The 57,185-nt window shown below is 70.7% G+C and carries 47 protein-coding genes, 1 tRNA gene and 2 pseudogenes (1 of these 50 running past the window's edge); 29 read left to right on the top strand and 21 right to left on the bottom strand.

The annotated features are described in order from the left end of the window. From ACPT94_RS15775 to araD, 6 genes are all read left to right on the top strand, one after another. Positions 1-600, top strand: partial view of a carbohydrate ABC transporter permease gene (locus ACPT94_RS15775; RefSeq protein ID WP_360346005.1) — the 3' portion only. 306 nt of this gene lie to the left of the window's left edge; only the last 600 of its 906 coding nucleotides appear in the window; its start codon lies off the left edge, out of view; its stop codon occupies positions 598-600. 45 nt (positions 601-645) lie between these two features. Then, positions 646-2,166 (top strand): arabinosylfuranosidase ArfA, encoded by a 1,521-nt coding sequence (arfA, locus tag ACPT94_RS15770; RefSeq protein WP_360346007.1) that lies wholly within the window; start codon positions 646-648, stop codon positions 2,164-2,166. A gap of 108 nt (positions 2,167-2,274) precedes the next feature. Next, a complete protein-coding gene (locus ACPT94_RS15765; protein ID WP_425246085.1) occupies positions 2,275-4,320 on the top strand; it encodes an RICIN domain-containing protein in 2,046 nt (681 codons plus the stop codon). 163 nt (positions 4,321-4,483) lie between these two features. Further along, positions 4,484-6,139, top strand: a complete 1,656-nt coding sequence (araB, locus tag ACPT94_RS15760; protein WP_360346011.1) for a ribulokinase — start codon at positions 4,484-4,486, stop codon at positions 6,137-6,139. A gap of 28 nt (positions 6,140-6,167) precedes the next feature. Then, positions 6,168-7,685, top strand: a complete 1,518-nt coding sequence (gene araA, locus ACPT94_RS15755; protein ID WP_425246084.1) for an L-arabinose isomerase — start codon at positions 6,168-6,170, stop codon at positions 7,683-7,685. A gap of 23 nt (positions 7,686-7,708) precedes the next feature. After that, positions 7,709-8,431 carry an L-ribulose-5-phosphate 4-epimerase AraD gene (gene araD, locus ACPT94_RS15750; RefSeq protein ID WP_425246083.1) on the top strand — a complete coding sequence of 241 codons (723 nt, stop codon included), beginning with the start codon at positions 7,709-7,711 and terminating at the stop codon, positions 8,429-8,431. A 172-nt stretch (positions 8,432-8,603) separates the two neighbouring features. On the opposite strand, the gene ACPT94_RS15745 is transcribed toward araD, so the two are convergent. Next, positions 8,604-10,313, bottom strand: coding sequence for an acyltransferase (locus tag ACPT94_RS15745; RefSeq protein ID WP_425246082.1), 1,710 nt, complete (start codon positions 10,311-10,313; stop codon positions 8,604-8,606). 484 nt (positions 10,314-10,797) lie between these two features. On the opposite strand from ACPT94_RS15745, the gene ACPT94_RS15740 reads away from it, so the two are divergent. After that, positions 10,798-11,466, top strand: a complete 669-nt coding sequence (locus tag ACPT94_RS15740) for a DUF4097 family beta strand repeat-containing protein (RefSeq protein WP_425246081.1) — start codon at positions 10,798-10,800, stop codon at positions 11,464-11,466. A gap of 12 nt (positions 11,467-11,478) precedes the next feature. Continuing rightward, positions 11,479-11,982 carry a GtrA family protein gene (locus tag ACPT94_RS15735; protein WP_360346021.1) on the top strand — a complete coding sequence of 168 codons (504 nt, stop codon included), beginning with the start codon at positions 11,479-11,481 and terminating at the stop codon, positions 11,980-11,982. Between the two features lie 178 nt (positions 11,983-12,160). Here the strand turns inward: ACPT94_RS15735 and ACPT94_RS15730 are convergent, their stop codons facing one another. The 3 genes and pseudogenes from ACPT94_RS15730 to ACPT94_RS15720 form a co-directional block, all read right to left on the bottom strand. After that, the gene (locus tag ACPT94_RS15730; RefSeq protein ID WP_360346023.1) at positions 12,161-12,448 is read right to left on the bottom strand and encodes a DUF4190 domain-containing protein; all 288 of its coding nucleotides are present in this window, start codon (positions 12,446-12,448) and stop codon (positions 12,161-12,163) included. Between the two features lie 214 nt (positions 12,449-12,662). Continuing rightward, a pseudogene (locus tag ACPT94_RS15725) lies at positions 12,663-12,935 on the bottom strand (response regulator transcription factor); the annotation flags it as partial. 209 nt (positions 12,936-13,144) lie between these two features. After that, positions 13,145-13,918 carry a polysaccharide deacetylase family protein gene (locus ACPT94_RS15720; RefSeq protein ID WP_425246080.1) on the bottom strand — a complete coding sequence of 258 codons (774 nt, stop codon included), beginning with the start codon at positions 13,916-13,918 and terminating at the stop codon, positions 13,145-13,147. A gap of 351 nt (positions 13,919-14,269) precedes the next feature. Between ACPT94_RS15720 and ACPT94_RS15715 the strand changes: the two genes are divergently transcribed. The 5 genes from ACPT94_RS15715 (at position 14,270) to ACPT94_RS15695 (ending at position 17,897) form a co-directional block, all read left to right on the top strand. After that, positions 14,270-15,136, top strand: coding sequence for an AraC family transcriptional regulator (locus ACPT94_RS15715; protein WP_425246079.1), 867 nt, complete (start codon positions 14,270-14,272; stop codon positions 15,134-15,136). A 577-nt stretch (positions 15,137-15,713) separates the two neighbouring features. Beyond that, complete coding sequence (locus ACPT94_RS15710; RefSeq protein ID WP_360346029.1) at positions 15,714-15,995, top strand: hypothetical protein; 282 nt, start codon at positions 15,714-15,716, stop codon at positions 15,993-15,995. Beyond that, positions 15,992-16,390: a PIN domain-containing protein gene (locus ACPT94_RS15705; RefSeq protein WP_360346031.1), complete on the top strand. Its 399-nt coding sequence runs from the start codon at positions 15,992-15,994 to the stop codon at positions 16,388-16,390. The genes ACPT94_RS15710 and ACPT94_RS15705 overlap by 4 nt, the downstream gene beginning before the upstream one ends. Before the next feature lie 881 nt (positions 16,391-17,271). After that, the gene (locus ACPT94_RS15700) at positions 17,272-17,493 is read left to right on the top strand and encodes a type II toxin-antitoxin system VapB family antitoxin (protein WP_360346033.1); all 222 of its coding nucleotides are present in this window, start codon (positions 17,272-17,274) and stop codon (positions 17,491-17,493) included. Then, positions 17,490-17,897 (top strand): PIN domain-containing protein, encoded by a 408-nt coding sequence (locus ACPT94_RS15695; protein WP_360346035.1) that lies wholly within the window; start codon positions 17,490-17,492, stop codon positions 17,895-17,897. Before ACPT94_RS15700 ends, ACPT94_RS15695 begins: the two co-directional genes overlap by 4 nt. Before the next feature lie 198 nt (positions 17,898-18,095). Here ACPT94_RS15695 and ACPT94_RS15690 read toward each other — a convergent pair whose 3' ends face one another. Continuing rightward, entirely contained in the window at positions 18,096-20,558 is a 2,463-nt protein-coding gene (locus ACPT94_RS15690) for an HD domain-containing protein (RefSeq protein WP_425246078.1), read from the bottom strand. A 263-nt stretch (positions 20,559-20,821) separates the two neighbouring features. Here ACPT94_RS15690 and ACPT94_RS15685 point away from each other — a divergent pair, with 263 nt between their 5' ends. The 4 genes from ACPT94_RS15685 (at position 20,822) to ACPT94_RS15670 (ending at position 25,641) form a co-directional block, all read left to right on the top strand. Next, a complete protein-coding gene (locus tag ACPT94_RS15685) occupies positions 20,822-21,082 on the top strand; it encodes a hypothetical protein (protein WP_425246077.1) in 261 nt (86 codons plus the stop codon). A gap of 96 nt (positions 21,083-21,178) precedes the next feature. After that, positions 21,179-21,835, top strand: a complete 657-nt coding sequence (locus ACPT94_RS15680) for a PadR family transcriptional regulator (protein ID WP_425246076.1) — start codon at positions 21,179-21,181, stop codon at positions 21,833-21,835. A 204-nt stretch (positions 21,836-22,039) separates the two neighbouring features. Then, entirely contained in the window at positions 22,040-22,777 is a 738-nt protein-coding gene (locus tag ACPT94_RS15675) for an ABC transporter ATP-binding protein (RefSeq protein ID WP_360346043.1), read from the top strand. Further along, entirely contained in the window at positions 22,774-25,641 is a 2,868-nt protein-coding gene (locus tag ACPT94_RS15670; protein WP_360346045.1) for an FtsX-like permease family protein, read from the top strand. Before ACPT94_RS15675 ends, ACPT94_RS15670 begins: the two co-directional genes overlap by 4 nt. An 813-nt stretch (positions 25,642-26,454) precedes the next feature. On the opposite strand, the pseudogene ACPT94_RS15665 reads toward ACPT94_RS15670, so the two are convergent. The 6 genes and pseudogenes from ACPT94_RS15665 to ACPT94_RS15640 all read right to left on the bottom strand — a co-directional run bounded on the left by ACPT94_RS15665 (position 26,455) and on the right by ACPT94_RS15640 (position 30,227). Further along, a pseudogene (locus tag ACPT94_RS15665) lies at positions 26,455-26,971 on the bottom strand (DUF5994 family protein). Positions 26,972-27,025: 54 nt separating this feature from the next. Next, positions 27,026-27,424, bottom strand: coding sequence for a DUF5994 family protein (locus tag ACPT94_RS15660; protein ID WP_425246075.1), 399 nt, complete (start codon positions 27,422-27,424; stop codon positions 27,026-27,028). Between the two features lie 38 nt (positions 27,425-27,462). Continuing rightward, a complete protein-coding gene (locus tag ACPT94_RS15655; RefSeq protein WP_425246074.1) occupies positions 27,463-28,509 on the bottom strand; it encodes an acyl-CoA desaturase in 1,047 nt (348 codons plus the stop codon). Positions 28,510-28,839: 330 nt separating this feature from the next. Then, positions 28,840-29,469: a DUF5994 family protein gene (locus tag ACPT94_RS15650; RefSeq protein WP_425246073.1), complete on the bottom strand. Its 630-nt coding sequence runs from the start codon at positions 29,467-29,469 to the stop codon at positions 28,840-28,842. Between the two features lie 61 nt (positions 29,470-29,530). Then, positions 29,531-29,782, bottom strand: a complete 252-nt coding sequence (locus tag ACPT94_RS15645) for a hypothetical protein (protein ID WP_425246072.1) — start codon at positions 29,780-29,782, stop codon at positions 29,531-29,533. 142 nt (positions 29,783-29,924) lie between these two features. Next, positions 29,925-30,227, bottom strand: coding sequence for a hypothetical protein (locus tag ACPT94_RS15640; RefSeq protein ID WP_425246117.1), 303 nt, complete (start codon positions 30,225-30,227; stop codon positions 29,925-29,927). Between the two features lie 690 nt (positions 30,228-30,917). Here ACPT94_RS15640 and ACPT94_RS15635 point away from each other — a divergent pair. Beyond that, positions 30,918-31,412 carry a hypothetical protein gene (locus ACPT94_RS15635; RefSeq protein ID WP_425246071.1) on the top strand — a complete coding sequence of 165 codons (495 nt, stop codon included), beginning with the start codon at positions 30,918-30,920 and terminating at the stop codon, positions 31,410-31,412. A 46-nt stretch (positions 31,413-31,458) separates the two neighbouring features. On the opposite strand, the gene ACPT94_RS15630 is transcribed toward ACPT94_RS15635, so the two are convergent. Continuing rightward, a complete protein-coding gene (locus ACPT94_RS15630) occupies positions 31,459-33,165 on the bottom strand; it encodes a SpoIIE family protein phosphatase (RefSeq protein ID WP_425246070.1) in 1,707 nt (568 codons plus the stop codon). Positions 33,166-34,253: 1,088 nt separating this feature from the next. Further along, positions 34,254-34,324, bottom strand: a tRNA-Gly gene (locus ACPT94_RS15625). A 525-nt stretch (positions 34,325-34,849) separates the two neighbouring features. On the opposite strand from ACPT94_RS15625, the gene dcd reads away from it, so the two are divergent. Both dcd and ACPT94_RS15615 read left to right on the top strand, forming a co-directional pair. Continuing rightward, positions 34,850-35,425 (top strand): dCTP deaminase, encoded by a 576-nt coding sequence (gene dcd, locus ACPT94_RS15620; RefSeq protein WP_360346047.1) that lies wholly within the window; start codon positions 34,850-34,852, stop codon positions 35,423-35,425. A 23-nt stretch (positions 35,426-35,448) separates the two neighbouring features. Then, positions 35,449-35,958: a phosphoribosyltransferase gene (locus tag ACPT94_RS15615; RefSeq protein ID WP_360346049.1), complete on the top strand. Its 510-nt coding sequence runs from the start codon at positions 35,449-35,451 to the stop codon at positions 35,956-35,958. Between the two features lie 137 nt (positions 35,959-36,095). Here the strand turns inward: ACPT94_RS15615 and ACPT94_RS15610 are convergent, their stop codons facing one another. Together ACPT94_RS15610 and ACPT94_RS15605 are read right to left on the bottom strand one after the other, a co-directional pair. Continuing rightward, positions 36,096-37,139 (bottom strand): Yip1 family protein, encoded by a 1,044-nt coding sequence (locus ACPT94_RS15610; protein WP_360346051.1) that lies wholly within the window; start codon positions 37,137-37,139, stop codon positions 36,096-36,098. A gap of 136 nt (positions 37,140-37,275) precedes the next feature. Beyond that, positions 37,276-39,567 carry a (Fe-S)-binding protein gene (locus ACPT94_RS15605; RefSeq protein ID WP_425246069.1) on the bottom strand — a complete coding sequence of 764 codons (2,292 nt, stop codon included), beginning with the start codon at positions 39,565-39,567 and terminating at the stop codon, positions 37,276-37,278. Between the two features lie 247 nt (positions 39,568-39,814). Between ACPT94_RS15605 and ACPT94_RS15600 the strand changes: the two genes are divergently transcribed. The 5 genes from ACPT94_RS15600 (at position 39,815) to ACPT94_RS15580 (ending at position 45,207) form a co-directional block, all read left to right on the top strand. Then, positions 39,815-40,939: an MraY family glycosyltransferase gene (locus ACPT94_RS15600; protein ID WP_425246068.1), complete on the top strand. Its 1,125-nt coding sequence runs from the start codon at positions 39,815-39,817 to the stop codon at positions 40,937-40,939. 95 nt (positions 40,940-41,034) lie between these two features. Continuing rightward, complete coding sequence (gene dnaK / locus ACPT94_RS15595; protein ID WP_360346057.1) at positions 41,035-42,882, top strand: molecular chaperone DnaK; 1,848 nt, start codon at positions 41,035-41,037, stop codon at positions 42,880-42,882. Next, entirely contained in the window at positions 42,879-43,541 is a 663-nt protein-coding gene (gene grpE / locus ACPT94_RS15590; protein ID WP_360346059.1) for a nucleotide exchange factor GrpE, read from the top strand. The genes dnaK and grpE overlap by 4 nt, the downstream gene beginning before the upstream one ends. A gap of 33 nt (positions 43,542-43,574) precedes the next feature. After that, the gene (dnaJ, locus tag ACPT94_RS15585) at positions 43,575-44,753 is read left to right on the top strand and encodes a molecular chaperone DnaJ (protein WP_425246067.1); all 1,179 of its coding nucleotides are present in this window, start codon (positions 43,575-43,577) and stop codon (positions 44,751-44,753) included. 4 nt (positions 44,754-44,757) lie between these two features. Next, a complete protein-coding gene (locus tag ACPT94_RS15580; RefSeq protein WP_360346063.1) occupies positions 44,758-45,207 on the top strand; it encodes a heat shock protein transcriptional repressor HspR in 450 nt (149 codons plus the stop codon). Positions 45,208-45,452: 245 nt separating this feature from the next. On the opposite strand, the gene ACPT94_RS15575 is transcribed toward ACPT94_RS15580, so the two are convergent. The 3 genes from ACPT94_RS15575 to ACPT94_RS15565 all read right to left on the bottom strand — a co-directional run bounded on the left by ACPT94_RS15575 (position 45,453) and on the right by ACPT94_RS15565 (position 51,203). Continuing rightward, positions 45,453-47,504, bottom strand: a complete 2,052-nt coding sequence (locus ACPT94_RS15575) for a PA14 domain-containing protein (RefSeq protein ID WP_360351928.1) — start codon at positions 47,502-47,504, stop codon at positions 45,453-45,455. A gap of 150 nt (positions 47,505-47,654) precedes the next feature. Then, positions 47,655-48,971 carry a hypothetical protein gene (locus ACPT94_RS15570; RefSeq protein WP_360351925.1) on the bottom strand — a complete coding sequence of 439 codons (1,317 nt, stop codon included), beginning with the start codon at positions 48,969-48,971 and terminating at the stop codon, positions 47,655-47,657. Between the two features lie 279 nt (positions 48,972-49,250). Next, a complete protein-coding gene (locus ACPT94_RS15565; protein WP_425246066.1) occupies positions 49,251-51,203 on the bottom strand; it encodes a PA14 domain-containing protein in 1,953 nt (650 codons plus the stop codon). Between the two features lie 346 nt (positions 51,204-51,549). Here ACPT94_RS15565 and ACPT94_RS15560 point away from each other — a divergent pair, with 346 nt between their 5' ends. Then, on the top strand, positions 51,550-52,665 hold the full coding sequence (locus ACPT94_RS15560) for a sugar ABC transporter substrate-binding protein (protein WP_360351920.1): 1,116 nt from the start codon (positions 51,550-51,552) through the stop codon (positions 52,663-52,665). Between the two features lie 76 nt (positions 52,666-52,741). Here ACPT94_RS15560 and ACPT94_RS15555 read toward each other — a convergent pair whose 3' ends face one another. Then, entirely contained in the window at positions 52,742-53,122 is a 381-nt protein-coding gene (locus tag ACPT94_RS15555; protein ID WP_360351918.1) for a winged helix-turn-helix transcriptional regulator, read from the bottom strand. 367 nt (positions 53,123-53,489) lie between these two features. Between ACPT94_RS15555 and ACPT94_RS15550 the strand changes: the two genes are divergently transcribed. Then, positions 53,490-54,524 carry a helix-turn-helix transcriptional regulator gene (locus ACPT94_RS15550; RefSeq protein ID WP_360351915.1) on the top strand — a complete coding sequence of 345 codons (1,035 nt, stop codon included), beginning with the start codon at positions 53,490-53,492 and terminating at the stop codon, positions 54,522-54,524. On the opposite strand, the gene ACPT94_RS15545 is transcribed toward ACPT94_RS15550, so the two are convergent. Together ACPT94_RS15545 and ACPT94_RS15540 are read right to left on the bottom strand one after the other, a co-directional pair. Continuing rightward, the gene (locus ACPT94_RS15545; protein WP_360351912.1) at positions 54,487-55,470 is read right to left on the bottom strand and encodes a helix-turn-helix transcriptional regulator; all 984 of its coding nucleotides are present in this window, start codon (positions 55,468-55,470) and stop codon (positions 54,487-54,489) included. The two genes, ACPT94_RS15550 and ACPT94_RS15545, sit on opposite strands and share 38 nt — an antisense overlap. Positions 55,471-55,487: 17 nt before the next feature. Next, complete coding sequence (locus ACPT94_RS15540) at positions 55,488-56,501, bottom strand: helix-turn-helix transcriptional regulator (protein ID WP_360351909.1); 1,014 nt, start codon at positions 56,499-56,501, stop codon at positions 55,488-55,490. 86 nt (positions 56,502-56,587) lie between these two features. Here ACPT94_RS15540 and ACPT94_RS15535 point away from each other — a divergent pair, with 86 nt between their 5' ends. Further along, positions 56,588-56,791, top strand: a complete 204-nt coding sequence (locus ACPT94_RS15535; RefSeq protein ID WP_425246065.1) for a hypothetical protein — start codon at positions 56,588-56,590, stop codon at positions 56,789-56,791. A gap of 5 nt (positions 56,792-56,796) precedes the next feature. Beyond that, positions 56,797-57,135, top strand: coding sequence for a hypothetical protein (locus ACPT94_RS15530; RefSeq protein ID WP_360351906.1), 339 nt, complete (start codon positions 56,797-56,799; stop codon positions 57,133-57,135). Positions 57,136-57,185 lie beyond the last annotated feature (50 nt).

Genomic DNA, 57,185 nt, shown 5'->3' with positions numbered 1-57,185 from the left:
GTCGGCGCCACCGCCGTGGCGACCTTCGCCGGGTACGCCTTCGCCAAGTACCGCTTCCCGGGCCGGAACCTGCTGTTCTCCAGCCTGCTCGGCGCCATCATGGTCCCGGCGACCGCGCTGGCCATCCCCACCTACCTGCTGCTGAGCAAGGTGGCGCTGACCAACACCATGTGGGCGGTCATCCTGCCCTCGCTGCTCAACCCGTTCGGCGTCTACCTGGTGCGGGTGTACGTGCAGGAGTCCCTGCCGGACGAGCTGCTGGAGGCGGCCCGCGTCGACGGCGCCGGCGAGCTGCGCGTGCTGTGGTCCGTCGCGCTGCCGACGCTGAAGCCCGCGCTCGTCACCGTGCTGCTGTTCTCCATGGTCGGCACCTGGAACAACTTCTTCCTGCCGCTGGTGATGCTGAACAACGACAAGCTGTTCCCGCTCACCGTCGGCCTGCAGTCCTGGTACCAAGGAGCGCTGATCCAGTCCGGCGCCAACGCGCTGTTCACCCTCGTCATCGCGGGTTCTCTCGTGGCGATCCTCCCGCTGGTCGTCGCCTTCCTCCTCCTGCAGCGGTACTGGCGCGGCGGTCTGACCGTCGGAAGCCTCAAGTAGCCGCTGTCCTCCCCCTCTTCTCGCGCACCTCTCGGAGCGACCTTCATGCTGCACGCCTCCCTGACCGTCGACCCCGCCTTCCGCGTCGCCGACGTGAATCCCCGTACCTTCGGCTCGTTCGTCGAGCACATGGGCCGCTGCGTCTACACCGGCATCTACGAGCCCGGCCACCGGCATGCCGACGAGGACGGTCTGCGCCGTGACGTCCTGGACCTGGTGCGCGAGCTGGGCGTGACCTCCGTGCGCTACCCCGGCGGCAACTTCGTCTCCGGCTTCCGCTGGGAGGACAGCGTCGGCCCGGTCGCCGACCGCCCCACCCGCCTCGACCTCGCCTGGCACAGCACCGAGACCAACGCCTTCGGCCTGCACGAGTTCCACCGCTGGGCCGAGAAGGCCGGCGTCGAGCCGATGATGGCCGTCAACCTCGGTACCCGGGGCGTCGCCGAGGCCCTGGACCTGCTGGAGTACTGCAACCACCCGGGCGGCACCGCCTGGTCCGACCAGCGGATCAAGAACGGCGCGCCCGACCCCTTCGGCATCCGCATGTGGTGCCTGGGCAACGAGATGGACGGCCCCTGGCAGACCGGCCACAAGACCGCCGCCGAGTACGGCCGGATCGCCGCCGAGACCGCCCGGGCCATGCGCATGATCGACCCCACGCTGGAACTGGTCGCCTGCGGCAGCTCCAGCTCCTCGATGCCGACCTTCGGCTCCTGGGAGGCCACCGTCCTGGAGGAGGCGTACGACCAGGTCGACTACATCTCCTGCCACGCCTACTACGAGGAGCTCGACGGCGACCTCGGCAGCTTCCTGGCCTCCGGCGTCGACATGGACCACTTCGTGGAGTCGGTGGTCGCCACCGCCGACCACATCCGGGCCAAGCTGCGCCGGAAGAAGCGGATCAACCTCTCCTTCGACGAGTGGAACGTCTGGTACAACACCCGCTTCGAAGCCCAGGGCAAGCCCACCGAGTGGGCCGTCGCCCCGCGCGTGATCGAGGACGAGTACAACGTCGCCGACGCGGTGGTGGTCGGCGGGCTGCTGATCAGCCTGCTGCGCCACAGCGACCGCGTCACCGCCGCCTGCCTCGCCCAGCTCGTCAACGTCATCGCGCCCATCCGCAGCGAGCCCGGCGGCCCGAGCTGGCGGCAGACCACCTTCCACCCCTTCGCCCAGGCCGCCCGCCACGCACGCGGCACGGTCCTGCGGGTGGAGCCGGCCGCGCCGGTGTACGAGACGAAGCGGTTCGGCGAGGTCTGTGTCGTCGACGCCGTCGCCACGCACCTCGCCGGCGCGGACGGGGCCGACGAGCTCACCGTCTTCGCCGTCAACCGGCACCAGAGCGAGGACGTCGAACTCGCCCTCGACCTGCGGGCGTTCCCCGGTTACACGCCGGTGGAGCACTCGGTGCTGAGCGACCCCGACCTGCGCGCCACCAACACCCGGAACGACCCCGACCGCGTGCGCCCGCGCGAGGCCGGCACCGGTTCGGTCACCGACGGACGGCTCACCGCGAGCCTGCCGCCCGTCTCCTGGAACGTCATCCGGCTGCGCCGCGCCGGCTGACACACCCCCTCGGACACCCGCCGCTCCCAGCCCCCTTTTTCTCTCCCCCCGGGAGCGGCGGGCCCCAGCACCACCCTCCCCTTCCTGGACATCCCTTGGGAGCCGCCCATGTCCACCATCAGGGAAGGCGCCGCACATCGCGCCGTACCCCGACCCCAGGCGATCACCCTGCTGCTGGCCCTGCTCGCAGCCGCCGTCGCCCTCGTCCTCCCCGCCTCCGGCCAGGCGCACGCGATCTCGCGCGCCTCCCAGACGATGTACACCCCGCCGTCCGGCGCCCCGTCCCCGGGCTCGCTCTACCCCCGGGCCGTGCGTCTGCAGTACAGCGGATCGTCCAACGGCACCCTGCTGGCCACGTTCGAGCAGTACAGCTCGGGCACCCCCGTCTTCCCGATCTACCGCAGCACCGACAACGGCAACAGCTGGACGCAGATCTCCAGCATCAGCGACACCCACAACGGCTTCGGCAACCGCTACCAGCCGTTCCTGTACGAACTGCCCACCCAGATCGGCAACTTCCCGGCCGGCACGATCCTCGCCGCCGGCAACTCCATCCCGAACGACCTGTCCTCGACCGAGCTGGACCTGTACGCCAGCACCGACCACGGCGCCAGCTGGTCCTACGTCAGCACCATCGCGCAGGGCGGCGAGGCCGACCCCACCAACGGCAAGACCCCGGTGTGGGAGCCGTTCCTGATGGTGTCCGGCTCCAAGCTCATCGTGTACTACTCCGACCAGCGCGACCCCAACAACGGCCAGAAGATCGTGCACCAGGTCAGCACGGACGGCGTGAACTGGGGCTCCGTGGTGAACGACGTCGCCACGTCGACGTACGGCGACCGCCCGGGCATGCCCGTGATCGCCAAGCTGCCCAACGGCAACTACGTGATGACGTACGAGTTCTGGGGCGCCCCCGAGGGCGGCTTCGCCGTCTACTACAAGATCTCCTCCGACCCGGAGGCCTTCGGCTCCGCCACCGGCATCGCCCTCAAGGCGACCGACGGCACCCAGCCCAAGAGCTCCCCGTACATCACCTGGCTGCCCACCGGTGGCGCCAACGGCACCCTGGTGGTGAGCGCCAACAGCAGCGACGACCTGTTCCTCAACACGCAGAACGGCGCCGCGAACACCTGGACGCGCATCGCCTCCACCGTGCCCGGCGGCTACAGCCGCGGCCTGCTCCCGCTGGCCGACGGCCACAGCCTGCTGGTCCTCAGCGGCGGCCACCTGACCAGCACGGGCCTCAACCCGGTCACCTACGGCACGATCGACCTGGGCGGCGGCATCTCCGACGGCGCCACCTACACCGTGGCCAACGTCAACAGCAACCTGATGCTGACCATCGCGGGCGGTTCGACCACCAACGGCGTCAACGCCACCCAGCAGAACGTCGACAACGCCAGTGACCAGAAGTGGAAGTTCGTCCAGCAGACGTCCGGCTACTTCAAGATCTTCAACGTGGCGAGCGGCAAGGTGATGGGCGTGGAGAACCAGTCCACGGCCAACGGCGCCAAGGTCCTGCAGTGGGACGACAACGGCACCCTCGACCACGAGTGGGCCGTGGCGCCCGACCCGGCGGGCGGCTTCACCGCCACCAACCGGATCAGCGGCAAGCTCCTGGAGATCCCGAGCGCCTCCAAGACGGTCGGCACGATCGCCGGGCAGTGGGGCCCCACGGGCTGCGCCTGCCAGCGCTGGAACCTCACCCAGACCGCCCTGCCGAACCTGGCCACCGGCCAGTACCGCCTGATCAACAAGAACAGCGGCAAGTTCCTGGAGATCCCCGGCGCCTCCACCACGGTGGGCAAGCAGGCCGGCCAGTGGGTGAACACCGCCAACAACTGCCAGCTGTGGACGTTCCAGTCCGTCAGCGGCGGGGCGTGGACCGTGAAGAACGTCAACAGCGGTCTGTTCCTCGACACCAACGGCTCGACCTCGGCCGGCGCGGCCGTCGTCCAGAACTCGTCGTCCACCGCGAGCTCCCAGAAGTGGACGCTCACGGACGCGGGCAACGGCTACTTCAAGCTCGTCAACGCCGGCAGCGGCCTGGTGGCGGACGTCGCCTCGGCCTCCACCGCCAACGGCGCGCTGATCGTCCAGTCGGCGGACAACGGCGCCGCCGACGAACTCTGGCAGATCGTGCGGGTCAACTGACCCGCTCTCCCGGACGCCGGGGCCCGGATGTCGGCCGGGCCCCGGCCCTTGCCAAGCCGTACGTACCCAGAACCCAAGCCGTACCCAAAACCCTTTGCCGTCCGTTGACTCGAACGTCGACCGATATATCGAACCAATCGTCGTGAAAGAAGGAGGGGCCGCCGTGACGGAAGAACCCTGTGTCGTGGGTGTCGACTTCGGAACCCTGTCCGGCCGTGCCGTCGTCGTCCGCGTCCGGGACGGCGCGGAGCTGGGATCGGCGGAGCACCCGTACGCCCACGCCGTCCTCGACCGGACCCTGCCCGACGGCACCCGGCTGCCCCCCGACTGGGCCCTCCAGGTCCCCTCGGACTACATCGACGTCCTGCGCATCGCCGTACCCGAAGCCCTCACCCGCGCCGGTGTCCGGGCCGAACAGGTCATCGGCGTCGGCACCGACTTCACCGCCTGCACGGTCCTGCCGGTCCTCGCCGACGGCACGCCCCTGTGCGAGCTGCCCGAGTACACCTCCCGCCCGCACGCCTACGTCAAGCTGTGGCGCCACCACGCCGCCCAGGGCCAGGCCGACCGGATCAACGCGCTGGCCGCCGAGACGAAGGAGCCCTGGCTGCAGCGGTACGGCGGGAAGATCTCCTCCGAGTGGGAGTTCGCCAAGGCGCTCCAGGTCCTGGAGGAGGACCCGGAGGTCTACCACCGCACCGAGCGGTGGCTGGAGGCGGCCGACTGGATCGTGTGGCGGCTGTGCGGGACGTACGTCCGCAACGCCTGCACCGCCGGCTACAAGGGCCAGTACCAGGACGGGGTCTACCCGTCGCCCGACTATCTGGGGGCTCTGCACCCGGACTTCGCCGGCTTCGTCACCGACAAGCTGGACCAGCCGATCGGACAACTCGGTGACGTGGCAGGGCGGTTGACCGCCGAGGCAGCCGCCTGGACGGGACTGCCGGAAGGCATCGCGGTCTGCGTCGGCAACGTCGACGCCCATGTGACCGCCCCGGCGGCCATGGCGGTGGAACCCGGCCAGATGGTCGCCATCATGGGCACCTCCACCTGCCACGTCATGAGCTCCGACCAGCACGCCTCCGTGCCGGGCATGTGCGGCGTCGTCGACGGCGGCATCCTGCCCGGGCTGTGGGGCTACGAGGCCGGACAGAGCGGCGTCGGCGACATCTTCGCCTGGAGCGTACGCACCGGCTTCCCCGCGTCGTACGCCGAACAGGCCGCCGCCAACGGTCAGACCCCGCACGAGTACCTGACCGCCCTCGCCGCCGAACAGAAGGTCGGAGAGCACGGACTCCTGGCCCTGGACTGGCACAGCGGCAACCGCTCGGTGCTGGTCGACCACGACCTCAGCGGCCTGCTCGTCGGCCAGACCCTGTCCACCCGGCCCGAGGACGTCTACCGCGCCCTGCTGGAGGCCACCGCCTTCGGCACCCGCACCATCATCGACGCCTTCGAGGCCGCCGCCGTCCCCGTGAAGGAACTGATCATCGCGGGCGGCCTGACGAAGAACGCCCTGCTCATGCAGATCTACGCCGATGTCACCCGCCGCCCGCTCGGCATCATCGGCTCCACCCAGGGCCCGGCCCTCGGCGCCGCCCTGCACGCCGCCGTCGCCGCCGGGGCGTACCCCGACATCCGCGCCGCCGCCCACGCCATGGGCAAGGTCCGGCGCGGCGTCTACCTGCCCGACCCCGAGCGCGCGGCGGCCTACGAGCGCCTCTACGCCGAATACCGCGTGCTGCACGACTACTTCGGCCGCGGCACCAACGACGTCATGCACCGCCTGCGCCGCCTGCGCGCCGAGGCGACCGCCTGACACCGGACCCGATGTGAAAGGAACCGCCATGACGACACCAGCGCAGCCGTACGACAGCCACGAGGTCTGGTTCCTCACCGGCAGCCAGCACCTGTACGGCGAGGAGACCCTGGCCCAGGTCGCCCACCAGTCCCGGCAGATCGCCGAACGCCTCGACGCGGCGAGCGAGATCCCCCTGCGGATCGTGTGGAAGCCGGTCCTCACCGACGCGGAGTCGATCCGCCGGCTCTGCCTGGAGGCCACCGCCTCCGACACCTGCGTCGGCGTGATCGTGTGGATGCACACCTTCTCCCCGGCGAAGATGTGGATCGCCGGACTGAGCGCCCTCGACCGGCCCGTGCTGCACCTGCACACGCAGTACAACCTGTCGCTGCCCTGGTCGAGCATCGACATGAACTTCATGAACCTCAACCAGGCCGCTCACGGCGACCGCGAGTTCGCCCACATCGAGGCCCGTGTCGGCGTCAACCGGAAGATCGTCGCCGGTCACGCCACGGACCCCCGGGTCGTGGGGCGCGTCGCCGCCTGGACGCGGGCCGCCGCCGGCCGCCATGCCGCCCGCACCCTGCGCCTGGCCCGCTTCGGCGACAACATGCGCGAGGTCGCGGTCACCGAGGGCGACAAGGTCGAGGCACAACTGCGGTTCGGTTTCTCCGTGAACACCTACGGCGTCAACGACCTCGTCGCCGTCGTCGACGCGGTGGAGGACAAGGAGGCGGCCGAACTCGCCGCCGAGTACGTGGAGTCGTACCACGTGGTCCCGTCCCTGCGCCCGGACGGCATACGCCACGACTCCCTCCTCTACGCCGCCCGCCTGGAACTCGGCCTGCGCACCTTCCTCACCGAGGGCGGCTTCACCGCCTTCACCACCAACTTCGAGGACCTGGGCGGACTGCGCCAGCTCCCGGGCCTCGCCGTCCAGCGGCTGATGGCCGACGGCTACGGCTTCGGCGGCGAGGGCGACTGGAAGACCTCCGCGCTGCTGCGCACGATGAAGGTCATGGGCGCCGGACGCCCCGGCGGCACCACCTTCATGGAGGACTACACCTACCACCTCGGCCCGGGCGCCCCGCGCATCCTCGGCGCCCACATGCTGGAGGTCTGCCCCTCCGTCGCGGCCGACCGCCCCAGCTGCGAGATCCACAGCCTGTCCATCGGCAACCGCGAGGCCCCGGTCCGCCTGGTCTTCGACGCCGCCCCCGGCCCCGCCCTGGTCGTCGGCCTGTCCGACCTCGGCGACCGCTTCCGCCTCACGGCGAACGCCGTGGACGTGGTCGCCCCCAGTCAGCCGCTGCCCCACCTGCCGGTGGCCAGGGCCGTGTGGAAGCCGCGCCCCTCACTCGCCGAGTCGGCCGAGAGCTGGCTGCTCGCCGGCGCCCCGCACCACACCGTGCTCAGCTCGGCCGTGGACCACGAGACGCTGAGCGACTTCGCCGGCATGACAGGCGTGGAACTGCTGACGATCGACGAGAACACGACCCCCGAGCAGCTCGCCAAGGAGATCCGCTGGAACGCCGCCTACCACCGTCTCGCCCAGGCGCTGTGAGACCGGTGAGCGAGGAGACAACCATGACCACGGCCATCCGGGCGGGCCTGCGGCAAGAGGTGCTGGAGGCCAACCTCGCCATCCCCCAGGTCGGCCTCGCGACCCTGACCTGGGGCAACGTCAGCGGGATCGACCGTGAGGCGGGGGTGTTCGTCATCAAGCCCTCGGGAGTGCCGTACGAGAGCCTCACGGCCGACGACCTGGTGACGGTCCGCCTGTCCGACGGCGCGGTGGTGGAAGGCGACCTGCGCCCCTCCACCGACACCGAGACCCACCGCTGCCTGTACCTGGCGTTCCCCTCCATCGGCGGCGTGACCCACACCCACTCCACCCACGCCGTGGCCTTCGCCCAGGCCCGCCGCGACATCCCCGTCCTCGGCACCACCCACGCCGACACCTTCAACGGCCCCCTCCCCGTCACCCGCGACCTCACCGAGGAGGAGTGCGCGAAGGACTACGAGTACAACACCGGCCAGGTCATCGTGGACCTGCTCGCCGGCGACGACCGGCGTGCCGTCGAGGTCGCCGCCGCCCTCGTCGCCGGCCACGGCCCCTTCACCTGGGGCGCCACCGCCCGCAAGTCCCTGGAACACGCGATCATCTGCGAGGCCGTCGCCGACATCGCCCTGCACACCCTGTCCCTGTCCCCGGCGGCCCCACCGCCCCGCCATCTCCTGGAGCGCCACTACACCCGCAAACACGGCCCCGACGCCTACTACGGCAACCCGGAGCCGGCCGTGCCATGAGTCCCCACCCGGCCGGACACGCGCCGGCCGGCCCGCACGTCACCGTCGCCCGGTACGCCGCTGCCGAACCTCGGGCGCGGCTTCCAGGGGGCCGCTGGTGCACGGCCCCCTCGTGCGCGCTTCCCCGGGCGGGTCCGGCATCCGCACCCGAACGCGCTCGTCGTACGCGGCGTCAGCGACTTCCCCCCAGCCGGAGAGGCTCCCCGTCGTGACCGGTCGGGGCGGGTTCGGGCCGGTGGATTCCCCGTGGGCGGTAGCCCAGGAGGTCGGCGAGGCCGAGCAGGTCGGCGAGCAGCCAGATGATGGCGAGCCACATCTCGGTCCCCTGGAGCCCGGGGGCGCGGCCGGGGCCCGTGCCGTCGGGTGCGGGGCCGAAGCCGAAGCCCTGCCCGGGTTGCCAGCGGGTGAGCGCGGCGGTGAGCTGTGCCGCCGCCCAGGCGCGTGCCTCCTCGGCGCGGTGACCGGTCTGCCGGGCGCAGAGCCACAGCGGGTGGGCGACGTCCAGGACGTTGCAGGCGTTCTCCCGGCCGGGAGCGAAGAAGCGCTGGTCGCGCGCGTGGTCGAGGACGGTGTCGATGACGCGTTCGGCATACGGCACCGGCAGGGCGAACTGGGCGAAGGAGCCGCGGGTGAGCCGGTAGTAGCCGTTGACCATCTCCAGGCGCCCGCTGTCCGCGGTGGGCGAGCCCCACATGCCGGTCCACGGGTCGGCATGGGTGTGCAGCCAGCCGAAGAGCGCCTCCACCGCCCCGGGCGCGGCCGGCTCCGCGCCCAGCCGCAGGTTCCAGTGCGCGGCGGTGGCCCAGGCGTCCACCCAGGCTCCCGCGCTCCAGGCGTGGTCGCGCCAGGGCAGGGCCGCCAGGCGCCGGACGAGGCGGTCCGCGGTGGCGGACCGCACGGTGTGCACCGGGTGGGCGAGGGAACCGCCGAGCAGGTCCAGCGCGTAGCCGACGCACAGCACGTGATAGACGGCGGCCCCGTCGTCCGGCAGCCCGGCCGCTCCGGCGACCGGTGGCGCCTCCCCGTACTCGGGCACCAGGCCCGTGGCGGGGTCCTGCAGGGCCCGCAGCCGCGCCACGTGCTCGGCGGCGGGCAGCTGCGGGGGAACATCGCCGAGCAGGAGGTCGGCGATCTCCACCGCGTCGCAGTGCGCGCGTACCGTGGGCGCGGCGCCGGGCCGGTCCACGTACCGGCCGGCCTCCGGCAGCCAGCAACGGTCCAGCAGGTCGGCTGCCTGCGCGCGGGCGGTCCCGGCGAACTCCGACAGCCGCTCGGCGAGGGGCGCGCCCGGGCGCGGTGCGGCGCCGCGCGCGTCACGGCGGTCACGGATGCGGCGCGCCGGGTTGCCGGCGGCCACCGTCCACGCGGGCAGGTCCTTGGTGACCACCGCGCCCGCGCCGATGACGCAGTGATCCCCGATGCTGACGCCGTCCACGACGACGACGTGCGAACCGATCCACACATCGTCGCCCACCGTGATCCCGCGGCTGGTCACCGGCTGCTGATGCACCGGCAGGTCGGGCTCCGCCCCGTGGTTGAAACCGAGCAGCGAGCTGTGCGCCCCGATGCGCACCCCGCTGCCGAGCGTGACCGTGCCCCGCACCACGGCGAAGGGATTCACCGAACAGTCGGCCCCCGTCCGCACCTCCCCGGTGACGTACGCGTGGGCGGCGATGTACGAACGGTCGCCCAGCCGCAGACGGTCCGGGTACACCGCCGCGCTGTCGGCCACGAAGCAGTCCTCGCCGAACTCCACTTCCCCCGCCTCCAGCAGCCGCTGCTGGAGCTGCTGCTGCTCGGCGCGCTGCCGGGGCGACGCCTGCGTGCCGAAGAGCCAGGGACAGTGGTCGAAGAGACCGTGGTCGTGCTCGGACTCCGTCATGGGATCCTCTCCAGGGGCGTGGCGCCGAGTGGTGAGCCGCTGTCTTCCGGCACCGCACCTGGCAGTCCACCGCTTGTCGATCCAGCGCTCGTCGATCTGCCGCAGGAGCATAGGGCAGCGGCCGTCCGACCGATCCGGTGCCCTCCGGGATCGGCCAAGGCTCTGATCCGCCCCGGAGCGGAAGGCCGCGGGCCGGGCCGAGGGCCGCCCGAACCCATGGCCGGACACGGAGGGCCGCACCCACCCGGGTGCGGCCCTCCGCGCGTTGCCGGGTGCGGCCCTCCGCGCGTTGCCGGACACCGTTCACTCCCAACTCATTGCAATGAGTCGAGTCGCCGCTGTTGCATTATCCTCCAGCTCGTTGCAACAATTTCATGCCGTTCATCTGCGTCGATGGCAATCACGTGCAACAAGCTTGTTGTCTGATCCATAAATGCAACGTAGCGTTTCCGTCATCAGAAACAACGGAACGAAGGAGCGCACGATGCAGATGTTCGACACCCCCGCCCCGATCTCCGCCGTCCTCGACATCCCCGCCGCCCGCATCCGGCTCATCGCCGCCGACCGGGCCGACACCACGGTCGAGATCCTGCCCGCGGACGCCTCCAGGAGTCGCGACGTGAAGGCGGCGCAGCAGACGGAGGTCGCCTACGCCGACGGCGTCCTGCGGATCAAGGCCCCGGCGAAGAACCAGTACTTCGGCCCCTCCGGATCCATCGAGGTCACCGTCCGACTGCCCGCCGGCTCCCGCATCGAGGGCAAGGCGGCCGGCGGGGAACTCCGCGGCGTCGGACGGCTCGGCGACGTCACCTTCGAAGCCGCCCAGGGCCCGGTCGAGCTCGACGAGTCCGCAGACACCCGCATCAGCGTCCTCGACGGCGACATCGCGGTCGGCCGCCTGAGCGGCCCCGCGGAGATCAGCACCCAGAGGGGCGACATCCGGATCACCGAGGCCGTGCGCGGCACGGTCGCACTGCGCACCCAGCAGGGCGAGATCTTCGTCGGCGCCGCCCGCGGAGTCTCCGCCTCCCTGGACGCCGGCACCACCTACGGCCGGATCCGCAACGCCCTCCAGAACACCGACGGCGCCACCGCCGGCCTCGACATCCGAGCGACCACCGCCCACGGCGACATCACCGCCCGCAGCCTGTAAAGGAGAACCCTCATGACGTCGCCGCTCGCACAGAAGCCCGAGATGGCGACTCCGGCCGGCCCTGGCCCCGTCGCCTCCTTCATACGGTTCGTGATCTTCGGGGGCGGCGTCGGAGTCCTCTCCAGCTTCGCGGTACCGCTGCTGGTCGTGATCATGCCCTGGGCGGTCTCGAACGCGGTCGTCACCGTCGCGTCCACCCTGCTGTGCACCGAACTCCACGCCCGCTACACGTTCGGCAAGGGACGCGGCGCCGGCTGGCGAGAGCACTGGCAGTCGGCAGGCTCGGCCACTGCCGCCTATCTGGTGACCAGCGTCGCCGTGTTCGTCCTGCACCTGGCGCAGTCGTCCCCCGGCATGCTGACCGAGCAGATCGTCTACCTCGGGGCCTCCGGCCTCGCCGGCCTGGGCCGCTTCGCCCTCCTGCGCCTCTACGTCTTCGCCACCCGTCGCGCCGAGAGCGCACGTCCCCCGAAGCGGCAGGGGACGACGGCCGCGCCCGTCCTGGTGGCGGCATAGGGCACGAGCCCGTCCCGCGCCGCGGCGACCGGTGGACGGAGAGCGGGCGCGAACAGGGACTGTGGCCGACTGGGCCGGGCCGGGCCGGACCTCGTGATGGCCCGGCTGGTGACGCGGGCGGGCATCCGGCCCTCGGCCGGCGCCCACCCGCATGCCGCTGCGTCTGTCCGGGTGGCTGCTAGCCGCCCACGTACCAGCTGAATCCGCCGTTGCTGGCGGCGACGGCCAGCAGCACGAGCCACAGGACCACGTCGACGACGCCGAGGATGATGCCGGCCTTCGCCATTCCGGCACCGTTCCTGACCGCCGTCTGGCGGCGGGCGACGGCACCGAAGATGATGGCTAAGGGACCCAGCACGATGTTCAGGATGAACAATCCGACGATGCCGCAGCAAAGGCTCGCGATCGCCAGGCCGTTGGTGCGCGATCCGGAGGACGCGGCAGGGGTGCTGCCGTAACTCGTCATTGGATACTCCCAGTTGTCGGTTGCACGGACCGAACGGGCCGCACGCTCCTTACTTTCGACTCGCTTGTTCGAATGCCCCCTCGATGCGCTCCCATGTCGACGGAACCTCCGGCCGTCTCGGTCGGCCCACGCCGCCGAGGTTGCGGTGCCGCACCTCCGGGTGCGGAGTGTCGCCGACACGTCGGCTTGCGGATGCACACTCCTGGGCGTTGAGTCATGAGTCTTCGCTGCCGCCGGCCGTCCAGTCGTCTGCGCCGAGGGGCGCGACCCGGCGCGCTGTGGGGCTGACCAGTCCGGTCTCGTAGGCGAGGACGACGGCCTGGACCCGGTCGCGGAGCCGGAGTTTGGCGAGGACACGGCCGACATGCGTCTTGACGGTGGTCTCGGCCAAGTGGAGGTGGTCGGCGAGTTCGGCGTTGCTCAGGCCCTGGGCGAGCAGACGCAGCACCTCGAGTTCGCGTCGGGTCAGCGTGGCAAGGGCTCGGTGGCCTGGTCATCGCGGTCCTGGGCGCGTTGCTGCCGGCCGGCTGGGCCGCTCGGACCCGCACTGCGACTGCCCTGCGCACCGAATAGAGCGAATCCGAAACAGAGGCCGTGCTCCTGCGTGGGGCATCCAACACCTCGTACCGAAGCCCGGTTGGCATCCCGGTGCGCCGGGCCCGGACCTCGGACCCCGGGACCGACCGGGTCCGGGACTCAGCGCACCGGGAAGCCGAAGGAGTAGCCCTGCTCCTTGAGCCGGGGGAGGAGCCGGCGCAGGGCCTCGACGGTCTGGGAACGGTCGCCTCCCGCGTCGTGGAAGAGGAGCGTCGGCCCGCCCGGCAGCTCCCGCTCGACGGTGGCGACGATGGCGTCCGTGCCCGGCCGCTCGAAGTCCTTGGAGTCCACGTTCCAGCCCAGCGGGCGCATGCCGCGGGAGGCGGCGAGCGTGCGGCTGTAGGGGGTGAAGGCCCCGCCGGGCGCCCGGTAGTACATCGGCCGTACGCCCCCGGACGCCTCGGTGATCATGCGTTCGGCGTCGAGTATCTGCTGCGACTGGTAGGCCTGGGACTTCTTGTCCATGGTGGTGTCGTGCGACACCGAGTGGTCGCACAGCCGGTGCCCGGCCGCGACGACCTTCCTCACGAGGTCCGGGTGGGCCTGCGCCTGCGTCCCCACCATGCAGAACGTGGCCTTCACCCCGTACTCCCGCAGCACGTCGAGCATGTGAGGGGTCCACACGGGGTCGGGGCCGTCGTCGATGGTGATGTTGACGCCGCGGGGCCCCTTGTCCGAGGCGTGCGCGATGGTCACCGCGACCGGCTTGACGGCACCGCCCGGCGTGGCCGACGCGGCAGCCTTCGGCGACGAGCCACCCACGGCGCCGGCCTGCGCGGCCCACACCGAGGCACCGGCGGCGAGCACCGTCACCCCGAGCGCCGCCCCGACGACCTTGCCGTACCAGCCCCGTCCGCCGCCGTGCCGTGCCATGTCCGCCCCGCTTTCGCCCAGTTGCTCGCCCGATCCTCGGTCACCTTGCGACCACCTGGCAGGACGAGGGGCGGCGGCCCCGGGATCCGCCCGTTACCGATCGCGGACAATCCCGGGGGAGTTCACGGACAACTCGACGAGCAGCGGCCGAAACCGGGCGGCTCGGCCGAGGACGATGCCGCTCCTGATCACGTCCATCCCGGTGTCGGCCGAGCCCCGGCCGGAGGCAGCGCTCTGCCGCTCGCCCTTCCGGGCTCCCTCGTGCACCCGACCTGATCGGGCACAGGATGTCGGGTCCGGCATGGCAGGCGCTGCCTAGCGTGGTGGTCGTCAAGAGGAAGGAGACCGGGGGTGCTGGAGCGGCTGAACCAGGCCATGGAGCACATCGAGCGCCATCTCGACCAGGACATCGACGTGCGGGAGCTGGCACGCGTCGCGGCCACCTCGGAGTACCACCTGCGCCGGATGTTCTCCGCGCTCGCGGGCATGCCGCTGTCGGAGTACATCCGGCGCCGTCGGCTCACCCTCGCGGGCGCCGACGTACTCGCGGGGCGTGAGACGCTGCTGGAGATCGCGGTGCGCCATGGCTACGGCTCCGGCGAGGCGTTCGCGCGGGCGTTCCGTGCCATGCACGGCATCGGACCGGGCGAGGCCCGGCGTACCGGCGCCGCGCTCAGCTCCCAGTCCCGGATGGCCTTCCGCCTCACCGTCGAAGGGAGCAGCAGTATGCGATACCGCGTTGTGGACAAGGCGGAGTTCGCCGTCGTCGGGCTCAAGGCCCGGGTACCGCTGGTGCATGCGGGGCCGAACCAGGCGATCATGGACTTCGTCCGCGGGATCGACCCGCGGACCCTGGAGCGCCTGGAGAAGCTGTCGGACCAGCAGCCGCACGGCATCGTCGCGGTCTGCGACGACCTGGACCCCAGCCGCGCCGAGGGCACCGAACTCGACTACTACCACGGCGTGATCACCTCCGAGGCCGCTCCCGAGGGCACGACCACGTTGGCCGTCCCGGCCGGCACCTGGGCGGTCTTCACCACCTCCGGGCCGGCGCCACAGGCCATCCAGGAGCTGTGGCGGGACGTCTTCACCGAGTGGTTCCCTTCGAACCCGTACCGCACCCGCACCGGCCCTGAGATCCTGCGCACCCGCCTGTCGCCGGAGAAGACCGAGGCCGACGCCGAACTGTGGCTCCCGGTCGAACCCGAGCGCGGCTGAACAAAGCGGTAAGCCGCCCGGAGCCAGGGCCTCCGGGAACCCAGCGAGGCCCTGGTTCGTCGCCTGACCCTGACTCCGTGCTGCGGCAAGAAGCGAGTGCGCACCACACCGACGACTCCTCGGCGGGCTGATGGTGTGCTCGCGGTGCGGCACCCGCCCACTGGTCCAGACAGCAAACAACCCCCGGGTCAATGACCTGGGGGTTTCACATGGAGCGGGTGACGAGAATCGAACTCGCGCTCTCAGCTTGGGAAGCGACGGCGCTTGCGCGGGCTCCATGGCTCTGACCAGCGCAGATAGCTGTACCTTGGGGTGGTCGCGTGGGCCGGTTTACACCGCTGTTGACCGTGGTTTTCCGCCCTTACGGGCACGCGGAGGGCACGGAATCTCAGATGGGGGAGGTCGGCGCCAGCGGGGGACAACTCCGCACGGGCAGCCCCGTGCGGAGACCAGCTGCCTGAAGCGGCGTTGCGGCTGCACAGCACCCGTCAGCCTCCGGCGCCGGCTTTCTCCGCCATCCGGTTGGAATCCCGCGCGCCGCCACCCGCTATGCCATATTCAATGGCATACTCGAAGCGTGACTGATGACGACGTGGACTTCCTGCCCGGCGACGGCCCCACCAGCGGTATCTCCGTCACTCTGACTGCCGGAACTTTGCAGGCGATCCGTGAGCGGGTCGGCAAGCGGGGCGTCTCGGCCTACCTGGAGAAGGCGGCCCAGCGGCAGATCGAGCGGGACAACCTCGACGAGCTGATCGCGGACTTCGACAAGGTGCACGGCCCGGCCGACCCCGAGGCCGTGGCGGCCAAGCGTGCCCGGCTGACCGGCGGCGCTTCACATGCAGGGGCGGCCGCGTGAGCGGTGCCCTGGTCCTGGACAGCGAGGGCCTGGCGAAGGCCGTACAGCGTGATCGGGAAATCCACGAGTGGCTGACGGCGGCTCGCGACGCGGACCTGCCCGTGGTCACCTCAGCCGCCGTACTGGTCGAAGTGATCCACCCGAAGATCAACCACGCCGCGCTGAAGTGGACCCTGTCCCGCCTGAGTGTCGAGCCGGTGACCCAGTCCGTCGCGCAATCCGCTGCCGCTTTGCTGCGCGCAGCGGGGCTGCACGGCCACAAGTACGCCATCGACGCCATGCTGTGCGCGACCGCCCTGCAGCATCCCGGCCGGGTGACGATCCTGACTTCCGATGTAGAAGACATCGGGCTGCTCGCTGCCGAGCATGCACGTGTGAGCACGGAGAAGGTCTGAGGCATCAGGCCGCCCTGGACGCGACGCGCGCCTTGGCTGCGGCGCCGGCACCATTCGGCGCGAGCGTCGCGGAGAGCGCCGAGGGTCCAGGCCGTGCGGATCACGCGCCGAACCGCGTGGCCTCGGCATCCAGGACGTCCGCGTGCGTTACGACGACATCGAAGAGGGGGCATGGCTCGCCCCGCGGCGAGAGCGACGGTTAGGGGCAGTCGACGACCTCCCGCTCTGACGCCAGGACCCTCGGCGGTCAAGTGCCCACTCCCACACAAGGGGCTTGTGCACCGCCCACACGACGAAGCACGAATAGGACGGGGTGTCCACCATCGCCCAGGAACAGCGGGCTGAGGGCTCGCCCCCAGCTCATCTACGCGAAAGTGCAGGTCAGCGCCACACTGCGACGCGATGAGGGCACCCTCTCAAGGCGCGCGTGCCCTCTGCGTGCCCAATCTCGGGGGCAGAGGCACTCATAAACGCCGCAACGGCTCCCCGGTAAAGCAAGCCCCAGGTCGCTGACCTGAGGCTTCGCGAAGAGCGGGTGACGAGAGTCGAACTCGCGCTCTCAGCTTGGGAAGCGAAGGCGCTTACGCGGCTGGATGGCTGCTGACCTGCGCAGATTCATCGCGCCATCACCGTTGCGCGGCCCCGATCTCACCGTTGTTGGCCGTGGTTGTCCGCTCTTACGGGCACGTTATGGGCACGAGTACCACCAGCGATCGAGTCATATGTGCGCGCGGCGCTTCGTCATCGGCGGGTCGGCATCGTCTGCCGGGCTGGCCTGAGTGTCCGTTGCGACTGTAGATCCGACTCTGAAGACGTGGCCGCGACGATGTTGGTGAAGTATTCTTCGATGTACATCACCAACATCGTCCGGGAGGTGCCGCATGTCTGTGACCCAGATTGACATCGATGACGACGCCCTGGAGCGCGCCATGACTCTGGCCAGGGTCAGGACCAAGAAGGAGGCGGTCAATCTCGCTCTGCACTTCTACGCCGAGCAGCAGGAGCGTGCGGCGCGCATCAGCCGTCATTTCGAGCGCGCGCGTGAGTGGGGCGCCGTCGAGGACGCCGAGCGCCTGCACCGTGCGGAGAAGCACAGCCGGTGATCTACTTGCTCGACACGTCCGGCCTGGTCCGGCTGCTCCGTGATTCAAAACTGCAATCGGCCTGGTACGACGCGATCGACGCCGGGGCCATCGCATCCTGCTATGTGCAACGCACCGAGTTTCTTCACAGCGCCCGGACCGGACGCGAGTACGACGAGATCGTGGAGATGTTCACCGATCTCTACCCCGACGTGTCGGTGCCGAAGAACGCGGGGCGCTGGATCGGCGGTGTGCAACACCGTATGGCCCAGGCCGGGGAGCATCGCAGTGCCTCGGCGGTGGACCTCGTGATCGCTGCCACCGCGGCCCACCACGGCTTGGCCGTCCTCCACGACGACGCCGACTACCGTGCCATCGCTCGGGCGTCCGACCTCACCGAGCACAACATCCACGACGTCTCCTGAGGCGCTTTGTGGCCGGCCCCGCCGCAAGCCAGGCAGACCTGGGCAGCGGCAACGCCGAGCCCGGCTTCGTCCGCAGCGTCGACGACGCCGTACACCGGTTCTACGCCGCAGTGGTGGCTCACCTGGAGGAGTCCTCCTCCCAACGGTACGGCCCTACCGGATGACGTATTGACGCACGCCGCGACTCCAAGCACTGGGCTACGGCGCTCCGTCGCACGTCCTGCCAGGTTTTACGCTCACCACGGCCGTCCATGGCAACGAGACTTTGCCGTCCGTATCGGAGCTGATCTCCACGTGATGCTGGTCGGCGACGATCAGCCCGCCGCACAGTACATCGGTGTTCGTCCGTACGACGACTGGTTGCATGCCGGAATCACTTGTCGTCACCCATGCGACGACGAGAGCCCCCACCACCAGGATTACTCCGAGGACGCAGCACAGGTAGGCCCAGGCCAGTGCCCGTGTCGCCCGGGCCACCTCCCGCCGGGCGATGCCGGAGAGGTCCCCGGGCGGGTGCCGGTAGTAAATCTCATTGGCGGCCCGTCGCTTGGGTGGCTGGGGGCGCCCCCAGCCGGTCATGGCGAGGCCGTCCAGCGGATCGGGCTTGCTGCCCAGGAGCCCCTTCATGACGTACCAGTCGGTGAATTCCGGTTTCCAGTCCAGGTCGCCGTGACCGACAACGGCCGGTCCCGCCAGCTGCGGATGGGCGATACGCAGGCTTCGCGTCGCGCGGAGCACCTCCGCCACGCTCGTGTCCTGTTCGTGGGCCACCAGAACCGCTGTACGCCAGTCGCCTTCGACCTTCGCCGCGATGTCAGACCAGCCTGGCTGCGGAACGGGGTGACCGGAGAGTGACAGCGGAACCGCCTCGTGCCGAGTGTGGTACTCGGGGCCGAGGACGGCCAGCCGCCAGGGCCGGACCACCTCGGAGACCTCCTCCCCGTGCCTCCTGTTGCGTCGATCGTCCAGCGAGGAGTCCAGCCTGAACCAGCCGACCTCGTCGAGGTTCACCTGCCGGCCGAGGGGGTCCGACGCGAGCACCCCTTGATCCCGCAGGGCCTGCCAGAGGATGCGAGCGACCGAGGGCTCACGGGACTCCATGCTCCACAGCCACTGAAGTTCCAACCCCACGGCGTCGGACAGTACTTGGGCGCCTCGCCGGAACTGCTCCCGTGCCCACAGGGTGTCGTATCTCTCCAACTTCTTGCGGTTGACGCTGAGCTCGCCCGCATACGCGCCCGACAGATTGAGTACGTACCCGAAGGTCCGCTTGTCCGCGGCGATCCCGTCGCACACGATCGCCCCGTCGCCCGAGACCCACCACAACGTGCCCGGCACCGCCTCGAAGGCGAAGCGAGTCGAGAACGAACCCGGACTCTCTCCGGACTTGAGACATCCGGGCAGCCAGGTCTCCTCGGCGCCGTCCTGGTCGCACACTTCCAGCCGGAACTCGCTGATCAGGATGAGAGAGCGCAGCACGGACACAGCGGAGCCCCCGGGCAGGGCCCCCGCACGGCGCAGGTGCAGCCGGACGCGCGTGCCGCCCTCGGGCAACGCCGCGCCGCCCTCCTCGTCCTCCTCCCGTACGCGGAAGAGACTGCCGCTGACCGGGATCTCGACACGCAGTGCCTTCTTGGCCGGGCCACCGTCCGGACCGACCGGGCGGGTCACGATCGTCATCTCGTCGGCGAGCATGAAGTAGCTGAAGACACCAATACCGAAACGACTGTTGGGATACAGCCGCAGCGAACTGTCGTGGCGAAGCCATGCTGCCTGTTCCCGACGGAAGGAATGGGACTGGTCGAAGCGGCGGCCGGCCCGGGTGAAGGTGTTCTTCAGCTGGTCGAGCGTCATGCCTACGCCGTTGTCCACACACTCGACGTAACGACCGCGGCTGTCCTCGCCCACCTCGATGCGGATCCGGCCCGCCCATTGCGCCGGTTCCCGGCCGAGATCTCGCAGATACCGGCCGCGCATCTCCCGGTAGCGGCAGGCGTCCATGGCGTTCTGATAGAGCTTCCGCAGCGCGAGTTCGGGCTCTCCGTCGTACAGCTTCTCGCCCATCAGCAAACGGCGGATCTCCGTCTGCGCCAGCGAGAACCGGGCGAGCCGAACGTCGTACGAGTCCATGCCGTGCTCGCGGTCAGGTCGCAGCCCGTGGTCGGACAGCCGTGCGGGGAGTCCTCGCAGCAGCGCGGCCTCGTCCTGCGGGAGGCGGCGAGCCGACTCCCGCAGCAGGTGACCGAGATCGTCGGCGTCCTCGACGACCGAGGCGAGTGCCGCGTGGATCGCCGGATGAGGGCAGACCGCGTCCAGATGCAGATACGAGGGGGTGCTCCCGTCCTGGTCGAGGTACCAGTAGGCGTCCCGGAGCACGGTGACAACCTCGCTGGGCACCACCGGATCGGAGACGGCGAGATGCTCGGCGAGGATCTCAGGCAGACACCGAGTGTCGAAGGCGAGCATCCCAGCGAGCCGCAGCAGCGCCGCGAGGGGGCGCACGCGCAGGCGCCACGATGTTCCGCGGACGACGTGACGGTCCGGCGGCAGCCGCTCGTCGTCCGGCGGAGCGCCGACGGCGAGGCGGGCCGCCCACCATCCCGTCCGTCCCGCGCCCGCCGGCCCCCTCGCGCCCGGCCACGGCGACGGTCTCCCCCGCACCGCCCGCTCACGCCCTCGCTCCGAACGGTTCCGCGGCCACGACCGCCGCACCCACCCCGCCCGATCGCCCGTCCGCCCCGTCGGCGTCGCCTTCCTCCGGACCCGCCGGACCCGCCCGTCCGGCGGCCCCCGAGCCGTCGGGGCCGCCCGACGCGCCCGCGCCCAACGACTCCGCCTCCCTCGCGGGGCGGTCGGCGGGGGAGGGCCGGGAGCGGCCCGGCCGACCGGCCGACCCCTCCGGCTCGCCGTCCTCCACGAGCCCGGTGAAGCCCCCTCGTACCAAAACGGCAACAGAGGAGGAGCCCGCCGAGGAGTCGGACGAGGGGGTCGAGGCGGTACCCGAGACGGACGCCCCGGCCGCCGAGAGCTCGCCCGCGGAGCTGCCGGCGGCCGCTCACCGGACCGGCACCGAGGCCCCCCTCGACCTCTCCGACCGGCGGATTCCCGTGCTCACACTGGGCATGGGGCTGGCTCTGGTGGGCCTCGGCATCGGCTTTCTCGCGGTGCGGCTGCGCCGCCGCTGAGCGGCTCGCGACGGCCCGGGTCCCCCTTGAGTCGGACCTCCGGCGTCCGCCTCAGGACGGTTGTCCACGCGGACTTACTCGGTATACATACTCGGTATGTCCATCCGCCACGGGCTTCTCGCCCTCCTCGAACGCGGCCCGCGCTACGGCTCACAGCTCCGTACGGAGTTCGAGTCCCGCACCGGCTCCACCTGGCCGCTCAACGTGGGTCAGGTCTACACGACGCTCAGCCGGCTCGAACGCGACGGCATGGTCGTGCAGGACGGCGAGGACGAGGCCGGCCACCCGCTCTACGCGATCACCGACAGCGGTAGCGCCGAACTTCGCAGCTGGTTCGAGAACCCCGTCGACCGCACCAGCCCGGCCCGTGACGAGCTGGCCATCAAGCTGGCCATGGCCGTCGGGGCGCCCGGGGTCGACATCCGTGACGTCATCCAGTCCCAGCGCCGGCACACCGTGAAGGCCATGCAGGACTACACCCGGCTGAAGGCGCAGGCCCTCACCGCCGTGGAGAAGAACGGGGCCCGGGAGCGGGACGACATCGCCTGGCTCCTCGTCCTGGAGCAGCTGATCTTCCAGACCGAGGCCGAGGCGCGCTGGCTCGACCACTGCGAGTCCCGGCTGATCCGTCTCTCGTCGACCGCCCCGGCGGCGGGGCCGGAGCCGGCCTCGCCGGGGGCGGCAGCGGGAGCGGCGGAGATGGGGGCGCGGGCGGGGGCCGGGGCAGAGGGGGCCGCACGCCACCGCCCGTGATGTCCGCCCTTCACGACCGGCCCTGAGCACCCGAACGACCGGATCCACAGGGCCGACCGAGTCCACCGGCTCCACCCGACCCACCCGTACCACCTGAAGACTCCGAACCACCCGACCAGACCCATACCGTACGCACGGCGCCACCAACGACCGTCCGTCGCACCGACGTCCGGCCGTTCGCCGGCGTACGCCCGAGGGGGAACCATGTCCACACAGCAGCAGCCCGTGCTGCGTCTGCAGAACCTGACCCGCGTCCACGGCTCCGGCGCCACCGAGGTGCACGCCCTGCGCGGCATCGACCTCGACGTCCACCCCGGTGAACTCGTCGCCGTCATGGGCCCGTCGGGCTCCGGCAAGTCCACCCTGCTCACCATTGCCGGCGGCCTCGACACCCCCACCTCCGGGCAGGTCTTCGTCGAGGGCACCGACGTCACCGCCCTCGGCATCAAGGGGCTCGCCGCCCTGCGCCGCCGCAGCATCGGCTACGTCTTCCAGGACTACAACCTCATCCCGGCCCTCACCGCCGCCGAGAACGTGGCCCTGCCCCGCGAACTGGACGGCATATCGGCCCGCAAGGCCCGCACCGAGGCCCTCGCCGCCCTCGCCGAGATGGACCTCGGCCATCTCGCCGACCGGTTCCCCGACGAGATGTCCGGCGGCCAGCAGCAGCGCGTGGCCATCGCCCGCGCCCTCGTCGGCGACCGCCGGCTCGTCCTCGCCGACGAGCCCACCGGCGCCCTCGACTCCGAGACCGGCGAGTCCGTGCTGGCCCTGCTGCGCTCCCGCTGCGACGCCGGAGCCGCCGGCATCATGGTCACCCACGAGCCGCGGTTCGCCGCCTGGGCCGACCGGGTCGTCTTCCTGCGGGACGGCGCCGTCGTCGATCAGACCCTACGCAGCGATGCCGAGTCGCTCCTGACCGGCCGGGCGGCCCAGCGGTGACGACCTGGTTCCACTCCTGGCGGGCCGCGGTCCGCATCGCCCGCCGTGACGCCTGGCGCTCCAAGGGCCGCAGCTTCCTCGTCCTCGCCATGATCGCGCTGCCGATCCTGGGCGTGAGCGCCCTGGACCTGACCGTGCGCAGCGCCGAACTCACCCCCGCGCAGCGGATGGAGCGCACCCTGGGTGCCGCCGACGCCCGCTTCTCCGACGCCCGGACGGCCGGCGTGGCCATCCTGCAGGACCCCAGCGGCGAGCAGCACACCCCGGCCGGGGACTACGACTCGCCGGGCAAGTCCTGGCCCGACGGCCCGACCGATGTCACCAAGACCATCCCGGCCGGTTCGACGGTGCTGACCGACAGCAGGGGCAGCGCCAAGCTGACCACCAGGCACGGTCTGCTCCAGGCCGAGGTACGTGAGCTGGCCGCCGCCGATCCCGTCGCCCGGGGCATCATGCGGCTGCAGGAGGGCCGCTTCCCCGAGAAGAACGACGAGATCGCCGCGACCACCCGGTTCCTGGAGAGCAGCGGGCTGTCCGTCGGCTCCACCCTCACCGCCCGCGGCTTCGACCGCACCTATGTGATCAGCGGCTCGTACGAGCTGCCCAGCGACCTCACGGCACAGCAGGTCAACGTCCTGCCGGGGGCCTTCCTCGCGCCGTACGCCAAGGCGGTCGAGAAGGCCGGACTGCCGAAGCCCGACGTCTCCACCACCTACCTGGTGAAGAAGTCCGGTGGTTTCACGTGGAACACGGTCCAGGCGATCAACGCCAAGGGCGTCCTGGTCACCTCGCGCGCCGTGGCCCTCGACCCGCCCGCCGACTCCGAGGTGCCGCTCTACCAGAAGGAAGGCTGGGCCAACTACGAGAGCAGCGGGGCCGCCGACGCCGCCGCGCTCGCCGCCGTGGGCACGGTCGTCGGCCTGGCGATGCTGGAGATCTGCCTGCTCGCCGGTCCCGCCTTCGCCGTCGGTGCCCGTCGTTCCCGCCGCCAGCTGGGCCTCGTCGGCGCCAACGGCGGTGCCCGCAGCCACATCCGGGCCATCATGCTGAGCGGCGGCCTCGTCATCGGCGTCGCGGCGGCCCTGGTCGGCACGGTCCTCGCCCTGATCCTGACCTTCGCCCTTCGGCCGCTCCTCGAGGACTACATGGGGCAGCGGTTCGGCGGCTTCACCGTCAAGCCGCTGGAACTGCTCGCCATCGCCGCGCTCGCCGTCCTCACCGGCCTGCTCTCCGCGATCGTCCCGGCCGTCACCGCCTCCCGGCAGACCGTCCTGGCCTCCCTCACCGGCCGTCGCGGCGTGCGCCGCAGCAACCGCGTGCTGCCGCTGATCGGCCTCGGCGCCTTCCTGCTCGGCGCGGCCATCGCCCTGTACGGCTCGGTCGTCTCCGACCAGTTCGTCCTGGTCGCGGGTGGCTCGGCCATCGCCGAACTGGGTGTGGTCGCCATGACGCCCGCCCTGGTCGGCCTGTTCGGCCGGGCCGGCCGCTGGCTGCCGCTCTCGCCGCGCCTCGCCCTGCGGGACGCCGTCCGCAACCGGGGTCGTACGGCACCCGCTGTCGCCGCCGTCCTGGCCGCCGTCGCGGGCACCGTCGCCGTCTCGACGTACGCCGCGAGCCACGACGCCCAGAGTCTGGCCGAGTACCGGGCCAGCCTGCCGTACGGGGCCGTCGCCGCGCTCGTCACCGAGGAGGGCGGCCGGGACGTCCCCGCGGTCCGCGACGCCGTTCAGCGGACGCTGCCCGTCGACGTCCGCGCCGACGTGTTCCGGATCGCCGTCGGCAAGCCCGGCTGCGCCCCGTATGGCGAGGGCGAGGGCTGTGGCCGCTTCGAGGTCGTCATCCCGCCGGCCAACGAGTGCCCGCTGTGGGTCAGTACCCCCGACGGCTCCGACCCGGCGGAGAAGTACACCAAGGAGCAGCGGCGCGCGCTCGCCAAGGACTGGCGCTGCCTCTCGCGCGACGGCAACGGCATCTACGTCGAGGGCGGTCTCCTCATCGCCGACGCCCCGCTCCTGAAGGTCCTCGGCATCGACGACCCGGGCGCGGCCAAGGCCCTCGCCGACGGAAAGCTCCTCAGCTTCCACAAGCCCCAGGTCGACAGGAACGGCACCGTCGGCATCAAGCTGATCACCGACCCGAAGGCCGCCGACCGCGCCGCCGAGCAGAACAAGCCGGTCCCGGGCGAGCTGAAGTCCTTCCCCGCCTACCAGGTGGCCGGCTCGCCCGACTCCTACGGACTGGAGAGCGTGCTCAGCCCCGCCGCCGCCAAGGCCGCCGGGCTGACCACCGTCCCCCTCGGCGCCTTCTTCAGCACCGACCGGTTGCCCAGCACCGAGGAGCGGCAGAAGCTCGACGCCGAGATCACCAAGCTCGGCAGCAACGTCGAGCTGACCGTGGAGCAGGGCTGGGTCGACGAGAACGGGCTCGTCCTGCTCGCGCTGACCGTCTTCGCCGGCCTGGTCACCATCGGTGCGGCCGGCATCGCCACCGGTCTCGCCCAGGCCGACGCGGAGGCCGATCTCAAGACGCTCGCCGCGGTCGGCGCCCCGCCCCGGGTGCGCCGCACGCTCAGCGGCTTCCAGTGCGGTGTGGTCGCCGCGATGGGTGTGGTCCTGGGCTCGGCTGCCGGTGTCCTGCCCGCGGTCGGGCTGCGGCTCACCGAGGAGCGCGAGCAGATGCGCTTCTACCAGGAGGCTCTCGACAATGGCTGGGGCGGCGCCGGTGACGCCCCTCCGTACGTGCCGATCGTCGTCCCCTGGGAGACACTCGCCGCCCTCCTGGTGGCCGTGCCCCTCGGCGCCGCCCTGCTGGCCGCGCTGGTGACCCGCTCGCGCGGGGCGCTGGCCCGCCGCGCCGCGCACTGAGCCTCCGTTGCCGGACCGTGCCCCTGGACGAGGGTGGATCACCCTCGTCCAGGGGCAGGAGGTAGTCCCCGTCCCGGTGAGGGGCTCCGGAGCGCGACGACCGCGTGAGCAGCGGCACTGGCCCACCTGACAACTGCTGCTCTGCTTACGCGACTTGGTCGACCTTCGCGCACCTTGTGACCCAGGTCACCGAAAATGCGTCTCGCGATGAGAGATGATTCGGCCTCGTGGCGCCTGAAGCGGCACTCGAAGGCCCTTCTGTGCGTTACTCGCCCGCGACTTAGGACACGCGGAGGGCACGGAGCCACCACATTGGACTAGACAACAAATAAACCCCAGGCCGCTGACCTGGGGTTTCATCATGGAGCGGGTGACGAGAATCGAACTCGCGCTCTCAGCTTGGGAAGCGACGGCGCTTGCGGGGTGCGTCGCGTCTGACCTGCCCCTACGCGGTTTGAATCCCCACGCCTGCAGCTTGGATCGCACCGTGATTGACCGTGGTTCTCCGTTCTTACGGGCACGCCAAGGGCACGACATCCGACAGACGTGTTTCCGGGCCGCGGGCAACGTTCCTCTCCGCTCGCGCGCCGACAACGCACGAGCCGGCCGCGTGCGCCTTCGCTCATGCGCATCTGGAGAATCGTCCAGTAGAAGCTGAGGGTATGTCGCGCAGAACCGTGGTCTGGACGCATCCATGTCGTCGACCCCGGACAAGGGGGCGGGATCCGCCTGATGCTCCGGCCACAGCGCCCTGACCTCCGGCGATGGGCGCGTGTGCCGCTGCCGTCGTCGTCGTGGGCAGCTCAGCCGGAGTCACCGGTCCTCCCGCCGACGGCCGTCCGCAGTGGTCGGGCCGGTCGGACGGGTCTGATCCGTACCGGTGTCGATCAGGATCTGCTGGGCCTGCTTGGGGCTGCCGGTACGGACCGCTTCGGTCATCGCGGCTCGCGTCGGGGGGCGTGTCCGGTGGGACCACGAGCAGGGAGAAGTGGTCCTGGTCCCCTCGGGTCACGAGCGCGGTGTCGTCGCCAACGAAGAAGACGTCGATGTGCACCACACGGTGGTCGACGGTCATCCGTGTCGGTATTTCGTCCCAGGCCGCGGAGTCCAGGCCGATCCGTGTGATCGGTCCGAGGCGCTCGGTCAGTGCGCTGATCAGACCGGGCAGTTCGGCGGTGAGATCCCTGGAACGGGGCCACCACGCACCGTCGAGGATGCTCCGGCGTTCGTGAGTGGTGGTGAGCCGCAGGAGTGCCGTTCCGGGACGCATGGATTCGTGCACACCGTCCGCCAGAACTCCTGCCGGAGGCGCAGAGTCGGGATCAGGCATCGTGCTCACCTGCCTGTTCGGGGCACTCCTCGCGTCCACGCTACTCCTGCCGTGTCAGGCGCGGTCGCTGAGCGCGGCGGCAATGATCGGCTCGGCCGCCTCCTCGGTGGTGCCGGGCGGCACCACCAGCAGGTCCCAGCGGCCGTGGCCGGGGGCGAGCAGGACAACGGTGTCCGGGACGTGCACTGCGACCGTCTTCCGTAGCCGTACGACCTGGTTGGCGACGAGCATCCGGCCAGGAGCCGCGGACCAGGACGCTCCGTTCACCGTGACGCCGGCGATGTGCCCCCAGGCGCGCGGCAAAGCGGTGAGCAGCTGCGGAAGCTCTGCCAGGAGGTCGTAGGAATGCGGCCACCACACGCCGTCAAGGCGACGTGGCAGCGAGCTGTGGGGCGCGAGGCGCAGGCGGAGGAGAGGGCGGGTGGGCGGTGAGGGCGGCGCTGTGGCGATCATGCTGTTTCCTTCGACGGTTGTGGAGCGGTTGGTTCGGGTCAGGCGCGGCGGGCGGCGAGCCGGTCCGACGTGGGCCAGCGCACGTCGTGCACCCAGCCGAGGCGTTCGAGGAGGCGGATGGTGGCGGCCGACGGGTCGATCTGGCCCCGGTCGACGCCGTGCCGGGCGCTGGTGGGGTCGGCGTGGTGGAGGTTGTGCCAGCTCTCGCCGAAGGAGAGCAGGGCCAGCGGCCACAGGTTGGTGGCCCGGTCGTGACGGCGGGTACGGAAGGGTCGCTTGCCCAGCACATGGCACAGGGAGTTGACGCTCCACGTCACGTGATGGAGCAGGGCGATGCGGACGAGCCCTGCCCACAGCGCGGCGGTCAGCGCGTGGACCCAGGTGCCGCCGATTGCCCAGCCGATCGCGAACGGCAGTGCCAGCGTGAGGACGCACAGGGCCGGGAAGGCACGGGCGACAGCGCGTATGTCGCGGTCGGCCAGCAGGTCGGGGGCGATGGGGGTCCCCCCGCGCGAGCGAAGCCGAGCGTGGGGGAGGTCGGCGGACGTGGGGTCGTTGCGGAACAGCCAGCCGACGTGGGCGTCCAGCAATCCGCGCAACTGGCCGCGCAGATGAGTGCCGTAGCGGTACGGGGAGTGAGGGTCGCCGGGCCGGTCCGTGAAGGCGTGGTGGCGGCGGTGCGTGGCGACCCAGCTGATCACGTCGCCCTGGAAGCTCATCGACCCGGCCACCGCCAGCGCGATGCGCACCGGCCGGACCGCCCGGTAGCCGCCGTGGGTCAGGCCGCGGTGGAAGCCGACGGTGACGCCGAGGCCCGTGACCGCGTAGAGGACCAGCGCGAGGACGATGTCGGCGGGACGGATGAGGCTTCCCCACAGCCACCAGCCGACCGCGCCGAGCGCCAGGAACGGCAGGACGACGATCGCCGCCGTCACCGCCACGTACACCCGCTCGGCGCCACCGCGGGCGGGCGCCGGGCCGTCGGACGGGAAGGGCGCCGTTCCGTCGTGCCCCTGAGGCGGGCGGACGGGATCCGGCGGGACCGCCGCCGGTGAGGGAACGGTCGCGGACGAATCGAACGGCATGACGGGGCTCCTCGGCCTCGGTGAAGGGGATTCCTCCCACCGGCCGAGACGAGAGGCCGGGGAAGGCGCGGCCGGGTGCTCGGCTGCTGTGGTGACGTGGAGGGGCGGCCGTCAGGTGAGGCCACGCTCTCCTGCGCCGCTGGGGGTGGGGCGGTGTTCCGGCTGCGTGCCGGTCGCCTGCGGATACGCGGTTGCCACGACATCCGCGTCGAGGGCGGGTGGCAAAGGTTGCCATGATGCGGAACCCGTCCGGGCGATGAACCGCCCGGTGTCGTGGTGTGCCAGGAGTGAAAGCCGGTCCGTCGCCGGTGTGCGTCGTGCCCTCGGTCCTCAGCGTACCTGGCGGAAAGCGAAAAGGGGGTGACGGACCGTAACAGTTGCGGGAGGGGAGAGCGGGGCCGAGGGGCGCCTCGGTGCTCCGCCCTCGTCTTCCCACTGCTCCGTCTGCCCCTGCTCGCGTACGGCCTCGTCCTCGGCGTGGCGGCGTCGCTCGGCCGCCAGGAGCTCGCTCGCGGTGAGGTGGAGCGCGGGATCGGCCGCCGCGGCCATGAGCCGCGCGGCCGTGGCGGTATCGGTCCGGGGCGGGACGACGAGCAGGTCCCAGCGTCCGACGCCGTACGCAAAGAGCCGGATCATGTGCGGGTCGAAACCGGACGCGAACCACGCGGCCTTCACCGTGTGCCCGGTCACGGGCAGGTCGCAGGGCGCCGCCGGCCAGGTGTCGCGGTGGGACGCCATGCGCGACACACGTCCTCGCGTCGCGTCGAACGTTTCGGTGAGCGCGGGCAGTTCGGTCATCAGGTCGTCGGTACGGGGCCACCAGGCGCCGCACACGGGACCGGGCGGGAAGGTCGGCGGGCGCAGGGCGAGCCGGGCAGGGCGCGGTGAGGTGCGTTCCGGGCGGGCCGGGGCGCGGTCGCCGGCCCTGGGCGGTGGGCCTGTGCCGGTGGGCGGGTTCATGGTCGAGGTTCCTGTCCTCGGGCGGCCGTCGTACGACTGCCGGTGCTGCGGTGGGCCGGGGTCAGCCCGGCTCGTCGGTGTGGGCGCGTCGTGCCTGGGTGTGGCTGGTGGTCAGCCAGGGCGACTCGGCGGAGGGTTCTGCGGCGACGTGCCCGGTGTCGACGGTGAGATGGAGCAAGGTGTCGCGCCCGTCGGGGCCCGCTGGGTAGCTGCGTGGCTCGTCGCAGCGGAAGTTCCGGCGCAGCAGCTGCGCCACCCGTTGGGCGATGTCGGGGTCGGCGGCGATGATGCGGACCTCCGCGAGTTCGCCCACGGGGGGATCACCGTCCGCGGTCTCGTATGCCGGCGGATCTTCGCCTGTGCCGTGTGTGCTGCCGGTGCCGGTGCCTGTGCCGTGGCTGCGGCGGGGCGACGAATGCATGGATGTGACCTCTGTCCTGTGGGGCATCTTGGCCTCAACGCCCTGCGGCATGCGGCTTGTTGTGCGTGGTTCGGTCCCGGCGGCGGCGCGGTCGGAACCGTCCCCGGCCGCCGTCGCGATGGTCGCGACGTTCGTGCGCGGTGGACGGGGCGGAGGGCGGTGGGGGCGGCGCGGTGGTGCCGGCGGCGCGGTCGGCGGCGGCTGGGCGGCCGGGAAGGAAGCGGCTGTAGGAACGCGAGGCGATCCTTTCGGCGTGCGCCGAGTTGAGCCGGTGGATCACGTACGCTCCGACGGCGATGAGCACGAGGAACGCGGCGATGCTGACGGCGGTGTTCATGGCGGTCACGGCCTGACGGTCGGCCGACCGCGAGAGGCGCTCGGGAGAAGTGGACCTGCCGTCCCACGGGCGTGTGGTGGCGATGATGCGGTGGTGCCGGTGGTGAAGAGCAGCAGTACGGCCCTGCGCGGGTCGGGCTCTGGCCACACGTCGGCGGCGGGGGACGTATCGAGGGTCGAGGTCATCGTGCTGACCTGTCTCCGGAAACCCCTGCGTTGCGCGGGGCTTCCGGCGAAGTGTCTCGCCGAGGACGAGACCGGCGCGGGAGCCGGTGTGCGACATGCCCTCGGTACATCCACCGTACTCCCGTGCGCCCGAGGGGGAGCGGACGGCACCGCCTCGTACCCGCCTCGGCGTTCTCGGACACCGTCGGTCCACAGGGGGTGCGCGGCCGGGAGTACGGTGGGAGACACCGAGGGCATGTCGCGCACCGGCTCGGACACCGGTGCCGCTCTCGGCGACCGACGACGCCGGGCCGGATCCGCCCGTGCCCGGGGCAGGGTTCGTCTCATGACCGTGAACGTGCCGGTTCCGCCGACGACCACAGAGCTCCATGGGCGGCCCACCGGCCCGGACCGGCGCAGCACGCGGAAGCCACGCCCGCCGAGGCCGGAACGAGGCTCCTCGCCCCGCGAGGGCGAACGTGTCCGTCCGCTGACCCGGCATCAGATCGAGGATCATCTTCAGGAATTGGGCGATCTGTACGCGGAGACCTCCGGCGGCGGCCCCTGGGCGTGGAACCAGGCCCGCGGCGCCTTCCTGCGACGGCTGGCGGCCGACGTACGGCGACCGGGATTCGAGTTGCTGATCGCGGAGACCACCGCGCTGACCGGATGCGCCTACGGCTTCCCCGTACGCGCCGACGGGCCCTGGTGGGAGGGCTTCGACGGATACCTTCCGGGGAGGCTGCTCCGTCTCGCCGCCTCCGGACGTCTCTTCGTGATCTCCGGGATCCACGTTCCGTCCCGCGTGCGCCGGCAGAACCAGGACCGTGCCTGGAACCTCGCCCGGCGCCTGCAGAAACGGCTGCTCACCGACCACGGTGCCGCCGTCGGCGTCACGCTGGTGAACCGTTCCGACCACAGGGCCGTCGAGGCGCTGCGGTCCTGGGGGTGGCGGTACATCGAGGGTGACACTCGGACGGCCCCGCTCGGCCCGTTCCGCGTCCTGGTCCTCGAGACCTGAGCACTTGAGAACCTGAGCACGTCCCGCGTCACGGCGGTCACGGCTCTCACGGCGTCGGCAGCCGCAGGGCGAGGAGAGCCACATCGTCGGTGCTGCCGGGCGGCATGCGGGCGGGCAGTTGGTCGCACAGCGTGTCCAGCGGTTCGTGGGCGAGCGCGAGCGCGTGGCGTCGCAGACGGGCGAGGCCGGTGTCCAGGTCGCTGCCGGGGATCTCGATCAGGCCGTCGGTGTAGAGCAGGAGAGTGGAACCCGGTGGAAGGGACTGCGCGGCGCTCGGCCGGCTGCCGCCGGTGCCCGGAGGGACACCGAGGAGGAGGCCCTGTCCCGCTTCGAGGTACTTCGCCTGTCCATCCCGGGTCAGCAGGAGGGGCGGCGGATGCCCCGCGCTGGTCCACCGCAGCGTCCACGGACCGGTGTGCGGGCTGCCTTCGAGCAGGGCGAGGACGAGGGTGGCCATGGGGACGGTGGTGATGGCGGGCATGGCGTCGTCGAGGCGGTCGACGACGGCGCCGGGCGGGCCGCTGTGGTCCCAGGCCAGCGAGCGCAGGATGCCGTGCAGTTGCGCCATGCCGGCCGCCGCGGTCAGGTCGTGGCCCACGACGTCGCCGATGACCAGCGCGAGCGTGCCGTCCTTCCGCTCGAACGCGTCGTACCAGTCGCCACCGACCTGGGAGCCGGCCGGGGCGGGCTGGTAGCGGGCGGCCAGCCGCAGGCGGCCGGGCTGGGGCAGTGGGGCGAGCAGGTTGCGTTGCATGGCCTCGGCGACGGCGCGTTGGCGACCGAAGCGGCGGGCGTTGTCGATGACCAGGCCGACCCGGCGGCCGATGTCGCTCACCACTTTCAGGTCGTCGGCGTCGAAGGGGTGCGCCGGGTCCGTGCGCACCAGCGTCAGGGCGCCGGTGATCTGCCGCCGGGCGCCCAGCGGCACCGTGACGGCGGACGTCGCGCCGGCGGCCCGCAGGAAGCCGCTGTGGACGGCGGCCAGGGCAGAGGCGGTCGGTGCGGCCACGTCCGCCTCGCGCTGCAGGACGGGATCACCGCCGTTCAGCACCTGGACCAGAGGGGAGCGGGCCTCCTCCCCGGCCTCGGGAAGGCGCTCGCGCCAGTCCTCCTGTGCGGCGTCCCGGCCCTCGGGACCCGTCACCGCCACCCGGTGGATTTGTCCGGAACCGACCCGGAGGTCGACCGCCGCCCAGTCGGCGAGGCGGGGAACCAGCAGGCGGCCCAGCCGGGCGAGGGCCTCATCGGTCTCCAGCGTCTGACCGAGCACGTCGGTGATCTCCGCGACCAGCGTCAGCCGCTCGGTGAGGTCCTCCAGTGCACGTGTATAAGCCGCACGCTCCCGACGCGCGCTGCGGTCGCCGGCGGCGTCGGTGAACAGCACGGCCATGCCCATGAAGGCGCTGTCGTCCGTCAGGGGAGAAGCGGACCAGGAGATCGCGATCAGGCCACCGTCACCGCGCACACAGATGTCGCCCTCCCCCCGCGCCTCGGCCCTCTCGGCCCCGGCCCGCAGTAGCGGGCACTGCTCCCGGGGGATCCTGCCGCCGTGCGCGTCCCGGTGCAGCAAGTCGTGTGCGTCCTCCCCGCGCATCGCCGCGGCGGCGCGACCCAGCAGCCGCTCGGCGGCCGGGTTGACCGCGAGAATCCGTCCGGCGGGGTCCACCACGATCAGGGCCGTGCCCAGCTGCCCGACGACCTGCTGCCAGAAACCCGGCTCGGCCGCCGACCACCACCGCCCCTCATCTCCCATACCCTCCACCACGCCGCCCCTCCAGTCATGGAAACCCTCGCCGAAGACCGCGGACGCATCGGCAGACCGACACACCAGTGAATCGATGGTCCCCCGCCTTGGCACCGGTCAGCTCGGCGACCTTGCCTACTGCCCATGGTGTACGACGGGTACGGGTAGTGGTCGTCGCCGAGCCGGTCTGCGGGGAGGTTGTTCCCCGCTCGCGCTCGGCACGCACGAGCCGGCCGCATGTGCATGGGCTCATGCGGGCCCCGGAGAATCGTCCAGGAGGAGCCGACGGCGGACGGTCGGGGAACCGCCCGTCGACCGTGCTGGGCCCGTCTCAAGGGCCCGACAGGGGCCATCAGGTACGCCGATCGGTCATCGATGCCGCCGACCAGGCGCTGGGGCTGGCGGTGACGGCCGTCGACATCGTCGTGGTCGACGTGCTGGAGCCGTTCCCGCCCCTCAGCCCCGCGGGCTCCGGGCGCCTCACAGGCGTTGGTACGTGATGGCTGCCACCGAGGAGCGGTCAGGCAGCTCAGCTGGTCTGACAGTTGGTCGTACTCGGCGATTTCCGCGGGGGTCCAGGGCCCCTGGTTGTCCTCCATCTCGGAAGTGCGCAGTCCCGCCGATGCCGCCTGGATCACTGCCTTGGTCGCAGTCCGCAAGCGTTCCGCGACCTCCGCGGGCGTTCGGGCCTGGAGAAGGTCCAGTTCGTCCGCCGGGGCGCGCCGGGATGCGGTGGTCGATCCAGAAGCCGCCCCGGAGACGGCGGCGCCTTGCCTCCGGTTCGTTGTCGGGCAATACCCGGACCTCGCCTGTCTCGTCCCATCGGACGAGTAGAGGCGCCCGCCATCGGGATCCAATGTCCCCTCACAGGGCAGAGGCGGCAGGATTTCGCCGGGGGACGGCGAAGCTGAGGGCTTTCCCTGGCAGGCGCGCTGATCACCGGAGTGAAATCGCAGGTCAGCGGCCCTTCCAGCAGCTGGCTCCAAGGCACGCCCAGGAACTCGTGCCCTCCGCGTGCCCAATCTTCGGGGGCGTCACGTGTCGGGAAACGCCCCAATGCACAAAGCCCCAGATCGCTGACCTGGGGCTTTGACAAGAGCGGGTGACGAGAATCGAACTCGCGCTCTCAGCTTGGGAAGCTGATGTTCTACCATTAAACTACACCCGCGTAAGACGCCCGTTGGGAGGATGATCCCGACCGGTGTCTGATCGCCCCGTCACTCTACCCCATCCCAGGCCCCCGGCGTTGAAGCCGTGGGGCCCGAGTCTGTTTCGAGGGTGGGATCCGGCTGCGGGGGACCGGAGTTGGGGCGTACGGTGGAGGGGTGGGAGAGGCTCCGGGAGGGGTCGGAGTGCCGCCTGGAGGGCCGTCCCGCTCGTCCCGTAATGTGGCGTTTGTCGTCACGGCATCCCAGCCAGACGTGACGCGGCTCTTGGGGAAGGGACTCTAGGACTTGATGGAGCGCACCGTCGTCCGTTGTGCCGATGGGCACGTGTTCAGCACCGCTTCGTTCCCGATGCAGCAGGCCGAGCGACTCGGTCCCGGGCGGCTCGTCCGGTGTCCTCGGTGTGCCCGGCTCCGCAGTGCGGTGCCGGTGGTGCTCGAGAAGCGGTAGCGACGCGAGAGAGACAGCCTGGCGCGCGGAGTCGTCCTGATGGTGGCGGGTCCGCGCGCCTTGCGTATCCTCGGGGCGTGCTTCTCTCTGACAAGGACATCCGGGCCGAGATCGACGCCGGGCGGGTGCGGATCGATCCCTACGACGAATCCATGGTGCAGCCGTCGAGCATCGACGTGCGTCTCGACCGCTACTTCCGGGTGTTCGAGAATCACCGCTACCCCCACATCGACCCCTCCATCGAGCAGGCGGACCTGACCAGGCTGGTGGAGCCGGAGGGGGACGAACCGTTCATCCTCCACCCCGGGGAGTTCGTCCTCGCCTCCACCTACGAGGTCATCACGCTCCCCGACGATCTCGCCTCGCGACTCGAGGGCAAGAGCTCGCTCGGGCGGCTCGGGCTCGTCACGCACTCCACCGCCGGTTTCATCGACCCCGGCTTCTCCGGACACGTCACCCTCGAGCTCTCCAACCTCGCCACCCTGCCGATCAAGCTCTGGCCCGGTATGAAGATCGGCCAGCTGTGCATGTTCCGGCTGAGCTCGCCCGCGGAGTACTCCTACGGCAGCGAGCGGTACGGGTCCCGGTATCAGGGCCAGCGGGGGCCGACCGCCTCCCGGTCCTTCCTCAACTTCCATCGGACGCAGGTGTGAGCACGGGGATGAGTGGGGCCGGCATGAGCGACATACGGGAGAACCTCACCTACGAGCGGTTCGGCGTCGCCGTGCGCGAGCTCGCGCAGACCATCGCCGACGACGGCTACGAGCCCGACATCGTGCTCTCCATCGCCCGCGGCGGCGTCTTCGTCGCCGGCGGCCTCGCCTACGCCCTCGACTGCAAGAACCTTCATCTGGTCAACGTCGAGTTCTACACCGGCGTGGGCACCACCCTCGAGATGCCCGTCATGCTCGCCCCCGTCCCCAACGTCATCGACTTCTCCGACAAGAAGGTCCTGATCACCGACGACGTCGCCGACACCGGCAAGACGCTCAAGCTGGTCCGCGACTTCTGCCTCGACACCGTCGCCGAGGTGCGCAGCGCCGTCATCTATGAGAAGTCCCACTCGCTCGTGAAGTGCGAGTACGTGTGGAAGCGGACCGACGACTGGATCAACTTCCCGTGGAGTGTCCTGCCTCCCGTCCACAGGTCCGGCGAGGCACCCAAGCAGAACAAGGAAGCGCTCTGAGGCGTGACGGGATGCGCATGCCACGCTTGAGGCCCCTCGGTGATCAATCACCGAGGGGCCTCAGAAGTTGGCGGTCTCCTGGAGCCGCGCCGGGGGCACGGAGCCGTCAGAGCGGATTGTCCGCGGGCTTACCGCCCCTAGAACGTGCCCAGCTTCACGATCGACAGCAGCGCGATCAGCTGGATCGCCGACGCTCCCAGGGCCTTGGGCCACGGCAGGTCGTGGGAGCGGCTGACCATCATCGTCAGCAGGGCGCCCGCCGCCACCCACGTCGCCCAGCCCAGGACCTGGACGAAGGACGCGTCGCCGCCGAGGAACATCGCGACGACCAGGCGGGGGGTGTCCGTGAGGGACATGATCAGCATGGAGAGGCCGACCGTGGGCTGCCAGGCGCCGTCGCCGCCGAGCTGGCGGGCGAGGGTGTGTGTGACGACGCCGAGGATGAAGGAGCTCAGCACCATCGCGACGGCCGTCGTCAGGACGATCGGGATCGCGTTGGACAGCGTGGCGTTGATCGCGTCCGAGCGCGTGTCGTCGAAGCCGAAGACCGCGAGCAGGCCGTAGAGGAAGGTGACGATGAGGGCGGGGCCCCACATCGTGTAGTCCCGCATCTGGAGGAACGTCTGGTTGGGGGACAGGACGACGCCCTTCAGCAGCTCCTTCCAGTGCAGGCGCGGGCCGATCGGGCCCGACGGGGCCGTGGAGCCGGCGTGGTAGGTCTCGCCCTGGCTGTACTGCTGGTGGTCGTCGATCGAGAAGGCCTGGGTGTGACCCGGGTTGTTCGCGGCGTACGGGTCGGGGGCGCCCGGTCCGGGGGCGTACGGGTCGTCGCCGCCGAAGTACTCCGGCTCGTCGCCCTGACGGCCGTAGCCGCCGCCCTGGCCGCCGCCGTTCGCCGGGGGCCACTGCCCGCTGCCGCCGCCGTACGGGGGCTGCTGGCCACCGCGGTACTGCGGCCGCTGCTGCGGGTACGGGTGCTGCGCCGGCGGGTAGCCGTGCGACGGCCCCTGGGGCGCCTGCTGCCCGTACGGAGGGTCTTGGGGTCGCGTCTGCGGGGCGCGGCCGTCCCGGCCGCCGCGTCCGATCCTGAATCCAGCCACGTCATCGAACGTACCTGGTCCCGGGAAGTGACGTGCGGGGCCGGGGTGTTCGGGCACGGCTTTGCGGCCGAGCTGTGACATCCCCTAAGGGCAGACCCTGGCAGACCCGTACGCCCCCCGGGGGACGGCTGCGTGCGCCGACGCCCCCCTGTCCGCGTGGGACAGGGGGGCGTCTCAAGGCACCGCCGGCGACGGTCACTTCACCGGCTCGGTCCGGTCACTTCACCGGCTGCGGCTCCGGCTCGCTCTCCGTCTCCGACGCTCCGGCCGGCGGCTCGTCCTCGACCGGGGTCTTGACCGACTCCAGCAGCAGCTGGGCGACGTCGACGACCTGGATGGACTCCTTGGCCTTGCCGTCGTTCTTCTTGCCGTTGACCGAGTCCGTGAGCATGACGAGGCAGAAGGGGCAGGCGGTCGAGACGATGTCGGGGTTCAGCGACAGGGCCTCGTCGACGCGCTCGTTGTTGATGCGCTTGCCGATCCGCTCCTCCATCCACATGCGCGCACCACCGGCGCCGCAGCAGAAGCCGCGCTCCTTGTGGCGGTGCATCTCCTCGTTCCGCAGGCCCGGGACGTTGGCGATGATCTCGCGCGGGGGCGTGTAGATCTTGTTGTGGCGGCCCAGGTAGCAGGGGTCGTGGTACGTGATGATGCCCTCGACCGGGGTGACCGGGATCAGCTTGCCCTCGTCGACGAGGTGCTGGAGCAGCTGGGTGTGGTGGATGACCTCGTAGTCGCCGCCGAGCTGCGGGTACTCGTTGCCGATCGTGTTGAGGCAGTGCGGGCAGGTGGCGACGATCTTCTTCGCCGACCTGGGCTTCTTCGACTCGGGCGTGACGTTGCCCTCGTCGTCCGTCTCCTCGCCGAACGCCATGTTCAGGGCCATGACGTTCTCCATGCCGAGCTCCTGGAACAGGGGCTCGTTGCCGAGGCGGCGGGCGGAGTCACCGGTGCACTTCTCGTCGCCGCCCATGATCGCGAACTTGACGCCCGCGATGTGGAGGAGTTCGGCGAAGGCCTTGGTCGTCTTCTTCGCGCGGTCTTCCAGCGCGCCGGCGCAGCCGACCCAGTACAGGTACTCGACCTCGGTGAGGTCCTCGATGTCCTTGCCGACGACCGGCACCTCGAAGTCGACTTCCTTCGTCCACTCCAGGCGCTGCTTCTTGGCCAGGCCCCAGGGGTTGCCCTTCTTCTCCAGGTTCTTGAGCATCGTGCCCGCCTCGGAGGGGAACGACGACTCGATCATGACCTGGTAGCGGCGCATGTCGACGATGTGGTCGACGTGCTCGATGTCCACGGGGCACTGCTCGACGCAGGCGCCGCAGGTGGTGCAGGACCACAGGACGTCGGGGTCGATGACGCCGTTCTCCTCGGCGGTGCCGATGAGCGGCCGCTCGGCCTCCGCGAGCGCCGCGGCGGGTACGTCCTTCAGCTGCTCCTCGGACGCCTTCTCCTCGCCCTCCATCGTCTTGCCGCCGCCGGCCAGCAGGTACGGCGCCTTGGCGTGGGCGTGGTCGCGCAGCGACATGATCAGCAGCTTCGGGGAGAGCGGCTTGCCCGTGTTCCAGGCGGGGCACTGCGACTGGCAGCGGCCGCACTCGGTGCAGGTGGAGAAGTCCAGCAGGCCCTTCCAGGAGAACTGCTCGACCTGGGAGACGCCGAAGACGTCGTCGTCACCGGGGTCGGTGAAGTCGATCGGCTTGCCGCCGGAGGTCATCGGCTGGAGCGCGCCGAGGGCGGTCCCGCCGGTCGCCTCGCGCTTGAACCAGATGTTCGGGAACGCCAGGAAGCGGTGCCAGGCGACACCCATGTTGGTGTTCAGGCTGACCGTGATCATCCAGATCATGGTCGTGCCCAGCTTGATCATCGCGAAGAGGTAGACCAGGTTCTGCAGCGCGGCGACGCTCAGGCCCTTGAAGGCGAGGATCAGCGGGTACGACGCGAAGTACGCGGCCTCGTAGTGGTCCACGTGGTGCAGCGCGCCCTCGAGGCCGCGCAGCACGTAGATGGCCAGGCCGATGGTGAGGATGACGTACTCGACGAAGTACGCCTGGCCCATCTTCGAGCCGGCGAAGCGCGACTTGCGGCCGGGCCGCGAGGGCAGGTTCAGCAGGCGGATGACCATCAGCGTGGCGATGCCGACGGTGGTCATCGCGGCGATGAACTCGATGTACAGCTCGTACGGCAGGAAGCCGCCGATGACGGGCAGCGTCCAGTCGGCCTGGAAGAGCTGGCCGTACGCGGTGATGATCGTCGGCGGCAGCGTCAGGAAGCCGATCGCGACGAACCAGTGGGCGACACCGACGATGCCCCACCGGTTCATGCGCGTGTGGCCGAGGAACTCGCGTACGAGCGTCACGCTGCGCTGGTAGGGGTTGTCGGTCCGGGTGCCCGCCGGGACCGGCTGGCCCAGCTTGAAGTACCGGACGAACTGGCCGATGGCGCGGGCGAGCAGGGCGACGCCGACCACGGTCAGGGCCAGCGACACGATGATCGCGGCGAGTTGCATGGGGGCTCCTCGGGCCTGCGAGGGGTGATGTTCGGGGGGTTCGTCGGCGGCCGCCGACATTACTAAGCGGTAACTTATGCAGTCCGTCTGAGACTACCCCTATCTTCCGTCGCACTGTAGCCGGGTGCGGGGTGATCTGGATCGCTGAGGGTTGCCTCAGGGGTGCAGGCGGGGGCCGTTCCGGAAACCGTGCAATCCGACCGTGTTATTCGTACCAAATTGGTACATTTCTGGCTAATTTATGTCCGTGCTCTACGGGATCGCCGCCGCCGCCACCGCCCTGCTCCTCACCGCCGTCCTCGCCGCGCTGCTGCGCGCGCCCGCCCTGCGTCTCGGGCTGGTCGACCGGCGGCAGCGGCAGCGGCGGGTGCCGCTGTCCGGGGGAGCGGCCGTCGTCCTCGCCACCTGTCTCGTCACCGGCGCCGGGGACTGGACGGGCATCGCCCCGCTGGGGGAGGGGATCGGCGTGCTGCTCGGCTTGGGCGGCGCGGTCGCCGCGCTCGGACTGGTCGCCGATGTGTGGCGGCTGAAGGCGCGGTTCCTGGTGGTCGGTACGGCCGTCGCGGCGGGCTTCGTCGTGCCGTACGGCGACACCGGCGTCGTCGCGGGGGTCGTGGCCGCAGGGTGGATCACCTGTGTGGCGCTCGCCTTCCGGGCGCTGGATCACGCCGACGGGGTGGCCGGCACCGTCGGGGTCGTCACCGCCTTCGGGGTCGGGGCGTGCGCGGCGGCCGAGGTGATGGACGGGCTCGCGGTGCTGCTGAGTGTGCTGGCCGCCGCGCTGACCGGGTTCCTGATGCACAACTGGCCTCCCGCGCGCGTGGCGCTCGGCGGCTGCGGCGCCCTGTTCGCCGGCTTCCTGCTCGCCGCGTCGGCCGTCATCGCTCGCGCGGGGCACGAGGTGGTGGCCGGCGCGGGGGTGCTGCTCGCGCTCACCGCGATCGCCGCCGTGGACGTCCTGCTCGTGCTGCTGGCCCGGCGCACCGCCGGACGCCCGCTGCTGCGCCGGGCTCCCGACCATCTCGCCCACCGGCTGCGCCGGCTCGGGCTCACCCCGCAGGGGGTGACCGTGCTCATCGGTGTCGTGGCCTTCACGGGGGTACTCGTCGGGACGCTCGTGCACATGGGCTGGCTGAGCGTGCAGGCGGTGCTGTGGGTGGCGGGCGGCGTCCCGGTCGTCGTCCTCGGGCTGTGGCGGGTGCCGGTGTACGGGCGTCCCGGTGAGGGTGCCGTACGCGCGCGTGCCCGGCCTCGGCGTCAACCTGTGTCCTCGGTGCAGCCCCCTCGACGGTCGGCGGAATCACCCCTGCGGGCACCTCGTCGGATGCCTTCCTCGCAGGTCAGCGGGTCCTTGCGTGTAAGGAGCGGATAAGAGTTGAGTCCCGTCGACTCAGGTCTGTTGACCCGTGGGCGAGCCTCGTGCACACTTGAGTCCGTTCCACTCAAGTCAGCTGGAGGAAGATCACCATGGCACGTGCGGTCGGCATCGACCTGGGCACGACTAACTCCGTCGTCAGCGTTCTGGAGGGCGGCGAGCCCACCGTCATCACCAACGCCGAGGGTGCCAGGACCACGCCGTCCGTCGTCGCCTTCGCCAAGAACGGCGAGGTGCTGGTCGGCGAGGTCGCCAAGCGCCAGGCGGTCACGAACGTGGACCGGACCATCCGCTCGGTGAAGCGCCACATGGGCACCGACTGGAAGATCGAGCTCGACGGGAAGCCCTTCAACCCGCAGCAGATCTCCGCGTTCATCCTGCAGAAGCTGAAGCGGGACGCCGAGGCCTACCTGGGCGAGAAGGTGACCGACGCGGTCATCACCGTCCCGGCCTACTTCAACGACTCCGAGCGCCAGGCGACGAAGGAAGCCGGCGAGATCGCCGGTCTCAACGTCCTGCGTATCGTCAACGAGCCCACCGCGGCCGCGCTCGCGTACGGCCTCGACAAGGACGACCAGACGATCCTCGTCTTCGACCTCGGCGGCGGCACCTTCGACGTGTCCCTCCTGGAGATCGGTGACGGCGTCGTCGAGGTGAAGGCCACCAACGGCGACAACCACCTCGGTGGTGACGACTGGGACCAGCGCGTCGTCGACTACCTGGTCAAGCAGTTCCAGGCCGGCCACGGCGTGGACCTGAGCAAGGACAAGATGGCTCTGCAGCGTCTGCGTGAGGCTGCCGAGAAGGCGAAGATCGAGCTGTCCTCCTCCACCGAGACCTCGATCAACCTGCCCTACATCACCGCGTCCGCCGAGGGCCCGCTGCACCTGGACGAGAAGCTCACCCGCGCCCAGTTCCAGCAGCTGACCGCGGACCTGCTGGAGCGCTGCAAGACGCCGTTCCACAACGTCATCAAGGACGCCGGCATCCAGCTCGCCGAGATCGACCACGTCGTCCTCGTCGGTGGCTCCACCCGTATGCCCGCCGTCGCCGAGCTCGTCAAGGAGCTGACCGGCGGCAAGGAGGCCAACAAGGGTGTGAACCCGGACGAGGTCGTCGCCATCGGCGCCTCGCTCCAGGCCGGTGTGCTGAAGGGTGAGGTCAAGGACGTCCTGCTCCTCGACGTGACCCCGCTGTCCCTCGGTATCGAGACCAAGGGCGGCATCATGACGAAGCTCATCGAGCGCAACACCACGATCCCGACGAAGCGTTCTGAGATCTTCACGACGGCCGAGGACAACCAGCCGTCGGTGCAGATCCAGGTCTACCAGGGCGAGCGCGAGATCGCGGCGTACAACAAGAAGCTCGGCATGTTCGAGCTGACCGGTCTGCCGCCGGCGCCCCGCGGTGTCCCGCAGATCGAGGTGTCCTTCGACATCGACGCCAACGGCATCATGCACGTGACCGCGAAGGACCTCGGCACGGGCAAGGAGCAGAAGATGACCGTCACCGGCGGCTCCTCGCTGCCGAAGGACGAGGTCGACCGCATGCGCCAGGAGGCCGAGCAGTACGCGGAGGAGGACCACCGCCGCCGCGAGGCCGCCGAGGCCCGCAACCAGGGCGAGCAGCTGGTCTACCAGACCGAGAAGTTCCTCAAGGACAACGAGGACAAGGTCCCCGGCGAGATCAAGACCGAGGTCGAGGAGGCCGTCGCCGAGCTGAAGGAGAAGCTCAAGGGCGAGGACACCGCCGAGATCCGCACCGCCACCGAGAAGGTCGCCGCCGTCTCGCAGAAGCTGGGCCAGGCCATGTACGCCGACGCCCAGGCCGCGCAGGCCGCGGGCGGCCCCGAGGGCGCCACCGCCGGCGGCAAGGCCGCCGACGACGACGTCGTGGACGCCGAGATCGTGGACGACGAGCGCAAGGACGGTGCCGCGTGACGGAGGAGACCCCGGGCTTCGAGGAGAAGCCCGACGTCCCCTCCGGCGCCACCCCCGACGACGCCGAGCCGAAGGCCGCCGCCCCCTCGCCGGAGGAGGGCGCGGCCCCGGCCGGGGACGTGAACGCACAGATCACCAGCCTGACGGCCCAGCTGGACCAGGCCCGCACCGCGCTCGGCGAGCGCACCGCGGACCTCCAGCGCCTCCAGGCCGAGTACCAGAACTACCGCCGCCGCGTCGAGCGCGACCGGATAGCGGTCAAGGAGATCGCCATCGCGAACCTCCTGACCGAGCTCCTGCCCGTGCTCGACGACATCGGCCGCGCCCGGGAACACGGCGAGCTCGTCGGCGGCTTCAAGTCGGTCGCCGAGTCGCTGGAGACCGTCGCGGCGAAGATGGGTCTGCAGCAGTTCGGCAAGGAGGGCGAGCCCTTCGACCCGACGATCCACGAGGCCCTGATGCACAGCTACGCGCCGGACGTCACCGAGACGACGTGCGTGGCGATTCTGCAGCCCGGGTACCGGATCGGCGAGCGCACCATCCGCCCCGCGCGGGTGGCGGTGGCCGAACCCCAGCCGGGGGCCCAGACGGTCAAGCCGGCCGAGGAGACCGACGCGGCGGCCGACGACAAGGAGAGCGGTGGCCCGGACGAGGGCTGAGCTTGAATCGATGAGAGAGGAGGGACGTCGAGGATGAGCACCAAGGACTTCATCGAGAAGGACTACTACAAGGTCCTCGGCGTCCCCAAGGACGCCACCGAGGCCGAGATCAAGAAGGCGTACCGGAAGCTCGCCCGCGAGTTCCACCCGGACGCCAACAAGGGCAACACCAAGGCCGAGGAGCGCTTCAAGGAGATCTCCGAGGCGAACGACGTCCTCGGCGACCCCAAGAAGCGCAAGGAGTACGACGAGGCACGCGCCCTCTTCGGCAACGGCGGCTTCCGCCCCGGGCCGGGCGCGGGCGGCGGCTCCTTCAACTTCGACCTGGGCGACCTCTTCGGAGGCGCCCAGAGCGGCGGCGGGGGGGCCGGCGGCTTCGGCGGCGGGCTCGGTGACGTCTTCGGGGGCCTGTTCAACCGCGGCGGCACCACGGGCGCCCGCACCCAGCCCCGGCGGGGCCAGGACATCGACACCGAGGTCACCCTCAGCTTCACCGAGGCGATCGAGGGCGCGACGGTCCCGCTGCGCATGACCTCGCAGTCCCCGTGCAAGGCCTGCTCCGGCACCGGCGACAAGAACGGCACGCCACGCGTGTGCCCGACCTGCGTCGGCACCGGCCAGGTGGCGCGGGGATCCGGCGGAGGGTTCTCCCTCACCGACCCCTGCCCCGACTGCAAGGGCCGCGGCCTGATAGCCGAGCACCCCTGCCTGGAGTGCAAGGGCAGCGGCCGCGCCAAGTCGTCCCGCACGATGCAGGTCCGCATCCCCGCGGGCGTCACCGACGGGCAGCGCATCCGGCTGCGCGGCAAGGGCGCCCCCGGCGAGCGCGGCGGCCCGTCCGGCGACCTGTACGTCGTCGTCCATGTCGACCCGCACCCGGTCTTCGGCCGCAAGGACGACAACCTCACGGTGACGGTGCCGGTGACCTTCGCGGAGGCGGCCCTCGGCGGCGAGGTCCGTGTTCCCACCCTCGGCGGCCCGGCGCTCACGCTGAAGCTGCCGCCCGGCACGCCCAACGGACGCACCATGCGCGCCCGGGGCAAGGGCGCGGTCCGCAAGGACGGCACCCGCGGCGACCTGTTGGTCACCGTCGAGGTGAGTGTCCCGAAGGACCTGACGGGGAAGGCTCGTGACGCGCTCGAGGCGTATCGCGAGGCGACCGCGGGGGAGGACCCGCGGGCGGAGCTGTTCCAGGCCGCGAAGGGAGCTTGATCAGATGGATGGCCGTCGACGCAACCCGTATGAACTGACCGAGGAGACCCCGGTCTACGTCATCTCGGTGGCGGCCCAGCTCTCCGGCCTGCACCCGCAGACGCTGCGCCAGTACGACCGTCTGGGCCTGGTGTCCCCGGACCGCACGGCCGGCCGGGGCCGCCGCTACTCGGCGCGTGACATCGAATTGCTGCGCACCGTCCAGCAGTTGTCCCAGGACGAGGGCATCAACCTGGCCGGCATCAAGCGGATCATCGAACTGGAGAACCAGGTCGCGGCGCTGCAGTCCCGGGTCGCCGAACTCCAGGACGCCCTGGAAGGCGCGGCGGCGGCGATGCAGCAGCGCGAGGCGGCGGTCCACGCGTCCTACCGCCGCGATCTGGTGCCGTACCAGGAGGTCCAGCAGACCAGCGCGCTGGTGGTGTGGCGGCCGAAGCGGCAGCAGACGGACTGACGGACCAGCCGTTTCAGCGGTATGCGGCAGGGCCCGTCACCCGGTGGGGTGACGGGCCCTGCCGCGTGGGCCGGCCCGTACTAGTGCCGCGACAGGCAACGTTCGCCCCGTCGCGACGCCCGGCACGCCCTCTCGCCGCACCGGCCGAAAGCCCAAGTACATCCAGTACGAGGGCTTCCGGCCGGCACACCGAGAGCACGCACCGGACGCCGCTCCTCAACGGGCAAACGTTGCCTGCCGCGGCACTAGACCGTGGCGGCGTACAGGCGCCAGCCGGTGCCCGGGACGCTCTCCGAGCCGTCGGCCATGACCGCGGTGACGCGGTAGAAGTAGGTGTCACCGAGCTTGACGCCGGGGTCCTCGTAGTGGTCGGTGGTGAGCGGGGCCTGGGTGAGGCGTACGTACGCGCCCAGCGCCGGGTCCCAGCGGTCCACGTGGTAGCCCGTCACCTGGGAGCAGTCCGCTCCGGGCGCGCACTTCCAGGACACGGGCATCCACTTGTACAGGCTCCAGCCGCTGGTGACGGAGACCGGGCTGCCCTCGGGGGCCGGGACCGAGGGACGCACATCGAGCTCGGTCGCGGTCACGTAGGGCACCGAGGGGTCGGTGAAGGGCAGCTGGTTGCCCCACCGGTCGTCGGCCACGGCGGTGAAGACGTACTCCTCGCCGTCGGGCAGGTTGATGCACAGCTGGGCGGTGTTCCCGATGGAACCGTTGTTGCAGGGGCCCAGCCACTCGGGCTTGCCGTCCTTCATCACGCCGTAGAGGACGTCGTAGGTCGACACGTCCGCCTCGGGGCTCGCGTTCCACTCCACGAGGACGCCGTCCCTGCGGGGTGTGGCCTTCAGCCCGGTCACGGGGGCGGGCGGCACCGCGTCCTGGTTACGGGCGATCACGGTCGTGCGCGGGGACTCGTTGCCGAACTGGTCGACGGCGGTGACCGCGTAGGCGTAGACGCTGTCGGCGTTCCAGTCGTCGGTGCTCGGGCAGATGGCCTCGTACCACGGGGTGGAGGAGGAGGTGCCCCCGGGCGCCCGGACCTCGCAGCTGAGGGGCTGCGCGTCGGGGGAGACCGTGGTGCCCGCGGAGCGGTAGACCCGGAACGTGCCCTCCTGCGTGATGTCCGCCTGGGTCGAGGCCGACACCTTCCAGTAGACGTCCACGTTCGATGCGTCTGCCCATGCCTTCGTCTCGAAGGGCGCCTCCGGCGGGGTCCGGTCCACTCCGTCGCCGACCACCGTGGCCGAGGGAGCCGACGGGTTGCCGAGCGGGTCCAGGGCCAGGACGCGGTAGTACCGCAGCGCGTTGCACGGGGCGTCGAGGTCGCGGTAACGCGTGTCCGTGGTGAGGTCCAGCAGGGTGAAGGGGCCCGAGGCCTGCGCGGAGTACTCCACCCGGTACTTGGCGGCGCCCGTCACGGGGTTCCAGGCGAGCCGGTTTCCGTAGCATTCACCGGTGACGGCCAGGCCGGTCGGTGCCGCCGGGCCCGTACGGTCGACGGTGGTGACGGAGACGTCCGCCGAACCGGGCGACACCCGTCCGGCCTTGTCCACGGCGCGGACCTCGTAGGAGTAGGCCTGGCCGGTGGGCGGCGGGGTGTCGGTGTAGCCCGTGCCCGTCAGCAGGGCGCTGTTCACCCGGGACCAGCTGGTGCTTCCCGAGAGCCGCCGGTAGACGTGGTACCCGGCGAGGTCCATCTCGTAGTTCTTCGCCCAGCGCACGTACGCCTTGAGACCGACGTTGTCGTACGACGTCCAGACGCCCCTCGGCGCCAGCGGCGCGACCGTGTCGACGGTCGCGGAGGTCCGCGGTGTGTACGTGAGGCCGACGTTGGCGTTGCCCGTCCAGTTCACGTAGTCGACGCGGAGGGTGTGCCTGCCGGCCGGGACGGTGACGTTGACGGTCTTCTTCACCGTCGTCGACACGTTCTTCCACAGGTCGACCTTGCGGACGCCGTCGACGTAGACGCGGATGCCGTCCTGGACGGCGGCGTTCAGCGCGAAGGGGCCGCCGGAGCCGAAGTCGCGGGTGACGGTCCAGCGGACGCCGAAGTTGTTCGCCGGCAGGCCGGTGGCGGGCGCGCCGGCGCCCCAGTTCTCGTTGATCGCGGCGTCGCAGTCGGTCTTCTTCGGCGTACCGGAGAAGGCGGTGTTCGCGAAGAGCTGCCGCTTGAAGACGGGCGAGGTGCAGGTGACGGCCGCGGAGGCGGGCGCCGCGGTGACGGCGAGCAGGCCGCCCGCGGTGGCGAGCACGGCCGCGGTGGCTGTGGCAGCGGTCGTGCGTCGGGCTCGGGTCATTCGGTGCTTGAGTCCTTCGGTCCTGTCCGGTGACGACGGAGATCAGCCGCCGTTGGAATGGACCTGCCAGCACCCGGATTGGTTGTACGGCGCCGAAGGGCCCGGAGGACGAACCGCTTCCTCCGGGCCCTTCGTTGTGGTGACGCGGCGTCAGGCGCGCGTCCCCCGACGGCGGCGGGCGCCGAGCCAGGTGGCCGCGCCGCCCACGAGCACCAGGGCGGTGGCGAGGGCCGCTTGCTTGCTCGCGCTGGAGCCGGTGTCGGCCAGGGCGCCGGTGGTGGTCGTGGTCGTGTCCGTGGTGGTGGTCGTCGTCGTGGCGGCCGCCGGGGTGGTGGAGGTGGACGGCGACGGGGTCGCGGAGGTGGAGGCGGACGGGGAGGGCGAGGCGGAAGCCGAAGGAGACGGGGAGGCCGACGGGGAGCCCGGGGTGGTCTCCGCCGGGCCGGCCGGCACCTCGGTCCGGGCGCCGTTGAAGCCCCAGGCGTCCTCCATGGAGAACAGGGCCTCCAGCGGCACCTCGGTGTCCTTCTTGATGTCGGTGTTCTTGCCCAGGGACAGGTACAGCCTGATGCTGTTCTTGCCCGAGGCCGCGCTGAAGCCCTTCGGGATGGCGGGCAGTTCCCACTCGCTCTCGTTGAGCTCCTTGAGCTTCACGATCTTGCCGCCGACCTCGGCCTCCAGGATGAAGTCCGGGTGACCGGCGCCCTCGCGGAAGCCCTGCGCGGAGACGCTGCGGCTCAGCTCGGCCGGGAACTCGCCGGGGCCGGTGGCGGTGGCGTTCAGCGTCAGGCCGGCGCGTCGGCCCGGGCGGGCGACGACGTCGTCCTCCCGCCCCCAGGCCACGTTCAGCTTGCCCGGCGTGATCTGCGGGTCCGTCTTGAAGACGACGGTGTTGCGGGTCCGGTCGGCGTCGACCTCGCCTTCCAGCGCGTCCGCGATCAGCTTGAAGTTGCCGTCGTTGGTGGGGTAGTTGGCGCCGAGCCCGACGGTGACCTTCCAGGTGAACTCGGTCTTCGCGGGGATCGAGAAGCTGTCGGAGGCGTCGCCGGTGGCCGGGAAGAACAGCCCCTGCCAGGCGCCGTCCTGCCGCCCGACCTGGGACTTGGTGGCGGGCGCGTCGACCGCGGTGACGTCGAAGACCACGGAGTCCTTCAGCAGCGGGCTCGGACCGTCCGCCTCGCCCAGCAGCCAGGCCGCGAACTTCTGTGCCTTGTCGGAGGAGTTGGTGACCTTCAGGGTCATCGACTCCGTCGCCCCGCCCCGCTTGAGCGGGCCCTCCGGGGTGGGCGTGCCCAGCGTCATGGTCAGCGGCTTGGCACTGGCCTGCGTCTGGTCGGCCGCGAAGGCGGTCACCGGAAGGAAGGCGGTGCCGGCGACGGCGGCGACGACGGTGGTCGCGGCCAGGGTGCGCAGACGGCGGGCGGCGACGGGACGAGCGGACGCGACGGACGCGACGGACGCGGACATGGTGGATTTCCCCCAAGGAGTGAGACGGAAAGGGAACCGGCGCGTACGAGTACGGAGTACGGGAAACGGTGGACCGGTTCTGGGAAACGCACTGAGACGAGAGAGGTGTCCGCGTACCGGCCGGTCCTGCTGTCCCCCCGGCGGCTCACGGTCCACCTATCTTCACTCAGTCTTCATATGTGATCAACTGCCGCTTCGTCACCACTTCGCAACAGCGCCGGAAGCGGCAATTCCGCAGGTCACGGCCGGATTGTCGATACGCCATCGTCATGGGCTCCTTCAGCTCTGGGGGGCGGCGGGGGTCGCCGAGACCTCCGGCGACAGGGGCGACTCCAGACCGGCCGCGTTGACCGACGTGACGGCGTAGTAGTACGTCGTGCCGTTGGTCAGGCCGGTGTCGGTGTAGCGGTCGCCGCCGCCGACGAAGTACGTCGCCTCGGCGTCGGCCTTGGTGACGCCGGGGGTGGTGGAGCGGTAGACGCGGTAGCCGGTGACGGCGGGTTCGCCCGGGCCGATCGGTACGGCGCCCCAGACCAGCTGGACCTGGCCGTCGCCGGGTGTCACCTCGTACACCTGGGTGGGGCCGGGCGGCGGGACCTCGCTCACCGTGGGCAGCTCGGAGTCGGAGGCGGCGGAGCGGACGCCGTACGTCGAGGTGGCGACGACCGCGTAGTAGTAGCCGTGTTCGGCCTCGGAGACCGTCGTCTCGTAGGACGTGCCCGTGACGGTGACGTAGGCGTTCGACGGGTTGGTCGTGTCCACCGGGGAGGTGCGCGAGCGGTACACCGTGTAGCTGCTCACCGGGACCTGGCCGTTCTGGCTCCACTCCAGGACGAAGCGGTCGCCGACGATACGGGCCAGCCCCAGGGAGGGCGTCTTGGGGGCGCTGCTCGGGCCGACCTTGCGGGTGGCCGTCGTCGCCTGCCCGGGGGACTCGTTGCCGGCCGCGTCCAGGGCGGTCACGTAGTAGACGTACGGCTGTCCCGCGTCTCCCGTGGTGTCGCGGAAGGTCTGGGTGGCCGTCGTCCCGATCCTGACCGAGGCGGAGCCGAACGAGGTCGCGCGGTAGAGGTTGTAGCGCACCGCGTCCGAGCCGCCGTTCAGCCAGGTCAGCGTCACACCGCCCGCGTCCTCCGCGACGACCTTCAGGCCCTGCGGAGCGCCCGGCGCCACGGTGTCGCGCGTGGCGGTGACGACCTTGGAGTACGGCGACGGGTTCGCGGACGCGTCCAGTGCGCGCACCTTGTAGAAGACCGGCACGTCGGCCGGGGCGAGGACGTCGGCGTACGACGTGCTCTGGACCTTCACGAGGCTCGTGTAGGGGCCGTCGGCCGTGTTCGCGCGGACGATCTCGTACTGGGCCGCGGTCGGCACCGCGGTCCAGGACAGGGTGTTGGCCGTCTTCGTGGAGGTGGCCCTGACGCCGGCGGGGGTCGCGGGGGCGACGCGGTCGTCGCTGGTGATCCCCCGGTCCCCCGAGCCGGGCGAGACATTGCCCGCCTTGTCGTAGGCGCGGACCTCGTAGAAGTAGAACCGGCCGTCCGTCGGCGGGGAGTCGGTGTACGTGTTCGACGTCGTGGTGGTGAGCTTCGTCCAGGCGGAGGAGCCGGCCGCACGGCGGTAGACCCGGTAACCCGCCAGGTCCATCTCCTTGTTCTTCGACCAGATGAAGTTGGCCTTGTTGGCGTCGGGGAAGTAGCCGATGGCTGCCCCGGTCGGGGCGAGCGGCCGCACCTTGTCGACGGTCGCCGAAGTCCGGGGGGCGTAGGTGAACCTGACGTTCGCTCGGCCCGTCCAGTTGGCGTAATCGACGCGGAGGGTGTGTCTGCCGGAGGGGATGGTGAGGTTGAGCGTCCTGGAGACCGTGGAGGAGACGTTCTTCCACAGGTCGACCTTGCGGACGCCGTCGACGTAGACGCGGATGCCGTCCTGGGCGGCGGCGGTGAAGGCGAAGGGGCCGCCGGATCCGAAGTCGCGGGTCATCGTCCAGCGGACGGAGAAGTTGTTGGCGGGCAGGCCGGTGGCGGGGGCGCCCGCGCCCCAGGTCTCGTTGATCGCGGCGTCGCAGTCGGTCTTCTTCGGGGTGCCGGAGAAGGTGGTGTTGGCGAAGAGCTGCCGTTGGTAGACCGGTGAGGCGCAACTCGTCGCGGCCGAGGCGGGCGTGGTGACCGTGCTGAGCAGACCGCCGGTCGTGGCGAGCACGACGGCCGTCGCGAGTCTGGCTGTGGGCATGCGGTCCATGCGGTCCTCTGCTCGGGATCGGGAGGGCGGTGCGACAGAAACACCGCCGACGATCACGACTCGCGAGCAACGGAGTTGGTTGTGCGGTTGTTTGCCGTTTCGTGAAGTCCGCTTGGGTGGAGGACCCGTAGAGGGTGGTCGAAGGGGTTTTTGCCATCTCTCCGCGCTCCCTCCGTCCCGTCTCCATGCGTCTTCACACGCTAAGCGGAGGGTGATGTTGCTACTTCGTTAAGTAGTAGCGCTTGACGTCGGCGGCTGCCGCCGCGTTGGCTTTTTCAGACACCTGGGTCGACATCTCGCACCCAGGGCCGGAACTGCACCTGAAGTGAGCCCCCGAATGCGTCGTCGTATCGCCCTGGCCGTGGCCTCCTCCACGCTGTCCCTCTCGCTCGCCGGATGCGGCATGCTGGGCGCGTCAGAGGAAGCCGGCGAGGCGACGCCGACCAAGAGCAACGACATCACGGTGGGCGTGCTCATGCCGGAGAAGACGAACACCCGGTACGAGCAGTTCGACTACCCGATCATCAAGGCGAAGATCGCCTCCCTCACCCAGAACAAGGCCAAGACGGAGTACGCCAACGCGGCCGCCGACCCGGACACCCAGGTGACCCAGATGGAGCGGATGATCGACGACAAGGTCGACATCATCCTGCTGGACGCCGTCGACGCCAAGGCCATCGCGCCCACGGTGCAGAAGGCCAAGGACGCCGGCATCCCCGTCATCGCCTACGACCGGCTGGCCGAGGGCCCGATCGACGCGTACGTCTCCTTCGACAACGAGCTGGTCGGCGAGGTGCAGGGCCGCACCCTGGTGGAGGCGCTCGGCTCGGCCGACGTCTCCGACAAGATCGTCATGATCAACGGCTCGCCCACCGACCCGAACGCCAAGCAGTTCAAGGACGGCGCGATGTCGGAGCTCAACGGCCGGGTGACGATCTCCGCCTCCTACGACACCCAGAAGTGGGACCCGGGGATCGCCCAGACCGAGATGACCGAGGCGATCAACAAGATCGGCAAGAAGGACATCGCCGGGGTCTACTCCGCCAACGACGCCATGGCCGGCGGCATCATCAAGGCCCTGAAGGCCGCGGGCGTCAGCGACAGCGACCTGCCCCCGATCACCGGCCAGGACGCGGAGCTGTCGGCGGTGCAGCGGATCATCACCGGCGAGCAGTACATGAGCGTGTACAAGCCCTACCCGACGATGGCCGAGGCCGCCGCGGAGATGGCCGTCGCCAAGGTTCAGGGCCGTGACATCCAGTTCGACGCCCTCACCCGCGACAAGGTCGACAGCCCCACGAACAAGGACATCAGGGCCAACCTGGTGACCGTGGTCGCGCTGACGAAGAGCAACATCGAGGAGACGGTCATCGCGGACGGCATCTACAAGGTGTCCGACATCTGCACCCGCAAGTACGAGACGGCGTGCAAGGCGATCGGCCTCGAGAAGTAACCGGCGCCGACTGAAGGGGGGTACGCGACACCGCGTACCCCCCTCCGTCGTGCGTCAGCTCACCGGCTCTCGACCCTCAGGTGCCGAAGCGGTGGCGGGCGGCCTCGATGTGGCCGAGGTACCGGTGCGTCCAGTCGCACATCGCGTCGACCGTCGCGCGCAGGGATCGGCCCGGTTCCGTGAGGGTGTACTCGACCCGCGGCGGCACGGTGGGGTGCACGGTCCGCTCCACCAGGCCGTTGCGTTCCAGCATGCGCAGGTTCTGGGTGAGCATCTTGTGGCTGACGCCCTCGATCTCGTCCCGCAACTCGCTGAACCGCAGGGTGCGTTCACCGAGGCCCTCGATGATCAGGAGCGCCCACTTGTTGGCGACGTCCGAGAAGATCTCCCGCGCCAGCGAGTCCGCGCGCCTCAGGTCCGCGTCCTCGGGTGTGCCCTTGAACTGCTTGGTCGCCATCAGGTTCCCCAGTCACCGAAAAGTGCGTTCTTCCCTGTCAGTGGCCACTCTCCAACGGTTCCCCAGTAACCACAAGTGACCACGAGTGCCTTGGCCGGGACGAGGTCCCGCTCAGGGCGGGGAGGGGGCACCCATGGCCATCACGCTGATCCCCTCTCCGCACCCGGGTCGTCCTCCCCGGGCCGCCGGGCTGAACCTCGGCGTCCACCCCCCAGCTTGTTGCAGTGCGAGGGGTGGAGGCCGGGACACAGCCGTACGGATGGGTGGTTTTCCGCGGGGCCGGCGCGTGGAGCCGTGTTGCGGAGCCGGTCCGGGGCCGCGCATAGTTGCGCTGCGGAAGAGGCGGACAGCGGGGGTGGGATGGGCGATGGCCGGGCACGGGACGGAGGAGCATCCTCACGGTGCTGACCGACTGTGCGAGGCCGGGGATCGCGTGTATTCCCGGGCCGTACGGCGGGGCCGGGTACCGCGCCGGGACGCCGAGCCGGTGCCCTGTCTGCTGGAACTCGCCCTGCTCCACCCGGATCCCGACGACATGGACTGGCTGGTGCCGACCTCCCCGCAGGAGGTCATGACCCGGCTGCTGCGCGGACTGTACGACGAGGTCAGCGCGAGCCAGCGGCGGATGGGCTCGGCGGTGGCCGCCTTCGAGTGGTACGCGGGCCTGGGCGGGCCTGCCCCGGCCGGCGCCGGGGAGGGCGCGGCGATCCGCGTACTCGACGGTGACTCACGCATCCAGGGGGCCCTGGACGCGGCGACGGAGGCGTGCACGACGGAGGTGCTGACGGTCCAGCCCGGCGGCATCCGGCGCGAGCACGAGCTGTCGGAGGGCCTGCACCGGGCGCTGGCGCTGCGCGGGCGGGGCGTGCGCATGCGGGACCTGTACAACCACGTGGCCCGGCACGGTCAGGGCCTGCTCACCTATCTGGAGCTGATGGGGGACGCGGTCGAGGCGCGCACCCTCGACGAGGTCATCGACCGGCTGATCCTCTTCGACCGCACGGTCGCCTTCATCCCCGCGAACGCCGACCGCACGATGGCGCTGGAGCTGCGCCACCCGGCCCTGATCGCCTACCTGGTCACGGTGTTCGAACGGCTGTGGCGGCTGGCGATCCCGCTGACCGCGCCGCTCCCCGACACCCGTGTCGAGGGCGTCTCGCACCGCGAGCAGTCCATCGCGGCGCTGCTGGCGGAGGGCCACCAGGACGCGGTGATCGCGGAACGCCTGGGCATCAGCGTCCGTACCTGCCGGGCGCACATCGCCCGCCTGTCGGAGACGCTGGGCGCGGCGAGCCGTACGCAGTTGGGGGTGCGGATCGCCCAGGTGGGCCTGCACGGGCCGCTTCCCGAGGTGGACGCTCCCGTCATCCTTCCCGGTCGAGGATCCCCGACCGCCCGATGAGATAGCCCAGTTGGGCGCGGCTCTCGCTGCCGAGGGTGGCGGCCAGTTTGGCGATGTGGACGCGGGCGGTGCGCACGTTCATGCCGAGGCGGTCGGCGATGACGGTGTCGGTGTGGCCCTCGACGAGGAGGGCGGCGATGGCCCGCTGGCGGGGCGTGACGCCGTTGAGGGTGGGCTGGTTGACGGCCTCGGGGTACATCGGCGTCGCCAGCCGCCAGAGGCGGTCGAAGGTGGTGGCGAAGTAGTCGATCAGGGCGGGGTGGCGGACCTCCAGGGCCAGTGTGCGGTCCTTGCTGGCGGGGATGAAGGCGACCACGCGGTCGACGATGAGGAGGCGGTCGGTGATCTCGTCGAGGGTGCGGGCCTCCACATCGCCGCGCAGCCGTTCGTAGCGGGCCTGGACCGTGGGCATGTGGCGGGTGGTGTGCTGGTAGAGGGTGCGGATACGGCCGCCGCGGTCGAGGAAGGCCTGGTCGCGGTCGAGCGCCGCGGCGTGGGCCTCGGGCGGCGGACCCACATGGCCGGCGTGCGGCTGGATGGCGAGCACTTCGCCGGAGGCGTGGGTCATGGTCCGGGTGAGGACCTGGTTGATCCGGTCGAGGCCGCTGATCAGGCGGAGTTCGGCGGCGTCGGCCGGTTCGGCGCTGGGGACGGCGAGCGCGAGGAGGGGTTCGAACACCTCGGCCAGCCAGGTCTCCTGCCGGCGGCGGCGGGCGATGTCGTCGGCGATGGTGCGCAGCAGCCGGGGCAGGGCGACGGCCGGGGCCAGCGGGTGCAGCCGGTCCGGGTCACTGCGGTCCGGCCGCAGGAGCCCGGTGTCGACCAGGCAGGGGTGCAGCGCCGCCTCGTCCGCCGGGACGGGGCCCGAGCGCAGGGCGCGCGCGTAGAGCTCCAGGCCCGCCTCGCAGGGCTCCTCCGTTCCGTGGTCGTGCGCTGCCGCGGTCACGCGTGGCTCCTTCGGGTTCAGTGCTCGCGCTCCAGGATGCCCGACTGGGCGATGAGATAGCCGAGTTGGGCGCGGCTGCCGCTGCCCAGGGCGGTGGCGAGCTTGGCGATGTGGGCGCGGCAGGTGCGTACGTTCATACCCAGCCGGCGGGCGATGGCCTCGTCGACGTGACCCTCGACGAGGAGCTTGGCGATGGAGTGCTGGATGTCGGTGATGCCGTCCGGGTCGGTCTCGTACGGTGTGCCCGCTCTCAGGGGCACCGCGCGGCCCCACATGAACTCGAAGACCTTGATCAGGTAGCGGACGAGGCCCGGGTGCCGCAGTTCCAGGGCGACCTGGCGGTCGTCGCGGATGGGTATGAAGGCGACGGCCTCGTCGCAGATGATCAGGCGCTCGACGAGTTCGTCGATGGTGCGGTACTCGACCTTGCCGTCGGTGAACTGGTCCACGTAGGCGAGGCGGTCGGGGCTGTAGCGGGCGGTGTGCTGGTAGAGGGTGCGGATGCGCACTCCGCGCTCGATGAGCGGCTTGTCGCGCTCCAGCGCCTCCAGGAGCCGGTTCTCGGGGCTGCGGTGGCCGCTGGGCTGGACCGTGAGCATCTCGGTGCTGCACTGGGAGGTCGCGAGGTCGAGCGCCGCGTTGATGCGGTCCAGGCCCTCCAGCACCGTGATCGAGTGGGTGGAGGCGGTCTCCCGGGCGCTGAGGGCCATGAAGGGTTCGAAGGCCTCGGTGAGCGCGATCGACAGCCGGCGGCTCTCGGTGATCTCGCGCTCGATGGGGTGCAGGCGCTGGGCCAGGGCGACCGACGGCGGAACCGGACGCAGCCAGTTCGCGTCGTCGGGGTCGGGGTGGAGAAGGGCGAACTCCATCAGGCAGGGAGCGGGCTCGACATCCGCCCGCTGGATGCGACCGGTGCGCAGGGCGTTCGCATAAAGGCGGCTTCCCTCCTCACACAGCTCGGTCACCGCATGGGGATGTGTCGCCTTAGTCCCATTTGTTGCCAAATCTCCACCCCCCAGGGTCCTGAACATGCAGGAACATGATGCACCGATCGTGTGGCCATGACGTGCCTGAATGAGCCATCGTCTTACTCGACGGGGGAAGAGGGGACCTTCAAGTGAGGACGAAGCCGACTATGCGTAAGAGAATGCTTCGCTCGGTGCTTGTCGCCGCCTTCTCCGCCGTTGTGGCCGTCGGAACCCTGGTCGGCCTCTCCGAAGCGAAGAGCGACGTGCACAAGACGAGTGGTGATGGGGTCGTGACTGCCGCGGCCGTCATCGAGGACACGCCGGCCGTCCCCTTTGACAGCAGGTGGGACTGATCGAGATGACCACACCACCCGACGACCGTTCCTTCCGCCGTGAAATGGCCACCGCCTACCGCTCCGGCTGGCACTTCATCGACCTGGTCACCGCCATCCCCCACAGCGGTGACTCGTTGATGGTGACCGTGTTCGGAGAACCGGTGGTCGTCACGCGGGACGAGGACGGGGACGTAAGGGCCTATCGGTGCCTGCGGCGGCCTCGGGGCGCGCCACAGCCCGTACGGTGTGCCATCCGGTACGGAATGATCTTCGTGAACCTCGACCAGCGCGACCACCAGCTGGCGGAGTCGGCGAGCCCCGCCACCCCCAGGACCATTTCAGCCACCCCCCGCAGTGCCTGACGCGATTCCCCCGTCGTAAAAGATCGCTCAGGTGCTTCCCCCCGCAGCGG

This window comes from Streptomyces aurantiaciflavus, assembly GCF_049808595.1.
GTDB lineage: Bacteria > Actinomycetota > Actinomycetes > Streptomycetales > Streptomycetaceae > Streptomyces.
Note: the sequence above shows the minus strand (reverse complement) of the source record. Positions and strands in the feature narration are given on the sequence as shown.

What these genes read in the sequence shown, in the direction of transcription:
- dnaK (WP_360346057.1), top strand. Translation starts at nt 41,035, where the DNA reads ATGGCACGTGCGGTCGGCATCGACCTGGGCACGACTAACTCCGTCGTC.
- ACPT94_RS15765 (WP_425246085.1), top strand. Translation starts at nt 2,275, where the DNA reads ATGTCCACCATCAGGGAAGGCGCCGCACATCGCGCCGTACCCCGACCC.
- ACPT94_RS15650 (WP_425246073.1), bottom strand. Translation starts at nt 29,469, where the DNA reads ATGAACCCGCCCACCGGCACAGGCCCACCGCCCAGGGCCGGCGACCGC.
- araD (WP_425246083.1), top strand. Translation starts at nt 7,709, where the DNA reads ATGACCACGGCCATCCGGGCGGGCCTGCGGCAAGAGGTGCTGGAGGCC.
- ACPT94_RS15700 (WP_360346033.1), top strand. Translation starts at nt 17,272, where the DNA reads ATGTCTGTGACCCAGATTGACATCGATGACGACGCCCTGGAGCGCGCC.
- ACPT94_RS15530 (WP_360351906.1), top strand. Translation starts at nt 56,797, where the DNA reads ATGACCACACCACCCGACGACCGTTCCTTCCGCCGTGAAATGGCCACC.
- dnaJ (WP_425246067.1), top strand. Translation starts at nt 43,575, where the DNA reads ATGAGCACCAAGGACTTCATCGAGAAGGACTACTACAAGGTCCTCGGC.
- ACPT94_RS15680 (WP_425246076.1), top strand. Translation starts at nt 21,179, where the DNA reads ATGTCCATCCGCCACGGGCTTCTCGCCCTCCTCGAACGCGGCCCGCGC.
- ACPT94_RS15565 (WP_425246066.1), bottom strand. Translation starts at nt 51,203, where the DNA reads ATGCCCACAGCCAGACTCGCGACGGCCGTCGTGCTCGCCACGACCGGC.
- ACPT94_RS15550 (WP_360351915.1), top strand. Translation starts at nt 53,490, where the DNA reads ATGGCCGGGCACGGGACGGAGGAGCATCCTCACGGTGCTGACCGACTG.
- ACPT94_RS15660 (WP_425246075.1), bottom strand. Translation starts at nt 27,424, where the DNA reads ATGATCGCCACAGCGCCGCCCTCACCGCCCACCCGCCCTCTCCTCCGC.
- ACPT94_RS15560 (WP_360351920.1), top strand. Translation starts at nt 51,550, where the DNA reads ATGCGTCGTCGTATCGCCCTGGCCGTGGCCTCCTCCACGCTGTCCCTC.
- ACPT94_RS15570 (WP_360351925.1), bottom strand. Translation starts at nt 48,971, where the DNA reads ATGTCCGCGTCCGTCGCGTCCGTCGCGTCCGCTCGTCCCGTCGCCGCC.
- araA (WP_425246084.1), top strand. Translation starts at nt 6,168, where the DNA reads ATGACGACACCAGCGCAGCCGTACGACAGCCACGAGGTCTGGTTCCTC.
- ACPT94_RS15655 (WP_425246074.1), bottom strand. Translation starts at nt 28,509, where the DNA reads ATGCCGTTCGATTCGTCCGCGACCGTTCCCTCACCGGCGGCGGTCCCG.
- ACPT94_RS15740 (WP_425246081.1), top strand. Translation starts at nt 10,798, where the DNA reads ATGCAGATGTTCGACACCCCCGCCCCGATCTCCGCCGTCCTCGACATC.
- ACPT94_RS15745 (WP_425246082.1), bottom strand. Translation starts at nt 10,313, where the DNA reads ATGACGGAGTCCGAGCACGACCACGGTCTCTTCGACCACTGTCCCTGG.
- ACPT94_RS15610 (WP_360346051.1), bottom strand. Translation starts at nt 37,139, where the DNA reads ATGTCACAGCTCGGCCGCAAAGCCGTGCCCGAACACCCCGGCCCCGCA.
- ACPT94_RS15730 (WP_360346023.1), bottom strand. Translation starts at nt 12,448, where the DNA reads ATGACGAGTTACGGCAGCACCCCTGCCGCGTCCTCCGGATCGCGCACC.
- ACPT94_RS15575 (WP_360351928.1), bottom strand. Translation starts at nt 47,504, where the DNA reads ATGACCCGAGCCCGACGCACGACCGCTGCCACAGCCACCGCGGCCGTG.
- ACPT94_RS15555 (WP_360351918.1), bottom strand. Translation starts at nt 53,122, where the DNA reads ATGGCGACCAAGCAGTTCAAGGGCACACCCGAGGACGCGGACCTGAGG.
- ACPT94_RS15640 (WP_425246117.1), bottom strand. Translation starts at nt 30,227, where the DNA reads ATGAACACCGCCGTCAGCATCGCCGCGTTCCTCGTGCTCATCGCCGTC.
- ACPT94_RS15675 (WP_360346043.1), top strand. Translation starts at nt 22,040, where the DNA reads ATGTCCACACAGCAGCAGCCCGTGCTGCGTCTGCAGAACCTGACCCGC.
- ACPT94_RS15615 (WP_360346049.1), top strand. Translation starts at nt 35,449, where the DNA reads ATGAGCGACATACGGGAGAACCTCACCTACGAGCGGTTCGGCGTCGCC.
- ACPT94_RS15720 (WP_425246080.1), bottom strand. Translation starts at nt 13,918, where the DNA reads ATGGCACGGCACGGCGGCGGACGGGGCTGGTACGGCAAGGTCGTCGGG.
- ACPT94_RS15735 (WP_360346021.1), top strand. Translation starts at nt 11,479, where the DNA reads ATGACGTCGCCGCTCGCACAGAAGCCCGAGATGGCGACTCCGGCCGGC.
- ACPT94_RS15540 (WP_360351909.1), bottom strand. Translation starts at nt 56,501, where the DNA reads ATGTTCAGGACCCTGGGGGGTGGAGATTTGGCAACAAATGGGACTAAG.
- ACPT94_RS15580 (WP_360346063.1), top strand. Translation starts at nt 44,758, where the DNA reads ATGGATGGCCGTCGACGCAACCCGTATGAACTGACCGAGGAGACCCCG.
- ACPT94_RS15630 (WP_425246070.1), bottom strand. Translation starts at nt 33,165, where the DNA reads ATGGGAGATGAGGGGCGGTGGTGGTCGGCGGCCGAGCCGGGTTTCTGG.
- arfA (WP_360346007.1), top strand. Translation starts at nt 646, where the DNA reads ATGCTGCACGCCTCCCTGACCGTCGACCCCGCCTTCCGCGTCGCCGAC.
- ACPT94_RS15605 (WP_425246069.1), bottom strand. Translation starts at nt 39,567, where the DNA reads ATGCAACTCGCCGCGATCATCGTGTCGCTGGCCCTGACCGTGGTCGGC.